Annotated in this window: 52 protein-coding genes, 1 tRNA gene and 3 pseudogenes (2 of these 56 running past the window's edge); 40 read left to right on the forward strand and 16 right to left on the reverse strand. The window is 53.4% G+C overall.

The window, feature by feature from the left end; genetic code table 11:
* From O9H85_RS20185 to O9H85_RS20205, 5 genes are all read left to right on the forward strand, one after another.
* Positions 1 to 41 carry the 3' portion of a helix-turn-helix domain-containing protein gene (locus tag O9H85_RS20185; RefSeq protein ID WP_269883224.1) on the forward strand. Its footprint begins 2,305 nt before the window's first position, so only the last 41 of its 2,346 coding nucleotides appear in the window; its start codon lies beyond the left edge, outside the window; the stop codon is at positions 39 to 41.
* Between the two features lie 166 nt (positions 42 to 207).
* Positions 208 to 1,737, forward strand: a complete 1,530-nt coding sequence (locus O9H85_RS20190; RefSeq protein WP_269883225.1) for a type 2 periplasmic-binding domain-containing protein — start codon at positions 208 to 210, stop codon at positions 1,735 to 1,737.
* A gap of 1,564 nt (positions 1,738 to 3,301) precedes the next feature.
* Positions 3,302 to 3,985, forward strand: a complete 684-nt coding sequence (locus O9H85_RS20195; RefSeq protein ID WP_269883226.1) for a glycoside hydrolase family 88 protein — start codon at positions 3,302 to 3,304, stop codon at positions 3,983 to 3,985.
* 28 nt (positions 3,986 to 4,013) lie between these two features.
* A complete protein-coding gene (locus O9H85_RS20200) occupies positions 4,014 to 4,373 on the forward strand; it encodes a hypothetical protein (RefSeq protein WP_269883227.1) in 360 nt (119 codons plus the stop codon).
* The gene (locus O9H85_RS20205; RefSeq protein ID WP_269883228.1) at positions 4,364 to 5,056 is read left to right on the forward strand and encodes a DUF429 domain-containing protein; all 693 of its coding nucleotides are present in this window, start codon (positions 4,364 to 4,366) and stop codon (positions 5,054 to 5,056) included. The genes O9H85_RS20200 and O9H85_RS20205 overlap by 10 nt, the downstream gene beginning before the upstream one ends.
* A 201-nt stretch (positions 5,057 to 5,257) precedes the next feature.
* On the opposite strand, the gene O9H85_RS20210 is transcribed toward O9H85_RS20205, so the two are convergent.
* Both O9H85_RS20210 and O9H85_RS20215 read right to left on the reverse strand, forming a co-directional pair.
* The gene (locus tag O9H85_RS20210) at positions 5,258 to 6,247 is read right to left on the reverse strand and encodes an electron transfer flavoprotein subunit alpha/FixB family protein (RefSeq protein ID WP_269883229.1); all 990 of its coding nucleotides are present in this window, start codon (positions 6,245 to 6,247) and stop codon (positions 5,258 to 5,260) included.
* Positions 6,248 to 6,284: 37 nt separating this feature from the next.
* The gene (locus O9H85_RS20215; RefSeq protein ID WP_269883230.1) at positions 6,285 to 7,052 is read right to left on the reverse strand and encodes an electron transfer flavoprotein subunit beta/FixA family protein; all 768 of its coding nucleotides are present in this window, start codon (positions 7,050 to 7,052) and stop codon (positions 6,285 to 6,287) included.
* A 239-nt stretch (positions 7,053 to 7,291) separates the two neighbouring features.
* Here O9H85_RS20215 and O9H85_RS20220 point away from each other — a divergent pair, with 239 nt between their 5' ends.
* From O9H85_RS20220 to O9H85_RS20275, 12 genes are all read left to right on the forward strand, one after another.
* Entirely contained in the window at positions 7,292 to 9,436 is a 2,145-nt protein-coding gene (locus tag O9H85_RS20220) for a (Fe-S)-binding protein (protein WP_269883231.1), read from the forward strand.
* Between the two features lie 41 nt (positions 9,437 to 9,477).
* The gene (locus tag O9H85_RS20225; protein ID WP_269883232.1) at positions 9,478 to 11,874 is read left to right on the forward strand and encodes a 3-hydroxyacyl-CoA dehydrogenase/enoyl-CoA hydratase family protein; all 2,397 of its coding nucleotides are present in this window, start codon (positions 9,478 to 9,480) and stop codon (positions 11,872 to 11,874) included.
* Between the two features lie 42 nt (positions 11,875 to 11,916).
* A complete protein-coding gene (locus O9H85_RS20230) occupies positions 11,917 to 13,098 on the forward strand; it encodes an acetyl-CoA C-acyltransferase (RefSeq protein WP_269883320.1) in 1,182 nt (393 codons plus the stop codon).
* Between the two features lie 15 nt (positions 13,099 to 13,113).
* On the forward strand, positions 13,114 to 14,886 hold the full coding sequence (locus O9H85_RS20235) for an acyl-CoA dehydrogenase family protein (protein WP_269883233.1): 1,773 nt from the start codon (positions 13,114 to 13,116) through the stop codon (positions 14,884 to 14,886).
* A gap of 42 nt (positions 14,887 to 14,928) precedes the next feature.
* Positions 14,929 to 16,617 carry a long-chain-fatty-acid--CoA ligase gene (locus tag O9H85_RS20240; RefSeq protein WP_269883234.1) on the forward strand — a complete coding sequence of 563 codons (1,689 nt, stop codon included), beginning with the start codon at positions 14,929 to 14,931 and terminating at the stop codon, positions 16,615 to 16,617.
* A gap of 83 nt (positions 16,618 to 16,700) precedes the next feature.
* On the forward strand, positions 16,701 to 17,240 hold the full coding sequence (locus O9H85_RS20245) for a PaaI family thioesterase (protein ID WP_269883235.1): 540 nt from the start codon (positions 16,701 to 16,703) through the stop codon (positions 17,238 to 17,240).
* 354 nt (positions 17,241 to 17,594) lie between these two features.
* Positions 17,595 to 19,373, forward strand: a complete 1,779-nt coding sequence (locus tag O9H85_RS20250; protein ID WP_269883236.1) for a sensor histidine kinase — start codon at positions 17,595 to 17,597, stop codon at positions 19,371 to 19,373.
* Positions 19,366 to 20,934, forward strand: coding sequence for a response regulator transcription factor (locus O9H85_RS20255; protein WP_269883237.1), 1,569 nt, complete (start codon positions 19,366 to 19,368; stop codon positions 20,932 to 20,934). The genes O9H85_RS20250 and O9H85_RS20255 overlap by 8 nt, the downstream gene beginning before the upstream one ends.
* Positions 20,935 to 21,052: 118 nt before the next feature.
* Positions 21,053 to 22,384 (forward strand): ABC transporter substrate-binding protein, encoded by a 1,332-nt coding sequence (locus tag O9H85_RS20260; protein ID WP_269883238.1) that lies wholly within the window; start codon positions 21,053 to 21,055, stop codon positions 22,382 to 22,384.
* 679 nt (positions 22,385 to 23,063) lie between these two features.
* Positions 23,064 to 23,969, forward strand: coding sequence for a carbohydrate ABC transporter permease (locus tag O9H85_RS20265; RefSeq protein ID WP_269883239.1), 906 nt, complete (start codon positions 23,064 to 23,066; stop codon positions 23,967 to 23,969).
* Position 23,970: 1 nt separating this feature from the next.
* Complete coding sequence (locus tag O9H85_RS20270) at positions 23,971 to 24,816, forward strand: carbohydrate ABC transporter permease (RefSeq protein ID WP_269883240.1); 846 nt, start codon at positions 23,971 to 23,973, stop codon at positions 24,814 to 24,816.
* A 37-nt stretch (positions 24,817 to 24,853) separates the two neighbouring features.
* Positions 24,854 to 25,879, forward strand: a complete 1,026-nt coding sequence (locus O9H85_RS20275; RefSeq protein WP_269883241.1) for a glycoside hydrolase family 88/105 protein — start codon at positions 24,854 to 24,856, stop codon at positions 25,877 to 25,879.
* A gap of 118 nt (positions 25,880 to 25,997) precedes the next feature.
* Here O9H85_RS20275 and O9H85_RS20280 read toward each other — a convergent pair whose 3' ends face one another.
* The 6 genes from O9H85_RS20280 to O9H85_RS20305 form a co-directional block, all read right to left on the reverse strand.
* Positions 25,998 to 26,492 carry a hypothetical protein gene (locus O9H85_RS20280; RefSeq protein ID WP_269883242.1) on the reverse strand — a complete coding sequence of 165 codons (495 nt, stop codon included), beginning with the start codon at positions 26,490 to 26,492 and terminating at the stop codon, positions 25,998 to 26,000.
* A gap of 4 nt (positions 26,493 to 26,496) precedes the next feature.
* Positions 26,497 to 26,751 carry a hypothetical protein gene (locus O9H85_RS20285; RefSeq protein WP_269883243.1) on the reverse strand — a complete coding sequence of 85 codons (255 nt, stop codon included), beginning with the start codon at positions 26,749 to 26,751 and terminating at the stop codon, positions 26,497 to 26,499.
* Between the two features lie 32 nt (positions 26,752 to 26,783).
* A complete protein-coding gene (locus O9H85_RS20290) occupies positions 26,784 to 26,978 on the reverse strand; it encodes a hypothetical protein (RefSeq protein WP_269883244.1) in 195 nt (64 codons plus the stop codon).
* 28 nt (positions 26,979 to 27,006) lie between these two features.
* Complete coding sequence (locus tag O9H85_RS20295; protein ID WP_269883245.1) at positions 27,007 to 27,186, reverse strand: cold-inducible protein YdjO-related protein; 180 nt, start codon at positions 27,184 to 27,186, stop codon at positions 27,007 to 27,009.
* Between the two features lie 296 nt (positions 27,187 to 27,482).
* Complete coding sequence (locus O9H85_RS20300) at positions 27,483 to 27,791, reverse strand: hypothetical protein (RefSeq protein WP_269883246.1); 309 nt, start codon at positions 27,789 to 27,791, stop codon at positions 27,483 to 27,485.
* Between the two features lie 24 nt (positions 27,792 to 27,815).
* Complete coding sequence (locus O9H85_RS20305) at positions 27,816 to 28,085, reverse strand: AbrB/MazE/SpoVT family DNA-binding domain-containing protein (RefSeq protein WP_269883247.1); 270 nt, start codon at positions 28,083 to 28,085, stop codon at positions 27,816 to 27,818.
* 275 nt (positions 28,086 to 28,360) lie between these two features.
* Here O9H85_RS20305 and O9H85_RS20310 point away from each other — a divergent pair.
* Both O9H85_RS20310 and O9H85_RS20315 read left to right on the forward strand, forming a co-directional pair.
* Positions 28,361 to 28,437 (forward strand) — tRNA-Met (locus tag O9H85_RS20310).
* Between the two features lie 258 nt (positions 28,438 to 28,695).
* Complete coding sequence (locus tag O9H85_RS20315) at positions 28,696 to 28,899, forward strand: cold-shock protein (protein ID WP_269883248.1); 204 nt, start codon at positions 28,696 to 28,698, stop codon at positions 28,897 to 28,899.
* Here O9H85_RS20315 and O9H85_RS20320 read toward each other — a convergent pair.
* Positions 28,896 to 29,045: a hypothetical protein gene (locus O9H85_RS20320; RefSeq protein WP_269883249.1), complete on the reverse strand. Its 150-nt coding sequence runs from the start codon at positions 29,043 to 29,045 to the stop codon at positions 28,896 to 28,898. The genes O9H85_RS20315 and O9H85_RS20320 overlap by 4 nt on opposite strands.
* 618 nt (positions 29,046 to 29,663) lie before the next feature.
* Here O9H85_RS20320 and O9H85_RS20325 point away from each other — a divergent pair.
* From O9H85_RS20325 to O9H85_RS20355, 7 genes and pseudogenes are all read left to right on the forward strand, one after another.
* Complete coding sequence (locus O9H85_RS20325) at positions 29,664 to 30,245, forward strand: TetR/AcrR family transcriptional regulator (RefSeq protein WP_269883321.1); 582 nt, start codon at positions 29,664 to 29,666, stop codon at positions 30,243 to 30,245.
* Positions 30,246 to 30,305: 60 nt separating this feature from the next.
* Positions 30,306 to 31,163: a transporter substrate-binding domain-containing protein gene (locus O9H85_RS20330; protein ID WP_269883250.1), complete on the forward strand. Its 858-nt coding sequence runs from the start codon at positions 30,306 to 30,308 to the stop codon at positions 31,161 to 31,163.
* A 27-nt stretch (positions 31,164 to 31,190) separates the two neighbouring features.
* Positions 31,191 to 31,835, forward strand: coding sequence for an amino acid ABC transporter permease (locus O9H85_RS20335; RefSeq protein WP_269883251.1), 645 nt, complete (start codon positions 31,191 to 31,193; stop codon positions 31,833 to 31,835).
* A 103-nt stretch (positions 31,836 to 31,938) separates the two neighbouring features.
* Positions 31,939 to 32,592, forward strand: a pseudogene (locus tag O9H85_RS20340) (amino acid ABC transporter ATP-binding protein); the annotation flags it as partial.
* 17 nt (positions 32,593 to 32,609) lie between these two features.
* Positions 32,610 to 33,824, forward strand: a complete 1,215-nt coding sequence (locus tag O9H85_RS20345; RefSeq protein ID WP_269883253.1) for a M24 family metallopeptidase — start codon at positions 32,610 to 32,612, stop codon at positions 33,822 to 33,824.
* A 136-nt stretch (positions 33,825 to 33,960) separates the two neighbouring features.
* Positions 33,961 to 34,902 (forward strand): annotated as a pseudogene (locus tag O9H85_RS20350) (SDR family NAD(P)-dependent oxidoreductase).
* Positions 34,903 to 34,912: 10 nt separating this feature from the next.
* A complete protein-coding gene (locus tag O9H85_RS20355) occupies positions 34,913 to 35,512 on the forward strand; it encodes a TetR/AcrR family transcriptional regulator (RefSeq protein ID WP_269883254.1) in 600 nt (199 codons plus the stop codon).
* Between the two features lie 54 nt (positions 35,513 to 35,566).
* Here O9H85_RS20355 and O9H85_RS20360 read toward each other — a convergent pair whose 3' ends face one another.
* The 3 genes from O9H85_RS20360 to O9H85_RS20370 all read right to left on the reverse strand — a co-directional run bounded on the left by O9H85_RS20360 (position 35,567) and on the right by O9H85_RS20370 (position 39,989).
* The gene (locus O9H85_RS20360; RefSeq protein ID WP_269883255.1) at positions 35,567 to 36,184 is read right to left on the reverse strand and encodes a class D sortase; all 618 of its coding nucleotides are present in this window, start codon (positions 36,182 to 36,184) and stop codon (positions 35,567 to 35,569) included.
* The gene (locus tag O9H85_RS20365; protein WP_269883256.1) at positions 36,181 to 36,972 is read right to left on the reverse strand and encodes an LPXTG cell wall anchor domain-containing protein; all 792 of its coding nucleotides are present in this window, start codon (positions 36,970 to 36,972) and stop codon (positions 36,181 to 36,183) included. The genes O9H85_RS20360 and O9H85_RS20365 overlap by 4 nt, the downstream gene beginning before the upstream one ends.
* Positions 36,973 to 37,523: 551 nt before the next feature.
* Positions 37,524 to 39,989 (reverse strand): S-layer homology domain-containing protein, encoded by a 2,466-nt coding sequence (locus O9H85_RS20370; protein ID WP_269883257.1) that lies wholly within the window; start codon positions 39,987 to 39,989, stop codon positions 37,524 to 37,526.
* A gap of 574 nt (positions 39,990 to 40,563) precedes the next feature.
* Here O9H85_RS20370 and O9H85_RS20375 point away from each other — a divergent pair.
* The 5 genes and pseudogenes from O9H85_RS20375 to O9H85_RS20395 all read left to right on the forward strand — a co-directional run bounded on the left by O9H85_RS20375 (position 40,564) and on the right by O9H85_RS20395 (position 46,340).
* Positions 40,564 to 41,988: a YfcC family protein gene (locus tag O9H85_RS20375; RefSeq protein WP_269883322.1), complete on the forward strand. Its 1,425-nt coding sequence runs from the start codon at positions 40,564 to 40,566 to the stop codon at positions 41,986 to 41,988.
* A 27-nt stretch (positions 41,989 to 42,015) separates the two neighbouring features.
* Positions 42,016 to 43,140, forward strand: a complete 1,125-nt coding sequence (locus O9H85_RS20380) for a M20 family metallopeptidase (RefSeq protein ID WP_269883258.1) — start codon at positions 42,016 to 42,018, stop codon at positions 43,138 to 43,140.
* A gap of 212 nt (positions 43,141 to 43,352) precedes the next feature.
* On the forward strand, positions 43,353 to 45,437 hold the full coding sequence (locus O9H85_RS20385; RefSeq protein WP_269883259.1) for a sigma-54 interaction domain-containing protein: 2,085 nt from the start codon (positions 43,353 to 43,355) through the stop codon (positions 45,435 to 45,437).
* 65 nt (positions 45,438 to 45,502) lie between these two features.
* Positions 45,503 to 45,706, forward strand: a pseudogene (locus O9H85_RS20390) (RNA polymerase subunit sigma-70); the annotation flags it as partial.
* A 133-nt stretch (positions 45,707 to 45,839) separates the two neighbouring features.
* Positions 45,840 to 46,340 carry a hypothetical protein gene (locus tag O9H85_RS20395; protein WP_269883260.1) on the forward strand — a complete coding sequence of 167 codons (501 nt, stop codon included), beginning with the start codon at positions 45,840 to 45,842 and terminating at the stop codon, positions 46,338 to 46,340.
* A 263-nt stretch (positions 46,341 to 46,603) separates the two neighbouring features.
* Here O9H85_RS20395 and O9H85_RS20400 read toward each other — a convergent pair whose 3' ends face one another.
* From O9H85_RS20400 to O9H85_RS20410, 3 genes are all read right to left on the reverse strand, one after another.
* Complete coding sequence (locus O9H85_RS20400) at positions 46,604 to 46,945, reverse strand: DUF5348 domain-containing protein (RefSeq protein ID WP_269883261.1); 342 nt, start codon at positions 46,943 to 46,945, stop codon at positions 46,604 to 46,606.
* 4 nt (positions 46,946 to 46,949) lie between these two features.
* Positions 46,950 to 47,621, reverse strand: a complete 672-nt coding sequence (locus O9H85_RS20405; protein ID WP_269883262.1) for an ExeA family protein — start codon at positions 47,619 to 47,621, stop codon at positions 46,950 to 46,952.
* Positions 47,622 to 47,780: 159 nt separating this feature from the next.
* Complete coding sequence (locus tag O9H85_RS20410) at positions 47,781 to 48,083, reverse strand: Mu transposase domain-containing protein (RefSeq protein WP_269883263.1); 303 nt, start codon at positions 48,081 to 48,083, stop codon at positions 47,781 to 47,783.
* 945 nt (positions 48,084 to 49,028) lie between these two features.
* Here O9H85_RS20410 and O9H85_RS20415 point away from each other — a divergent pair.
* The 8 genes from O9H85_RS20415 (at position 49,029) to O9H85_RS20450 (ending at position 56,060) form a co-directional block, all read left to right on the forward strand.
* A complete protein-coding gene (locus O9H85_RS20415) occupies positions 49,029 to 49,757 on the forward strand; it encodes a DUF969 domain-containing protein (protein WP_269883264.1) in 729 nt (242 codons plus the stop codon).
* Positions 49,757 to 50,719: a DUF979 domain-containing protein gene (locus tag O9H85_RS20420; RefSeq protein WP_269883323.1), complete on the forward strand. Its 963-nt coding sequence runs from the start codon at positions 49,757 to 49,759 to the stop codon at positions 50,717 to 50,719. The genes O9H85_RS20415 and O9H85_RS20420 overlap by 1 nt, the downstream gene beginning before the upstream one ends.
* Positions 50,720 to 50,734: 15 nt before the next feature.
* Entirely contained in the window at positions 50,735 to 51,364 is a 630-nt protein-coding gene (locus O9H85_RS20425) for a pyroglutamyl-peptidase I (protein WP_269883265.1), read from the forward strand.
* 244 nt (positions 51,365 to 51,608) lie between these two features.
* Positions 51,609 to 52,085: an acetyl-CoA carboxylase biotin carboxyl carrier protein gene (accB, locus tag O9H85_RS20430; RefSeq protein ID WP_269883266.1), complete on the forward strand. Its 477-nt coding sequence runs from the start codon at positions 51,609 to 51,611 to the stop codon at positions 52,083 to 52,085.
* Between the two features lie 33 nt (positions 52,086 to 52,118).
* The gene (gene accC, locus O9H85_RS20435; protein WP_269883267.1) at positions 52,119 to 53,471 is read left to right on the forward strand and encodes an acetyl-CoA carboxylase biotin carboxylase subunit; all 1,353 of its coding nucleotides are present in this window, start codon (positions 52,119 to 52,121) and stop codon (positions 53,469 to 53,471) included.
* 25 nt (positions 53,472 to 53,496) lie between these two features.
* Positions 53,497 to 54,267: a 5-oxoprolinase subunit PxpB gene (gene pxpB, locus O9H85_RS20440; RefSeq protein ID WP_269883268.1), complete on the forward strand. Its 771-nt coding sequence runs from the start codon at positions 53,497 to 53,499 to the stop codon at positions 54,265 to 54,267.
* Positions 54,264 to 55,283, forward strand: coding sequence for a 5-oxoprolinase subunit C family protein (locus O9H85_RS20445; RefSeq protein WP_269883270.1), 1,020 nt, complete (start codon positions 54,264 to 54,266; stop codon positions 55,281 to 55,283). The genes pxpB and O9H85_RS20445 overlap by 4 nt, the downstream gene beginning before the upstream one ends.
* A complete protein-coding gene (locus O9H85_RS20450; protein WP_269883271.1) occupies positions 55,284 to 56,060 on the forward strand; it encodes a LamB/YcsF family protein in 777 nt (258 codons plus the stop codon). It begins immediately after the preceding gene.
* A gap of 14 nt (positions 56,061 to 56,074) precedes the next feature.
* On the opposite strand, the gene O9H85_RS20455 is transcribed toward O9H85_RS20450, so the two are convergent.
* Positions 56,075 to 56,830, reverse strand: a complete 756-nt coding sequence (locus tag O9H85_RS20455; RefSeq protein ID WP_269883272.1) for an IclR family transcriptional regulator — start codon at positions 56,828 to 56,830, stop codon at positions 56,075 to 56,077.
* A gap of 251 nt (positions 56,831 to 57,081) precedes the next feature.
* Between O9H85_RS20455 and O9H85_RS20460 the strand changes: the two genes are divergently transcribed.
* Positions 57,082 to 57,671 carry the 5' portion of an alpha/beta fold hydrolase gene (locus O9H85_RS20460; RefSeq protein ID WP_269883273.1) on the forward strand. Its footprint extends 439 nt past the window's final position, so the window shows 590 of its 1,029 coding nt (coding positions 1–590); it begins with the start codon at positions 57,082 to 57,084; the stop codon falls past the right edge of the window.

A 57,671-nucleotide genomic window follows, 5' to 3' on the forward strand; every position in this document is an offset into this window, starting at 1 on the left:
GCATCACGCCGAGCCAATTCCGCGAAATGAACCGTCCTTAAAAGCCTTGCATGGATGTATAAGGGCTGCAACAAAGTCTAACAAGCGCCATCAGGGCTTCGTCGGCGGGGTACAAAAGAGTACGATTGCCTGCAAACTTCCGGTTCCGGTATTGTCGGACTTAAGATAGCTGCACCATATACCGAATGACAAAGGGAGGATCTTAAGATGAATAACAAACGAACGGCAAAAACCGCCGCCGGCGCGCTGGCCGCAGCGCTTGCGCTCTCCGCGCTGCTGACCGCCTGCGGAGGCTCGAAGGGCACGGCTACAGGGCAGGGCACCGGCGCCGAGGGAACGCTGGACGTCAGCATTATGTCGATTCTGCTAAGCCCGACCCCGCCTCAAGACGATAACAAGATCAAGCAGACGATCGAGAAAGCGACAAACTCGAAGCTCAAAATTCAGTGGGTATCTGGGAACAACTACGACGACAAGCTGAACGTGACGCTGGCATCCGGCGACATCCCGGAGCTCACCTTTATTAGGGACCCGTTCGCTCCCGTATTCCGCAACGCGGTAACTCAGGGCGCCTTCTGGGATATCACTCCATTTCTTAAAGATTATCCGAACTTGACTTCCAAAATTTCCAAAACGGCATGGGATTTGACGAAAATGCAGGACGGCAAAAATTACGGCGTTCCGCGTCCGCGTCCGTCCGAAGCCGATCCTTTCTTCATTCTCCGGAAGGACTGGCTGGATAAGGTCGGTCTGAAGGTGCCGACGACGACCGATGAATTATACACCGTCATGAAAGCCTTTGCGGACAAAAATCCAGGCGGCAACGGCGCGATTCCGTACACCACCTATGTCAATCCGAGCGATATGGGCTCGCTCGGCCAGATCGAGAACAGCTTCACCGGCGTGAACGGGCTGTGGAAGCTGCAGGACGGCAAGCTCGTTTACACGGCGCTTCTGCCGGAAATGCGCAAATCGCTCGAATTCGAGGCGAAGATGTACAAGGAAAAGCTCATTCCGGAGGATTACGCTTCCTTGAAGCTGTCCCAATCGAACGACCTGTTCAGGGGCGGCAAGGCCGGCATGATCGTCGATAAGGCCGGCACGATGTCGGACTACTATGACAAACTGAAGGCGATCGATCCGAACTTCAAGCAGACGGACTTTTATCCGGTGACGAGCATTAACGGATACAACCCGAAGGGGCCGGGCTTTAACGGGCTCATGGCGATTCCGAAGAGCGTACCGGAAGCGAAGATGAAGCGCATCCTCAAGCTGATCGATACTTGGATGAATGACGACGTATTCGCTATTCAGCAGTACGGGATCGAGGGGACTGACTATACCGTCAAGGACGGCGTGAAGGTGATCAATACCGAGCAGCTGACGAAGGACAACGGTCCGGATTTTAACCAAATCGTCTATGTGGCCGACCCGTATGCCAGCTCGACCAAGGTGTATTTCCCGAAGGAAGTCAACGATCTGTTTAAGAAAATCCAGGACGAGCGGGCGAAGAACAGCGCGGCGGACGTCAGCATCGGCCTCTACTCTCCGACGGCGCAAAAAATTCTTCCCGAGCTGAACAAGAAGGTGCAGGACGCGAAAACCAAGATCATTCTCGGACGCGATCCGATCACTGCGTGGGACGATCTGGTAGCGAAGCTCAAGGCTGATCAGGACGTCGCCAAGATGAGCCAGGAAATGACCGATGCTTACCAGAAACGCAGCGCAGGCAAGTAAGCGATAATTTGGGGGCAGGGGGACCTGACCTCCTCTTTTTTTCCGAATCGGAATTTTGAATGAAGGGAATGGTGCGTCGTGACACGGTATTTTGAAGAAAACGAAAGTATTTACAGCAAATGCGGGGAGCATGTAGGGGACGTTCTGGCCGCCATTGCGGGGCGTTATGTGGGGAGCAACCCGGCGCAGCCGATGACTTATCGGGCATACTGCGCAGACGGGATCGGGAGAAAGTACGATTATAGCTACGATTTCAATCTTGTAGAGCGGCTGCCTGGCCTAAAGAACGGACAAGTCGTATATGCCTGGGCCAAGGTATGGAGCGATCAGCCGAGCCAGCTGCCTTACGCGCTGCACTGCTACGGCCCGATGCAGCTGTTCGTGAACGGCCAGCGGCTCTTTAAGGCGAACATCGTGGACGAGCTGCATCCGGAGCGCCGCCATACGGTCGGCATTCCGATGAATCGGGGGTGGAACCACCTGGTGCTGCAGTTCATCAAGACGGAATCGGGCTGCGGCGGCTCGTTCGGGCCGGGCTCCTACAAGAGCAATCCGATGCATGTGCTGGCGCCGTCGCCGGAGCGGGCTGGGCACGAGGGCTGGATTTATTCCGAGCCGCAGGATCGGACCTGGGATGAGCTGCCGGCTGAGGGCTGGTCCGAGTCGGGAAGCGGCGCCGTCTGGTACCCGGAGCTGGGGTGGGGCCCGGAGGAACAGGCGCTTCGGCCGATGGCGCGGATCTTCGGCACGGGAGAGGAGCAGACGGCGCTCGCTTGGACGAAGCTGCGTTGCCTGTGGCAGGGCGAACGCGAGGTGGAGCTGAGCGGCTCGAGCGGCGGAGCGGTGGCCGTATTCGTAGACGGCGAGGCCGTTCTGGAGCAGAAAGCGGGAGGTGCGTTCCGCGGCAAGGTGTTTCTAGGCTACGGCGAGCATGATCTGACGATTCGCTGCAGCGGGGAGGGCGACTGGGGCTTCCGGCTGGACCCGCTCCCTCCAGGGACCGCTCTGGAGCTGCCTTATCCGGTGCAAGGGGCCCGGGATGCTTGGCTGTATCTGGAGCTGGGCAGGGAAGCTGCGGTTTCGCTCGAAGGAGTCGAAGCAGGCGCGGCTCAGGACGGGCTCACGTTCTGGAGACTGGATGCGTCGAACACGTGGGTTCGCCAGTATGCCGAGAATCCGTTGTTCGGCAAATGGAATTATCCGCTCGGCGTTACGTTGTACGGCTTATATCAGACCGGGAAGCTGATCGGGCGCGCCGATCTGACGGACTACGTTTATAAGCATATCGAGACTTGCACTTCCTTGTACCGCTACGCGATTTGGGACCGCGAACGGTTCGGCGCTTCGGGCGTTCTGAATACGCTGACGACGCTGGACAGTCTGGACGACTGCGGCTCCTTCGGCGCGACGATGCTGCTGGCGCTTCAGGACCGGGAGCTTCGCGGAGCGGAGGAAATCGCGGACGTAATCGCCGATTACATCAGTCACCGGCAGGATCGGCTGGAGTTCGCTGTACCGAAATCCGAAGCAGGGGCATGCGACCCTGTGGTGCGACGATCTCTACATGAGCGTCCCGTTCCTTTGCCGCTCTTATTCGAGAACGGGAGAGGCGCGGTATTTGGAGGATGCTGCCAATTTGTTCATCCAGTACAAGAAGCGGCTGTATATGCCCGAGCTGAAGATCATGTCGCACGTCTATGATTTCGTGGTAGATAAGCCGACGAAGGTGGCGTGGGGCCGCGGGAACGGCTGGGTGCTGTTCTCGCTGTCCGAGCTGCTCGCCGTCATGCCGGAAGGAATGGAAGGCCGGGAGGCGATGATCGGTTTCTTCAGGGAGCTGTGCGAGGGGTATTTGCGATTGCAGGGCGTAAACGGGCTTTGGCATCAGGTACTGACCGATCCCGAGTCGTACGAAGAGACGTCCTGCACGTCGATGTTCCTGTATGCCTTCGCGCGGGGCGTCCGTTTCGGCTGGCTGAAGGAAACGGACCCGTACATCGAGGCGATTCACCGCGGCTGGAAGGGTCTCACCCGCATCTCGATCGATAAGCTCGGCAACGTCTACGGCGTGTGCCGCGGTTCGGGCTATTCCTACAATGCCGCCTACTACAAGGACGACTTGTCCTGGCTGCTGAACGATACGCACGGCACCGGCATCGTGATGCTGGCGGGCATCGAGGTGCTGCAGCTAAATGCATGGCTGAAGAGCCTGCGGTATGATAAGGATGAACCGGTCGGGGCTCGTTGATCGGGGATGAGCCTTGGGAGAAGGAAGTGTGAAGGCATGGAGGGATCGCAGGCAAGGCTGGCGGAGACGGGCAAAGACGAAGCGGAAGGCCCGGTGCGAAACGGTGGCGTGGAGCGAAATGAAGGCGTGGAGCGAAGCGGCAGTGTGGAGCGTAGTGAAGGCGTGGAGCGAAGCGGCAGTGTGGAGCGAAGCGGCGGTGTGGAGCGAAGTGGCGGCGTGGAGCGAAGCGGCAGCGTGGAACGAAGCGGCGGCGTGGAGCGAAGTGGGAGCGGGCCGATCGGCGGGAGCGAGTGCGAGGCTGCGGTGGAAGTCGCGGTCCAGCCGACCGGCGGCCGGCGCTACGTGGGCGTGGACGGCTGCCGGGGCGGCTGGGTCGCCGTGGAGCTGACCGAGCACGGCGGCTGGCGCGTGTCGGTTCACCCGGACATGGCGGCGGTATGGGCCGCGCACCGGGAGGCCGAGCTGCTGCTCGTCGACATGCCGATCGGGCTGACGGATGCAGCCGAAGGCCGCCGGTGCGACCGCTTGGCGCGGGCGATGCTGAAGCCCGGCCGCGCCTCGAGCGTATTCCCGGCGCCCGCGCGCTGCGTACTGGGCGCCTCCGGCTATGCCGAGGCGAACGCGCTGCAGCGGGAGCGCACCGGGCGAGGCCTGTCCCGCCAGTCATGGAATCTGACGGGGAAGATCCGCGAGCTGGATGCGCTGCTCCAGCGAGAAGGCGTTGCGGTGCGGGAGCGGCTGCGCGAGTCACACCCGGAGCTGTGCCTGGCGATACTGTTCGGTGAGCCGATGGCCCACGGCAAGAAGACCGCGGACGGCTATCGGGAGCGGGTCACGCACCTCAGCGGCGTGTTCCCGGCGGCTGGCGCGCTGGTGGAGTCTGCGCTGGCGGTACACCGCCGCAGCGAGCTTGCCCGCGACGACGTCGTCGACGCGCTCGCGCTGGCGGTCAGCGCGCTTCTGAGCGGCGGCCGCCTGCAGCGCGTGCCGGAGGCGGAGGAGCGGGACGGTACAGGGCTGCTCTGTGCCGTCTGGTTTTACGACCGGCTCGGCCGGATTAGCCGGTTATAGGCAAGCGGCCCGCCGAGCATCGGAAGCTCGGCGGGCCGTTTTTTTAGTTGTTAAGAATTTATAAGTTTTTCGCAACTTATAGCTTCGCATCAACCTTGATAAACGCGCTGGTCCTTGTAAGACAAGGACGGCGTAGCCGTTTATCCTGGTGGAAGATGATGCTAAATGTAGCCCGCCGTGCGAGAACCTGCCGTTTCTTCCTTACAGCACCTTGCGGAACGCTTCCGTCAGCAGGGGCACGACTTCGAACAAGTCACCGACGATGCCGTAGTCGGCGACCTGAAAGATCGGCGCGTCCGGGTCCTTGTTGATCGCGACGATGATGCGCGACTGGCTCATCCCGGCGAGATGCTGGATCGCGCCGCTGATGCCGCAGGCAATGTACATCTCCGGCGTGACGACCTTGCCGGTCTGGCCGATTTGCAGCGCGTAGTCGCAGTAACCGGCGTCGCACGCTCCGCGGGAGGCGCCTACCGCGGCTCCGAGCACCGCCGCCAGCTCCTCCAGGGGCCGGAAGCCGTCCGCGCTCTTGACTCCCCTGCCCCCGGATACGATAATCCGGGCTTCGGCCAAGTCGATCCGTCCGGCGGATCTATGCGCCACCTCCAACACGGCGGTGCGGAGGTCGGCCGGAGTGCGGTAAGGCGTCCTTACGATAGGCGTGACTTCATCCGGCTCCGGGACGGGCCCGGGCACCGGAATATTGTTCGGGCGGATCGTGACGACCCGCGGCGCATCGACGTTCGTGAACGTCCTGCGTTCCCATACCTTGCCCGCATAGAGGGGGCGCGTGAACTGAACGCCGCCGTCCGCCGTCCGTTCGATGGCTGTCACGTCCGAAATTTGTCCGGCCCCAAGCCAAGCGGCCGTCATCGGCGCCAAATCACGGCCAATCGCCGTATGTCCGAAGAATACGGCATAGGGCCGATCTTCGTCCAATACGCGGGATAGCGCTGTAAAGTAGGACTCTGCGCTGTAAGCCGCCAATTCCGGATGATCGATCAAATGAATGCGGTCGCAGCCGTAAGCCGCGATCTCATCCGTCAGGGCTTCTCCGCCGCTGCCGACGAACACGGCCGCGAGGGAGTCGCCCGGCGCCATGCAGCTTCGAACCGCACCCAGCGTTTCGAACGCGACCTGCCGCAGCTTGCCTGCCCGATGCTCCGTGAAGGCTAACCAAGTTTTGCCCATGAACCCTCCTCCTCTTCCTGGATATTCGGTCAAAGCACTAGAGCGCTTTCGCTTCGCCCCTCAGCAACTCCGCCAGCCTGGCAACCTGCTCCGCAGGAGTACCCTCTAATCTGCGGCCCGCTTGACGAGCCGGAGGCAGGCTTAGCCCGAGGCGCAATGTCGCCGCAGCCACGTCGTCAGGGGATAGTCCCAAATCCCCGAGGTCCAAGCGGGCAAAAGGCTTCTTCTTCGCCTTCATAATGCCGGGCAGCGTCGGGTACCGCGGTTCGTTAAGCCCCTGCTGAGCCGTGAACAGCGCCGGAAGCCGTACGGTCAGCTTCTCGCTGTCGCCCTCGGCGTCCCGAAGCGCCTCGGCGATGCCGCCTTCGATCTTGAGTCCGACCACGGACGACACGTGCGGCAATCCGAGCAGCCGCGCCGTCCTGACCGCCACCTGTCCCGCCCCGTTATCGACGGAGAACAGTCCGGCGAGCAGCAGGTCCGGAGGCTCCTTCGCCAAATAAGCGGCCAATACCCGGGAGACGCTGTATTCGTCCACCGGGATGCGATCGTCCCCGATGAGCACGGCTTCGTCCGCTCCCATGGCCAGTGCGGTCCGCAGCGCCTCTCCGGCACGCTCGGGCCCGACGGATAGAACGGTAATGCGTCCGCCATGCCGCTCCTTTTGCCTGATCGCTTCCTCCACGGCATATTCGTCATAAGGATTTAATATGAATTTGACTCCGTCTTCTTGAACGATGCCGTCCCGGAGATCGATTTTTTCCTCGGTATCGAACGTCTGCTTCACCAGCACCACGATGTTCATGGTCGTTCCCTCCCCGCGGTTTCTTCTTGTTTCATTTTATGGGATGAGGAAGAGGAAACATTCCAAACGGACAGGCGGTTCGACAAAATTGACCAGCGATACGCATGGTTCGTCACAGGCTCTCATAAAATGAAACCAAATAGCTCATCTGTAAACGTTTTCGAACTACTAGCGGAGGCCCCGCAGGCGCGTACTTCCTCCTCCAACGACGAATCGAAGGACGAAAGGGCGGATGGGTCATGGTATGGCAGACGGTTCAATGGCTGTCGTTTTTGGCTGTGACGGGATATGCGGTTCTGCTGTTTCTGCAGGCAGTACTGCGCAGGCGTGACAATATCCGGCTGGGGCGGCCGTCCGAGGGTCCGAAGAAATCCGGGAGGAGCGCAAAGGCGCTGCTGGGGCAAATGCTCGGACACCGCAAGCTGTTGAAGGATCCGAGAAGCGGCGCGATGCACCTGGTCATGTTCTACGGCTTCATTGTACTGCAATTCGGGGCGCTTGATCTGATAGGAAAAGGCCTTACGGGTGGGCGGCACCTTCCGCTGCCGGGGTATGCCGCGTTCACGCTGCTGCAGGAAATCGCGGTCTTGTCGGTGCTGGCGGCGGTCGCCTATGCGGCATACCGGCGCTATATCGAACGGCTGCCCCGTTTGAAGCGAGGCTGGAAGCCTGCCGTCGTGCTGCTGTTTATCACGCTGCTTATGCTGTCGGTGCTGCTTTCGCTCGCCTTCGAGCGGCGCTGGCTCGGCGAAGCGCCGTCCGTTTATGCGCCCGTGGCCTCCTGGCTCGCCGGCGGACTTGCATGGATGTCTGCCGCGCAAGCGGAAGCAGGATTTTACGCGGCCTGGTGGCTGCATCTGCTGGTGCTGCTCTCTTTTCTCGTCTATGTACCACAATCGAAGCATCTTCACCTGATCACGGCCCCGGTGAATTTGTGGCTGGCCAGGGACCGCGCAGGCCGCTTGGAGAAGATCGATCTGGAGGACGAGAACGCGGAGTCGTACGGAGTCGGCCGGATCGAGGATTTTACGCGGAAGCAGCTGCTCGACCTGTATGCCTGCGTCGAATGCGGGCGCTGCACGAACGTTTGTCCCGCTTCGAATACCGGAAAACCGCTGTCGCCGATGCATCTGATTACGAAGCTGCGGGACCATTTGACGGAAAAAGGGGCTTTGGTCACATCCAAGTCGCCCTGGGTGCCGGCCTGGGCGTTCGGCGGCGCGGACGTGGCAGGGCAAGGGGCGCATCAAGTTGAGGCCGCAGGCAAGGTAGCTTGGAACGATGCGGCAGGCGGCACGGATATCCGCCCCACGCTGGCTTGGCAGCAGCAGTCCTGGCTTCGGCAGGAGGGGAATGCGGAGTCCGTCGAGCTGCTCGGCGGCGTCGTTACGGAAGAGGAGATCTGGGCGTGCACGTCCTGCCGCAATTGCGAGGATCAATGCCCTGTCGGCAACGAGCATGTGGACAAAATCGTCGATCTGCGCCGGTATCTCGTGCTGACGCAGGGAACGATGCCGCAGGAGGGCCAGCGGGCGCTGCAAAACATCGAGCGCCAGGGCAATCCGTGGGGCCTGAGCCGAAGCGACCGGGCGCAGTGGACCGGTGACGTGGAAGGCTTCCGGGTGCCTACGGTGAAGGAGCGGCCGGATTTTGAAGTGCTTTTCTTCGTCGGCTCGATGGGCTCGTACGATCTTCGGACCCGGAAGGTTTCCCGCGCGCTCGTGCGGCTGATGAACGAGGCCGGGGTGAAATTCGCCATCCTCGGCAACGAGGAGCGGGGTTCCGGGGACACTCCCCGGAGGATGGGCAACGAGTTTCTGTTCCAGCAGCTGTGCGAGGACAATATTGCGACGTTCAAGCGATACGGGGTGAGGCGGATCGTTACGGCTTGTCCGCATACGTTTAACCTGTTCAAGAACGAGTATCCGGATTTCGGCATGAAACAGGTGGAGGTGCTGCACCATACGCAGCTGCTTGGCCGGTTGATCCGCGAAGGACGGCTGTGGCCGGAGCACGAGGTTAACGAGCGGGTCGTATACCACGACTCTTGCTATTTGGGCCGGTACAACGGCGTTTACGACGAGCCCCGCGAGGTGCTGAGGGCGATCCCGGGCGTGACGCTGCTGGAGATGGAGCGCTCTCGGGAGAATGCGATGTGCTGCGGTGCCGGCGGCGGCCGCATGTGGATGGAGGAGCAGGGCGGCAAGCGGGTGAATGTCGCCCGGACCGAGCAGGCGCTTGCGGTACAGCCGACCGTGATCGGGAGCGCTTGCCCGTATTGCCTCACGATGATGGAGGATGGGGTGAAAATGGCAGCACCGGATACCGGACTTCAGGCGATGGATATTGCGGAGCTGCTGGAGCTGTCCGTGTTCGGCCGTTAAAGAGATCGGGAAAAATGCGCAATCAAGGAGGAATCGCCGTCATGATCAGACCGATAAGGCAAGCGGCCGTACTCGGCTCCGGCGTTATGGGCTCGGGCATCGCCGCTCACCTCGCGAACGCGGGCATCGATTGCCTGCTGCTTGATCTGGTACCCGAGCGGCTCACCGCGGAGGAGGAAGCGAAGGGCTGGACGCTGGACCATCCTTCGGTTCGCAACCGAAGGGCTGCGGACGCGGTCGCCCGGCTGACGAAGACGAAGCCGGCGGCGCTGTATGACGACGCCTTCGTCCGGCGGATTACGCCCGGCAATTTGGAGGATGATTTTGCCAAGCTGAGCGGTGTCGATTGGATTATCGAGGTGATCGTCGAGCGGCTCGATGCGAAGAAAGCGCTGCTGGAGCGTGTAGAGCAGGTATGGCGGCCGGGGACCGTCGTGAGCTCGAACACTTCCGGCATTTCGGTGAACGCGATGGCGGAAGGGCGAAGCGCAGCGTTCCGGGCGCATTTTCTCGGTACGCACTTTTTCAACCCGCCCCGGTATATGCCGCTTCTGGAGCTGATTCCCGGCGAGGCTACCGACCCGAGGGTCGTAAACGGCATGAGGCGCTTCTGCGAACGGAAGCTCGGCAAAAGCACGGTCGTCGCCAAGGACACGCCGAACTTTATCGCCAACCGGATCGGCACCTACGGCATCCTCGTTACGCTCGAAGCGATGGCGGAAGGCGGCTTCACGGTGGAAGAGGTTGACGCCGTCACTGGTCATGCGATGGGCAGGCCGAAGAGCGCAACGTTCCGCACGCTCGATCTTGTGGGACTCGATACATTTGTGCATGTGGCGGACAACGTGCATGCGAACGTGACGGATGAAGCGGAGCAAGCGGCCTTCCGCACGCCGGAGCCGCTGAAGGCGATGGTGGCCGCAGGACAGCTCGGCGAGAAGACGGGGCGCGGCTTTTATTTGAAGCGAAGGACGGCGGAGGGGGGCAGCGAGATTTTGTCGCTGAGCCTGAAGACGATGGATTACGGTCCGCAGAAGAAGGTATCGTCAGCAGCGCTGGAGGCAGCCAAGCAAGCGAAGGGAGCGGCGGGCAAAATCAAGGCGCTCCTTGCCGGAGGGGATCGTTATGCGGAGCTGGCGTGGACGCTGCTGAAGAAAACGCTGCTCTATTCGGCGGCCAAGATCGGGGAAATCGCGGATACGGTACAGGATGTGGACGATGCGATGCGCTGGGGCTTCAATTGGGAGCTCGGCCCGTTCGAGGTGTGGGACGCGATCGGCCTGAAGCGATCCGTCGAGCGGATGGAGGCTGAAGGCGAGACGGTGCCCGCTTGGGTGAAGGCATGGCTGGTGGAGGGGCATGAAAGCTTTTACGAGCAGGGGGATGAAGGACCTCGCTATGCGAATGCCGGCGGATTCAGGCGTGTGGAGCGGGCGCCGGAGGCCATCTCGCTCAGCCGTTTGAAGGCGCAGGGGCGCACGGTACTGGCGAACAGCGGAGCTTCCTTGATCGATCTCGGCGACGGCGTTGCCTGCCTGGAGTTTCATTCGCCGCATAATGCGATCGGCGGCGACATTTTGCAAATGATCAACCGGAGCGTAGAGGAGGTGCGGCGCGGGTTCGACGGGCTCGTCATCGCGAACCAGGGGAAAAATTTCTGCGTCGGGGCGAACCTGATGCTGCTGCTCATGGAGGCGCAGGACGAGGAATGGGACGAAATCGACGGGATCATCCGTTTGTTCCAGGATACGATGTACCGGCTGAAGCGGTTCGAAAAGCCGGTCGTAGCCGCACCGCACCGGATGGCGCTTGGCGGAGGCGTGGAGGTGTGCCTCCCGGCCGACCGGATCGTCGCTTCGGCGGAGACCTATTTCGGCCTCGTCGAGTTCGGCGTAGGACTCATCCCCGCGGGGGGCGGCTGCAAGGAGCTGGCGCTGCGTGCAGCTCTCGGCACCTTGCCGGAGGATGACCTTCAGCCTGCGATTCAGCGCGTGTTCGAAACGATCGGCATGGCGAAGGTATCCACCAGCGGCCACGACGCGATCAGGCTCGGGCTGCTCCGGCCGACGGATCAGGTGGCGATGCATCCGGATCACTTGATCTATGATGCCAAGCAGGCGGTGCTGAAGCTCGCGCAGGAGGGCTACGAGCCGGTGCGGGAGGAGCGTTTTCGCGTGGCCGGCCGCGACGGCGGGGCGGTGCTGAAGCTCGGTGCATATCTGATGAAGGAGAGCGGCTATATCAGCGACCACGATTACTTGATCGCAAGCAAGCTCGCCCATGTGCTGACCGGCGGCGATGTGCCCGCGGGCACGCTGGTGACGGAGCGGCACCTGCTCGATCTCGAGCGAGAGGCGTTCCTGAGCCTGTGCGGCGAACCGAAGACGCAGCAGCGCATGCAGCATATGCTCGGCACGGGCAGGCCGCTACGCAACTAATCCGGGCATGGAATGCGGAAGGAGAGGTGACTTTAGGTGAGCTTGCAGGAAGCGGTCATTGTTTCGGCGGCGCGAACCGCCGTCGGGAAGGCGAAGAAGGGCAGCTTGTCGCAGACGAGGGCCGAGGATCTGGGCAAGGCCGTGCTGGAGGCGGCGATCGATCGGGCGCCCGGCGTCCGCAAGGAGGACGTCGAGGATATCCTGATCGGCTGCGCGATACCGGAGGGGGAGCAGGGTCTCAATTTCGCCCGCATCATGTCGCTGTACGCGGGCTTCCCGGTCACGGTACCGGCGGTCACGGTCAACCGGTTCTGCTCCTCCGGGCTGCAGACGGTGGCGTTCGCAGCCGAACGGATTCAGCTCGGGTATGCGAGCGCCGTGCTGGCCGGGGGCGTGGAGAGCATGAGCCACGTGCCGATGACGGGGTTCAAGCCTTCACCGCACCCGGTGCTGGTGGACAGCATGCCCCACGTGTATATCGGTATGGGGCATACCGCGGAGCGGGTGGCCGAGCGGTTCGGCGTCTCGCGGGACGACCAGGACCGGTTCGCCCTGGCGTCGCACCGAAAGGCGGCCGCCGCCCAGCGGGAAAGCCGGTTCCGTGAGGAAATCGTGCCGCTGGAGGCGGTGCTCACGCAGGCGGATGAGGAGGGGCGGCTGCAGATGCGGCGCTTCCGGTTCGACGCTGACGAAGGCGTGCGGGAGGATACGACGCTGGAGGCGCTGGGGCGGTTGAAGCCGGCGTTCCAGGCCGGGGGCACCGTGACGGCGGGCAACGCGTCGCAGATGAGCGACGGCGCCGCCGCCCTGCTGCTCATGAGCCGGACCAGGGCCGAGGAGCTGGGCCTCAAGCCGCTCGCCGCGTTTCGCTCGTTCGCGGTGGCGGGTGTGGAGCCGGAGATCATGGGGGTCGGTCCGGTGGAGGCGATCCCGAAAGCGCTGCGGCAGGCGGGCCTGAAGCTGGAGGATATCGATTTGTTCGAGCTGAACGAGGCGTTCGCTTCGCAATGTGTGCATGTGGTGCGGCAGCTCGGTATCGATGAGGGCAAAGTGAATGTGAACGGCGGAGCGATCGCCCTCGGCCATCCGCTCGGGTGCACCGGAGCGAAGCTGTCAGTCACGCTGCTTCATGAGCTGAAACGGTGCGGGGGCGGCTTCGGCGTCGTGTCGATGTGCATCGGCGGCGGCATGGGCGCAGCGGGCGTATTCGAGGTTTATCCTTAAGGCAGGAGGTGCGGAATGATGGCTGCGATTAAAGGCGGCAGCTTTATCATCGACGAGATCGACGGCAGCTTGGTGGTGACGCCCGAGGATTTCACCGAGGAGCAGCGGATGATCGCGCGGACGACGGAGGATTTCGTCGAAGGCGAGGTGCTTCCCCATGACGAGACGATCGAGAAGCTCGATTACGGGCTGACGGTCCGGCTGCTGCGCAAGGCGGGGGAGCTCGGTTTGCTCGGCGCCGACATTCCCGAGGCGTACGGCGGGCTCAGCCTGGATAAAATCAGCTCCACCCTGATCAGCGAGAAGCTGTCCAAGGCGTCGTCCTTTGCGCTGTCGCTGGGAGCGCATGTCGGGATCGGGACGTTGCCGATCGTTTACTTCGGCACGGAGGAGCAGAAGCAGGCTTATCTGCCCCGGCTTGCTACGGGTGAGAAGATTGCGGCGTACTGCTTGACGGAGCCTTCCTCCGGCTCCGACGCGCTGGGGGCGAAGACGACGGCGCGCTTGTCCGAGGACGGGAGCCACTACATCCTGAACGGCACGAAGCAGTTTATTACGAATGCCGGCTTTGCCGATGTGTTTATCGTGTATGCGAAGGTAAACGGCACGGACTTCAGCACCTTCATCGTGGATCGGTCGCTGGAAGGCGTCAGTGTCGGACCGGAGGAGAAAAAGATGGGCATCAAGGGCTCGTCCACCCGTCCTCTGATTCTGGACGATGTCAAGGTTCCGGCGGACCGGTTGCTGTGGGAGGTCGGAAAAGGACACCTGATCGCGTTCAACATCTTGAACATCGGGCGCTTCAAGCTGGCGGCCGGCTGCCTCGGAGCGGCCAAGGAGGCTCTCGAGCTGTCGGCGGCTTACGCCGAGGAGCGGACGCAGTTCGGCAAACGGATCGCCTCGTTCCCTCTGATCGGTGCGAAGCTGGCAGATATGAACATTCGCACGTTCGTGCTGGAGAGCATGGTGTACCGAACGGCGGGGCTGTTCGACGAAGGGCTGCGGGAGCTCGATTACTCGCGGGCCGATATCGGGATGCAGTCCGCCAAAGGGATTGCCGAGTACGCCCTCGAGTGCTCGATCAATAAGGTGTTCGGCACGGAGGCGCTCAGCTTCGTGGCCGATGAGGGCGTGCAAATCCACGGGGGCTACGGCTTTATCCAGGAATACCGAATCGAGCGGATTTACCGGGATGCGCGGATCAACCGTATTTTTGAAGGGACGAATGAAATTAACCGGCTGCTGATCCCCGGCACGCTGATCAAGCGGGCACTGAAGGGCGAGCTGCCGCTGCTGGCCAAGGCGCAGGCGCTGCAGGCCGAGCTGCTTCAACCGATTCCGCCTGCGGCTTACGATAGTCCGCTGGAGGAGGAAGCGTATCTCATCCGGATGGCGAAGAAGATCTTCCTCATGACGGGGGCGCAGGCTATGCAAAAGTACCAGCTGAAGCTGGAGGAGCAGCAGGAGGTGCTGAGCCGTCTGGCCGACCAGCTGATCGGAATCTACGCGATGGAGAGTGCGCTGCTGCGGGCGCAGAAGAAGCTGGCGTCCGCAGGCGAGACGAAGGCGGGCCTCGCGATCTCCATGACGACAGTCTTCGTGCACGAGACGTTTGAACGCTTGGAAGGGCTCGCGAGGGAGACATTCGCGGCGATGGAAACGGGCGACACCATCCGCACCCAGCTCTCCGTGCTGAAGAAGCTCGCCCGCCGCCAGCCGGCGGATACGATAGGCCTGAAACGGACCGTTGCGGCCCGGGTCAGGGAAGCGGGAGGCTATATCGTCTGACCGAAGGAACGGCAGCCAATAGGATGGATTGGGGTGGACTGCATGACAAGCAAGCCATGGCTTCGCCACTACCCAGAGGAGGTTCCGCCTTCCTTCGACTATCCGAAGCATAATCTCGCTTATTTCCTGACGCGGACCGCCGAGCTTTACCCGGACGCGACTGCCCTTGATTTTATGGGCAAAACGATGAGCTACCGCGAGCTGAACGAGGCGGCCTGCCGGTTCGCCCGCTCCCTGCAGGGGCTTGGCGTACGGCAGGGAAACCGGGTAGCGGTGATGCTCCCGAATTGTCCCCAGACGCTCATCGCTTATTTCGGCACGCTTCTGATGGGCGGCATCGTCGTAATGACGAATCCGATGTATACCCCGAGGGAGCTGGAATACCAGCTGAAGGATTCGGGGGCGAGAACGATCGTGACGCTCGATCTGCTGTTCGACCGGGTCCGCCGGACGGCCGAGTCCGCCGGGCTCAGGCAATTGATCATCACCTCGATCAAGGATTATTTGCCCATCCCGCAAAAATGGCTTTACCCGCTGAAGGCGCGGGCGGACGGATTGGACCGCAAGGTCGCCTACGGCAACGGGGTGTACGCGTTCCTGGCGCTGCTTCGCCGCAGCCCGTCCGTCACCGTCAGCGTGCAGGTCGATCCAGACCGCGATGTGGCGCTGCTGCAGTACACCGGCGGGACGACGGGGCTGGCCAAAGGGGTGATGCTGACGCATTCGAATCTCGTGGCTAACACGATCCAGAACCGGCTGTGGGCGTACCGCTCGCAGCCGGGGCGCGAGGTGTATCTTGCGGCGCTACCCTTCTTCCATGTATTCGGGCTTACCGTCCTGCTCAATCAGGCCGTGTACTTGGCCGGCAAGCTGGTCATCGTGCCGCGATTCGACCCGGCTCAGCTGGTGCGCACGATCCGCCGCACCCGACCGACCGTCTTCCCGGGCGCCCCGACAATGTATATCGCTCTGCTTCAGCGGAGGGACATTCAGGCTGGGGATTTGTCCTCGCTTGACATTTGCATCAGCGGAGCCGCTCCGCTGCCGATGGAGGTGCAGGATCGGTTCGAGGCGCTGTCCGTCGGCCGGCTGATCGAAGGCTACGGGCTGACGGAGGCTTCCCCGGTTACGCACGCGAACAATATTTGGGAGAAGCGCAAGCTCGGTTCGATCGGAATTCCGTTCCCCGATACGGAGGCACGGATCGTCGACCCGGCGACGGGGGAGGAGGTTCCGCCCGGCACGATCGGAGAGCTTGCGGTCCGCGGTCCGCAGGTGATGAAGGGCTACTGGAACCGTCCGGCCGAGACGGCCCAGGCGCTGAAGGACGGCTGGCTGCTGACCGGAGATATGGCCCGGATGGATGAGGACGGCTATTTCTATATCATGGACCGGCGCAAGGACTTGATTCTGGCCGGGGGCTTCAATGTATACCCGCGCGAAGTGGAGGAGGTACTGTATGAGCACCCGGCGGTTCAGGAGGCGGTCGTCGCCGGCGTGCTGGACCCGTACCGGGGCGAGACGGTGAAAGCCTATATCGTACTGGCGAGAGACGCTGACGCTTCGCAGGAGGAGCTGACGGCCTGGTGCAGGGAGCGGCTTGCGGCTTACAAGGTGCCGAGAATTTATGAATTCCGCGACAGCTTGCCGAAGACGATGGTGGGCAAGGTTCTGCGCCGGAAGCTGCTGGAAGAGGAGGCGGAGCGCAGCCGGGAGGAGGAGACGGAATGAACCGCCCTTGTCTGAACCGGCGATGGCGGGGCTAACAGGGAAGGAACGAACAGATCGCCGGTCGCGGGGGAGGAGGAAAAGCTATGGTCAGGGAAACGGGGGACGGGCGGGATCGGGTGCGGCCTCCGGTGCCGGAAGCCTCGGATTCCGGCACGCGTGAAGGCCCGGAGGAGAACGTCTCCGGCACGGAGCTTCAGGCCGGCCTCAGCGAGGAGCTGCGGCAGCTGGCCGAGAAGACGCCGGAGGGGACGTTCTGGGATCTGCTGGGCGCCCAGGTGCTGCGGGCGAACGGGAAGCAGGCGGTGGTGCGGCTGGACGTTCAGCCGCATCATCTCAACATGATCGGCATTACGCACGGCGGCGTGTACGCTTCCCTGCTGGATTCCGCGATGGGGCTTGTCGCCATGATGGCGAGGCCCAACGATAAGGTCGTGACGACGAATCTGAACGTCCATTTCGTCCGGGCGGCGGACGGCGGGACGATTACGGTGACGGCGGACTGCGTTCATACTTCCCGCACCCAGATTACGGTGCAAGGGTTCGCCTGCCGGGAGAACGGCGATCTGTGCGCTTTCGCTACAGGCAGCTTTCGGATATTGGAGCCCCGGAGCGGAAAGGGCTGACGGCCGCAAGAGCACGGGAACGTTTCATTGAATAAAGGCGGGTGGAGCTGGGGGTAAGGCGGTTCCGGCTACCGCTGCCGTGTTCGTCTCACCGGGCCGTTTGCTTGCTTGGTCATCGCTGTTTTGCCCGAAACCAGAAACCACCCGCATGCTGCCGGGCCATCGGAGCCTTGCCCGAATCCGCCCGCCGCCTGTCGGCGGCCGTTAATCCCAGACAAGCTGCCGGTAATTTTTCCGAAATCGAATAATCCTTACCCCAGTTCTCCCGGGATTCGGATGACATGCTCCCGGATGATCTTGTACGATAAAGACAAGATCTCAAGCGTCTTGGATGGAGAGGAGGCATAGGAACAAGTGCAAGTGCTTTCATTACCCTTTAAACAGGCGTACGGCAATCTAAAAATTAAACACAAGGTGTTCGCCCTCATCTCCTTGATTATGGCGTTCTGTTTCCTCGTAACGTATATTTCCCTGCAGTATGCCTATTCGATATACGACGAGCAGCTTTATTCCAAATCATCGCAGCTGCTGAACCTATCTTCGAGCGGCGTCGAGAACGAGCTGAAGAAGCTGGACCGGCTTTCTTTTACGATCGCTACGGATTTGCAGATTCAGAACCTGCTCGCTTCCATTACGGATACGACCCCCGAGTTTGAGAAATATAAAATCCGTGCCGGCATAGCGGACAAGCTCGTACAGTATGCGGGCTATGAAAAATACATTTATTCGATCGAGATCATGGATCCGGCCGGCGGACAGGCCATGGCGGGAGAATCGTCCCCCACGGCTTTCATGAGCCTCGCTTCGATCCTCAGCGAATCCGCGCTGGGCTCCGGGGAGACCCGCTGGATTTATCCCGGTCCGGATGAGCACTATTTGACAGCCGCCCGGGAAATTCGTTCCTATCAGAATAATCTGAGCCTGACCCGGCTCGGAACGCTTATCGTGCGGATCCGGTTCGACAAGATTGTGGAGGATGTTGTGGCGGGCACCGAGCTGAAGAACGGCGAGATGCGGATTACCGCAGCTAATCATACGATTTATCCCGTCCAGGCGAAGGCGGCGGGCGCTCTTCCGGCGCCGGTCAGGGAAGAATGGCAGCAAGGTTATGTGATCCGGCAGCTGAACGGGCAGCAGTACTTTTTGACGCAAATCCGTTCCGGTTACCTCGGTTGGACTTACCACAGCGTCATTCCTTTCGATCAAATCTTCAATAAGATTATTCTGATGAAAAATGCGCTGCTCATCGGTTTCATCGCCGCCGTTGCGGCTGTCATGGCACTGGCTATCCAGTTCGCAAGAAGCATAACCCGCCCCATCGAAGGCTTGATTGTCCGGATGCGGCAGGTGCAGATGGGCCAGTTTGATCAAGGGGAAGCGGATCTAAGCGACAGCACCTCGCTGCAGATGGATGAGGTCGGGCAGCTGCAGCGGACGTTCCGCATGATGGTACGGCAGATCAACGAGCTGATTACGGAAAACTACGCCAAGCAGCTGACGATCAAGGAGACGCAGTTCAAGGCGCTTCAGGCGCAGATCAACCCGCACTTTCTCTACAATACGCTGGAGTCCATCAATTGGCTTGCCAAAACGAACGGCCAGCAGCAAATTTCCCGCATAGTGGAAGCGCTTGGCTTCCTGCTTCGCAGCTCGGTCAGCATGAAGAATACGCTGATTTGCGTCCGGGAGGAGCTGGACATTGTCACGAATTATATCACGATTCAGAAGTACCGCTTCGAGGAACGGCTTGATTTCCGCATGGAGGTACCCGAGGAGGCAGGCCGGCTGACGCTGCCGAAGCTGACGCTGCAGCCGCTGCTTGAGAACTCCATCCATTACGCGCTGGAAGCGATGGTGGAGCCCTGCCAGATCCGCATCACGGCGCAGCGGGAAGAAGGCAAGCTGCGGATCACGGTGGAGGATAACGGTCCCGGCATGGACGAGCTGCTGCTGGCGCAGGTTAGGAGCGGGGAAGCGCCGACCCGAGGGAACGGGATCGGCCTGAAGAACATCGATGAACGGATCAAGCTCGCCTTCGGCGATGCCTACGGAATCGAGCTCGACAGCGCGCCCGGCGAAGGGACGCGCGTCTCGGTTCTCATTCCGGACGAAACGGGGGATACCGATGTATAAAGTGCTTCTTGTGGACGACGAACGCATCATCCTCGACGGCATCTCTTCCGTCGTGGATTGGAAGGGAGCGGGGACCGTGCTTGCGGGAACCGCCCGTAACGGGCTCGATGCCTTCGAGCTCATTCAGCGGGATCCGCCGGACATTGTCATCAGCGATATCCGTATGCCGGGCATGGACGGACTGGAGCTGTCGGCGAAGGTGGCGGAGAGCTATCCCGGCATCAAGCTGATTCTGCTGTCGGGCTTTGGCGAATTCGAGTATGCCCGTTCCGCCATGCAATACGGCGTGCGTCATTATTTATTAAAGCCCTGTAACGAGAACAGCATCGCGCAGGCGCTGCGCGAGCTTGTGCTTGAGCTGGATCGGGAACGGAAACGCGAACAGTTCGTGAGCCGAATCCGGGAAGGGCTTAATAAGGTGCTCCCCCATGTGAAGGAACAGTTTCTGAAGGAGTTCGTCACGAACAAGACGTACGGAGGCCGCGATTGGGAATATTATCGAAGCTTGTTCGGGCTTGATCTGGAGGATCACATGGTGCGCCTCCTGCTATTCCGGCTGGAGGGGGATTTTGAATTCGAGCACTTGTTTGCCGTGAAGAACATCGCCGAGGAGCTGCTGGAGAAGACGATTCTAAGCTCTACGGTGGGAGAGCATGTGCTTATGGTTGTACTGGATACGGAACCTGTGGACGAGCTGCATGCCCGTATAGGACGCATCCGCGAGACGTTCCTGCAGTATTACAGGATCGAGCTGACGGCCGCGCTTAGCGAGCCGGGCGAAATCACCCGCGCGCGGAGCCTGTATAAGCAAACGCTGGAGTGTTTGAATCACCGTTTCTATGTAGGCGAGGGCAGCCTGATTACGAAGCAGGATCTGCTGCGGGCGGGACGGAATGAGAGTAGCGATTTTACGTTCGAGGAGGACGACGTACTTCTGCCGGTCAAGACGGGGTGCTGGGACGATGCCGCCCGGGAAATCGACCGTTTTTTTGCAGCGGTGGCCGGCTTGCGTTCGGACATCACGACGGCCAAGTCTTATGTGATCCAGCTCTTCATGGCCATGATCCGGCTGGGGGACGCCGGGGCGCTCCCCAACGGAATGGACAAGCTGGTGCAGCTGATGGAGCTGGATACGCTGCAGGCGATTCAAGCTTTTTTCAAAGAAACCGCACGCGGGATCACGCTCAGCCATTATGAGCAGACGCGGAGCAAGCATTCCGCCATTGTCGGCAAGGTCATCGGCATCATCGGGGAGCATCTCGGAGATCCCGGTTTGTCGCTGAACTGGGTTGCTCACCGGATGCTGTACATGAACTCGGATTACCTCGGCAAGCTGTTCAAGAAGGAGACGGGCGAGAAATTTTCCAATTACGTGATGAAGGTACGGATTGCCAAGGCGACAGAGTTGATCGGGCAGCGGTCCGATATCAAAATCTTCGAGCTGGCGGAGCAGCTGGGCTTCGGGGACAACCCTCAGTATTTCAGCCAGGTGTTCAAAAAAAACGTAGGCTGCACGCCGTCAGAGTATATGAAGAGCATCTGGGGCACTTCCGACATTTGAACAACTGGTGTTTAAACAACTGATTTTTAAACAAACAACTCGGAATATTGAATTAACTTTTACCCTCAAAAACTCAATAATAAGCATGTAAGCAGTTACAAAGGGGAGGGTTCTAAAGATGAAAAAAGCGGTAATGACGATGCTGTCGCTATCCCTGGCGTTGACGGCGGCAGGCTGCGGCGGGAATGCAGCGGCGCCTTCCGGCGGCGGGGATGCAGGGGCCAAACCGTCAGCATCGGCGGGCGCAGGAAGCGGCAAAGATCCGGTGAAGCTGCGAGTGGCCTGGTGGGGAGGACAAGCACGCCACGATTATACCCTGAAGGTCATTGACCTGTACCAGCAAAAAAATCCGAACGTCAAGATCGAGGCCGAGTATGCCTCCTTCGACGACTATTGGAAGAAGCTCGCTCCGCAGGCGGCGGCGAACGATTTGCCGGACATCATCCAGATGGACATTTCCTATCTCACCCAGTACGGGGGCCGGAACCAGCTGGAGGATCTGACCCCTTACACCAAGAACGGTACTCTTGACGTCAGCTCCATCAGCCAGAATACGCTCAGCGGCGGTCAAGTGGACGGCAAGCTGGTTGCCTTGACGGCGGGCGTCAACGCCCTCGCTTATATCGTCGACCCGGCGGTGCTGCAGAAGACGGGCATCGATTCGCTGAAGAAGGATTGGACGTGGGACGATATCGATGCGGCCGGAGCGAAGCTGAAATCGGCCGGCAAAATCATGGGCGGGCTTCGTCATGACGTATTCTTCCCGTACTATTTGCGGACGCTTGATCAGAAAATGTACAGCGCGGACGGCGCATCTCTGGCTTATCCCGACGACAAGCCGTTTATCGACTATTTCAAGCGCTACCAGAAGTGGTATGATTCGGGCTACCTTCTCCCGCTCGATAAAGAAGCGCAGAAGAAGGGAACGCCGGAGGACGATGAAATGGTGATGGGCAACTCCATGTCCTCGAACGGCTGGTCGAACCAGTATCTCGCTCTGGCCGCCGCAGCGAAGCGCCCTCTGGAGCTGCAGCCGATGCCGGGGCCGAACGCGAAGAAGGGGATGTTCCTGAAGCCGAGCATGTATTTCTCCGTCTCGAAGAACTCGAAGCAGAAGGAAGAAGCGGTCAAATTCGTCAACTTCTTCATCAACGATATCGAGGCGAACAAAATCATCAAGGGCGAACGCGGCGTCCCGGTATCGTCCAAGGTTAAGGAAGCGCTCAAGCCGCTGCTGTCGGCGGATGAGAACAAAGTTTTCGATTATGTCGCTTGGGCTGAGCAGAACAGCTCGCCGATGGACCCGCCGAATCCGATCGGCTCCATCGAGGTAGAGAAGCTGCTGAAGGATACGAGCGAGCAAATTCTGTACAAGAAAATTTCCGTCGAAGACGCCGCCGCGAAATTCCGTAAGGAAGCGAACGCGATTCTGGCGAAGAATAAGAAGTGAAGTTTGGATGTAAGTCCCGTGCGGCCGGCCGTACGGGACTTTTTTTTGTGTGGCGGCAGTATGAAAGTGCAGTACTTTTATGGTGAGGCTCAGAATGTTAGCTGATCTCTCCTCGAGTCGGGTAGAGTCTAGGGAACCTCGCTCGCTTATTCTAGTGCTTGGAAGTACTCAGAGGTTCATTACAGCGGTGAAAGTCAGCTATTGGCACGTTGTAATGAACAAAGAGTCACTAGTACTGAACCCAGGTTCGTTACCGGCAGGAAAATCGGTATAGTCCCGCGTTTACTGAACCTGCGTTCCCTAGTAGTGAACTTCGCGACCGCTAAAGTGCTCGGAGGTTTATTACAGCGGTGAAAGTCAGCTATTGGCACATTGTAACGAACAAATATTCACTAGTACTGAACACAGGTTCGTTACCGGCAGGAAATCGGCAAAGTCCCGCGTTTACTGAACCTGCGTTCCCTAGTAGTGAACTTCGCTTCCTCTAAATGCCCAGCTGCCATTTCCCCCTTTACGCGGCAGGCGATGACATGGTCCTCCCCTCTCACGAGTCGGTTTTTTAAACAAAAAGACCGGAATTTTGCATTCAGCCTTTCCGTGCGTTTCCCTATAATGAAGGTTATAAAGGCGCTTGATCATGCTCCATACTACGCCTATTCCACGCAAGGGGTTGAAGCATATGAAGCTGAAGCTGAGGGAAAACGACAACATCGTCGGTTACGTGTTCACAGCTCCGTTCATTCTCGGTTTTCTCATCTTTACGCTGTATCCGATTCTGTCATCGCTCTACTATTCGTTCACCACGTACAACTTAATGGAAGCGCCTACTTGGGTGGGCGTGCAGAACTATCAGAAGATCTTCACGGATGACGATAAAATATGGAAGTCGCTCCGCGTCACCTTCGTCTACGTCTTCGCCAGCGTCCCGCTTCGGCTCAGCTTCGCGCTGCTCGTGGCGATGCTGCTGAATACCGCGATTCGGGGCATCGGGGTGTACCGATCCGCCTACTATTTGCCGTCGCTCATCGGAGGCAGCGTCGCCGTCTCCATCATGTGGACGCAAATCTTCGGGGACAAAGGCGTGCTGAACTCGCTCCTGGGGCTGATCGGCATCCAAAGTACGACCTCGTGGATCGGCAGCCCCTCGACTGCTCTCTGGACGCTGATTGCGCTGTCCGTCTGGCAGTTCGGATCATCCATGCTGATTTTCCTTGCGGGTCTCAAAAATATTCCGCACTCTTATTACGAAGCGGCTCAAGTAGACGGCGCCAACGTATTCTACCGGTTCTTCCGGATTACACTGCCGCTGCTCAGCCCGATCATTCTGTTCAACTTGATACTGCAGACGATTTCGGCCTTTCTTACGTTTACGCCGGCCTACATCATTTCCCGGGGCGAGGGCGGACCGCTCGACAATACGCTGCTGTATTCGCTGTACCTGTACCGCAGGGCGTTCCAATTCTTCGAGATGGGCTACGCTTCCGCGATGGCCTGGATCATGCTGGTAATCATCGGCGTCATCACGCTGCTGATTTTCAAATCGGCATCGTTCTGGGTGCATTACGAGTCGAAGGGAGAGAAGTAACATGCCGGTCTATACGAATCGTACCAAGTCGTTCCTGTACCATCTGATCGTCGGCGGACTCGCGCTGCTCATGATATACCCGCTTCTGTGGCTGGCGGCCAGCTCCCTGAAGCCGAACCAGGAAATCTTCGCGAACGCGTACAGCCTGATCCCGAGCCGTCTCGAGTTCTCCAACTATGCCAGCGGGTGGAAGGGCTTCGGCGGAAACAGCTTTGCCGTCTTTTTCAAAAATTCGTTAATCATCTCCGTCCTCGCCACCATCGGTGCCGTCGCATCTTCTGCGCTCGTGGCCTACGGACTTGCCCGGATTTCGTTCCGGGGCAAAAGCTTCTGGTTCGGCTGCGTCATGATGACCCTGATGCTGCCGAGCGACGTGACGGTCATCTCCCAGTATGTCATGTTCGCCAAGCTGGGCTGGCTGTCGTCGTTCAAACCGATCATCGTACCCGCTTTCTTCGGGATGCCGTTCTTTATTTTCCTGATCATGCAGTTTATCCGGACGATTCCGCCGGAGCTCGACGAAGCGGCCAAGATGGACGGGTGCAGCAAATACGCCATCTTCTTCCGCATCATACTTCCGCTGATCGTGCCGGCGCTCGTCACTTCCACGATCTTCTCGTTCTATTGGCGGTGGGATGATTTCTTCCAACCGCTGCTGTACTTGAACAAGCCGGCGTTCTATCCGGTATCGCTCGCGCTCAAGCTGTTCCTGGATGCGGAATCGCTCAATAACTGGGGCGGACTGCTGGCGATGTCGACGCTCTCGCTCGTTCCGATTGTGGTTGTTTTCTTTCTATTCCAAAAATATATCGTCGAAGGCATCAGCACCAGCGGACTGAAAGGCTGACCCTGCGATGCATCGATCAGAAGAAGGAGCTATCGATATGCCAGCGCTGATTTATGACGAGAATGAAATTCGCCAAGCGATCGACCGGGTGGTCCGCCGCACGTTCCAAATGGACTTCAACTGGGATTGGCCGGGAGGCGTCGCTTTTTATGGCGTAACCGAGGCCTATGAGGCTACGGGCAAGGACGAGTACATGGAACTGCTGAAGGCATGGGTCGACGAGCAGTTGGAGGACGGCCTGCCGAAGCTGACCGTGAATGGAGTGTCCATCGGATACTCGCTGCTCAGCCTATACAAGGCCACAGGCGATGAGAAGTACATGGAGTTCGCGGTGCAAATGGCGGATTTCCTGAAGAACGAAGCGGTGCGGTTCGCGGACGGCATTTTCCAGCATACGGTCAATTCGGAGTCGTATAACTTCCCGCAGCAGGCTTGGGTCGATACGATGTTTATGGCAGGGTACTTCCTTGTCCGGATCGGCTCGATGCTGGACAGGCAGGACTACCTGGAGGACGGCATCAAGCAGTATCACGGGCACGAGGAGTTTCTGCAGGATCCGGTAACGAATCTGTATTACCATGGCTGGGACCATCTTGAGCAAAATCACATGTCCGGCATTTACTGGGCCCGCGGCAATGCGTGGGCGGCGATCACGATGGCGAGGGCGCTTCGCCTTATCCATGTGACGCATCCGTCGTTTATGATCATCGAAGGCTCTTTGCGGGATCAGCTCAGCGCACTCGTCCGGCTGCAGTCGGAGAGCGGCCTGTGGCATACGGTATTGACGGACCCTGCCTCCTACCTGGAAACGTCGGGCTCGGCGGGCATAGCGACGGCGCTCATCTCCAGCGGCAAAATGTACAATAAATACGTGAACCGTTCCGTTCAAGGCATTTTGGCCCGAATCACGGAAGAAGGCGCAGTGACGGGCGTGTCTGCGGGCACGGCGGTCATGCGGGACATCGAAGGCTACAAGGGAGTCCCTTACAAAAGAGTGCAAGGCTGGGGCCAAGGCCTTGCCCTGACGTTCCTGTCCTCGCTGCTGGCGCGCCAGGAATGGTAAGCGGGTACCGTATTCACAGTTGGAGCTGAGCTGAGAGAGGTGGTAAAAATAAACAGAGCCAGAAAAACATTCCCTGGCTCTGAATCAGATCGTTCCCTTCAAGCTTTCACCACCCCGATTAAGCATATGACATGGATTTAAAATTGAGCTTGCCGGTTGTTAATTGTACTAATTCCGGGAATGAAAAGATTTCAGCCAGTCGTTTAAGTCTTCTATAGATGGCTCTCAAAATAACGGAATCCATCTCGGTGATCATGCTTTCATTAGCCATGTAATCCTGGAAGCTGATCTTAATCAAAGAGTCGCTATCCCTTAAATTAACGGAAGATTGTTTAATGGGACTGTAGCCATTATCCAAGATATAGATCGTTTGGTCGGATGCGCTCCGAAAAAGTTCAACGCATCTTTTGCTGAGCACAATGGTTCTTATTGTCCGGCCGGAGTGATCTGCTATGGTAAGCAAACGGTTGATCAAATCGAGAGAATCGTTCGTTAAATAAACCAGCTCGTTAATCTCTATTCCTTCGATAAGCAATCGAATAATGACCGCATCTTGAGCATTTACACATTGGCGCTCAATAGAAAGCATTTTTTCAAGCGTAATATTCTCCACTACATCATCCCTTCAAATAATAAATGACCTTCTTTGCATAGGGAATAAGATAAGAACGGTCGACATGCTGATGAATATAATATTCATCCTTGGAAACGACAGTCACTCGATGTTTAGATTCGCCATCCAGCGCGTTAATATCTTTGTGAAGGAAAATACTGTCTTTGTTTATCGACAAAAACAGCCTGATTTCTCGCAAGGTATACGAGTGATCAACCAGAAGTTCTTCTGGAATTTCGTTGTAATTGTATACGACCATTTGACACCTCCAGCTTGTAATTCGAGGCCGCGTTATCGTACCTTAAACTCAAATTCGCTCTTGAGAAAATAATCGCCTGCGATAATCACGGCTTCCGGATCATGCTCTTGAATACAGCCCCCGAAATCGACATATTGATGTCCTCGCCACACGGAAACCGGGACTTCCATAAACATGGCGTTGTCAAAATCCACTTGATTCTCAAGCCGCTGGTTTTGTGTAAACAATGCTGATCGCCTCAACTTTTTTTGTTTTTTAAAGAACAGGGATCATTTTCATTTTCTTCTCCATCATGGAACTGCATAAGGGGCAGGTCGGTTTCTTAGCAAAGGAATAATCCTCTCTCATCCATCCGGAGCACGCTTCTTCGCAGCACATCCAGACGGAGGTATGGGCTACCGGGGTCGGCTCTTTCGATCTTTTGGTAAAGTACATACAATCACCTCCTGACTTAGCTTTGGCAACAGTTCAGCTTACCCCTGACCTACGGAGGTAAAAAAAATCACACATTATAAAATGTATCCCTCTACTCCGCGATACATTTTATAATGTGTGATTTGACTGTTTATTTCCATCAATATCTCATTATAACACTGATCTTGTAGGATAGCAATGTTCTTCTGACTGAGGGAAGGGGATCGATTGAATTATAGTCACTTTAGGGATAGGAGCTCCTGAAGTGACTGATTTCTTGATGGCTTGCCGATCGGCTGGTCAATTCAGACTTAAGATCAGGAGACCACTTTAGCTTTGAAAATATTGCCTAGCTTCCCGTCAAAGCGTTTGTTCAGCGGGTTTTTCATATCCCTGTCGAGCTCACGGAAAAACATATCCACTTCCACGGATTTGGTCTCCAGCTGAACGTTTAGAACACCGGCCGAAGCGATATCCTGATTATCGTCAAGAGGCACAGAGGTGACCACCATATACTTCTTCATTAGTGTCTTCATATGCCTGGAGAAAGATTCAATGAGTTCGTGGTTCTCAAATTCATTGATCGCTTGTTTTCCTTGAGTCGTAAACCATAGTTCCACCTTCATGTACATCTTCCCTTCGTTAATCTTCTATTTCGGCGGTCTGGGTACGGCCCAAGAATCCTCTTGACGGGTTTCCTGTTTTTCTTCAAATTCCTGGCTTGAAATGCCCTGAATCCTGGCGCCCTTTGACATAGCTTGCTGATAATCATTTAATGCAGCCAAGCTGGCCTTGGTTATATAGGCCCGTCCGTTTTCTTCAATAAAAAGGATCCGGTCCCCCGCATCCACTTCCAGTAATTCACGAATGCTTTTTGGAATGGTGACTTGCCCTTTGCTGCTGATTTTTGCAATTTCCAACGGAATTCACCCTTCTTTTATTTTTATTGCTTTTCTGAAAAACAAAGAAATAATTACATTCTTTACTTTCTTTACTTTTGTAATTATAACCCGCTTTATAGAATGTGTATACTCTTTTTCAACGGACCTAATGGTTGCATTCCACTAAACCGGACTGGGCGGCAGCCCATAAAATGCTTTCCGGAGCAAACGTTTTTGAGATGCGACTTGTGTTTTATGAATTTATAGTGCATACTAAGGTTCTGGTTGAAGAAGTGCTTGTTGTTGTGTAATGTCGCGGGGTGGAGCAGCCCGGTAGCTCGTCGGGCTCATAACCCGAAGGCCGCAGGTTCAAATCCTGCCCCCGCAACCAACTTACAAAGTAAATCTCGAAGTTCCAGCACGCTGCATCGGACTCAAGGTCTTAATCCCGGGTGCTTTATTTATTAAGAAGATGAGATGCTTTTGCTTATTTGGATGATTATGTTAAGATTATGTAAGTAATGGAAATTGATTCCAATTCGCATATTGAAAAGGGTATTCATTTTTTAATGGAACTTTTTTCAATGTGTGAATTTTTTTATTTTACAGAAAATGAACATGTTACAATTCTAATTTTGGAGGAATTACAATGCAAACAGGTACGGTTAAATGGTTTAACGCAGAGAAAGGTTTTGGTTTTATCGAGGTTGAAGGCGGAGGCGACGTATTCGTGCACTTCAGCGCGATCGAGGGAGAAGGTTACAAATCGTTGGACGAAGGCCAACGCGTTCAATTTAATGTGACCCAAGGTAACCGAGGACCTCAGGCTGAGAACGTCACGAAAATTTATTAAGATACAGTCAGCCAAGCTGCTCCAACGTAATGGGGCAGCTTTTCAATTGATTGAATGGAATTAAAATCAGAAAGAAGTGGTGTCCAGATCAATACAACCGATTCCGAGAAAAGAGCTATTTTCGAGACCATTGCGATATTATTCATTTTTACTCCAACTCCCTCCCCGTAACTCTTAAAGAGAAGTCTTCAGAGCAAGAGAATGCCGAAGAAGCTTCAGACCTCTAATACAACCATGCCGTTGTCGATGACGGACACCCGCAGGTCGGAGTCCACCAACGGATTTTAATTTTGAAAGGCCCCTTGCCTTCTTTCTCTTTGATGCCATGAAAAACACGGTTCTCAATGAGCGGCTGAAAATAGCAGCTTTGACTACCTTTGCAAGACTTCAACTGCACGCTGAAATTCAAACGTCAGGTCGAATTTATCCTCGTACGGGTGTTTCCACAGGCACCAACGCGGCTCTGCTGCTGCTGACGTAGCGGCTCCAGGGTAGAGAGTTTATTACGGAAAGGGCTGGTTGAAGCTTCTCCGCTGCGGGCGGAAGCTTCAACCAGCCTTATTTCTGTCGCTATGTACATGTCTAATGATGAAACAACGCAGCGGGGATTTGATTTTTTTTTTGGCTTGACAGTGTGGTTGTTTTAAAATATAGTAAACGCATCGGAATTTACGTTAACTGACTCGTCAGTTAATGGAAAGGGGCGGATGGTGATTGCACCCGTAACGGGACAGGAACAAGAACAGGACCGCCGACAGCAGCTGATGAGCTGCGCGCTCGAGTTGTTTGCTAAGAAGGGGTATCACAATACGAAAATCTCCGATGTGGTCAAGGCGGCTGGCGTATCTCAGGGCACCTTCTACTGGTACTTTGAAAGTAAAGAGCAGCTGACTCTGGAGTTGATCCATAGCGGCAAGGAGATGCTGGCCAAAGTCATCGGGCAAGGCTACCGCAAGCACGCAGGCAGCGTGGAAGATATGGTGAGCTCGTCGGCCCGGCTGCTGACGGATTTGTTTGAATTTGCGGATCGGAACCGTTACTTAATGGCGCTGCTGCTGATCAAAGGCCAAGGCGCGGATCCGCCGGTAAGAGAAGCGGTATCGCAAACCTGGATCGCCTTCGAGGAAGCCTTCAAGAGCAATGTGGAGCGTGCCATTGAGCTCGGGATGCTGCCAAAATTCAAGGATATCACGCTTCGGGTGAACATTCTCGTGAGCTTAATTACAGGCGTACTGTCCAAATGGTTGTTCGGACCGATGCATGACGTCGATTTTCAATCGAGCTACGCTCCGGACCAAATAGCCGAAGAAACGGCAAGGTTTGAAATTTGCGGATTATTGGGATAATAACGGAAAAATGGAATCAAGATAAAACGAGTACATTCGGATCATCAGGAGGTTTCATACATGTCGACCAAATCAAAAAAACTATTTACAACCGTCACCTTGTTAAGCGCCATCGTTATTGCGCTCGCGGGCTGCGGCGGAAAGACGGCGCAGCCGTCGGACACTACAGGCAATAAAACGCCCGGAACGGCGGCCTCGGCCAACTCGCTAGAACAAATCAAGAAATCCGGAAAGCTCAAAGTGGGCTTGATGGGCACGTATGCCCCTTACAACTTTTTGAACGATAAGCATGAGGTGGACGGATTCGATGCGGACGTGGCCAAGGAAGTCGCTAAGCGTCTGGGCGTGCAGGCGGAATTCATTACCGGTGAATTCTCCGGCTTAATCGAAGGTCTCCAGAAAGAGAAATATGACGCATTGGTCAGCCAGGTGACGATTACCGACGACCGCAAAAAGACGATGGATTTCTCCACGCCGTATATCAAGAATGCCGTCAATGTCATCGTGAAGGCCGATAATACGACGATTAAGTCGATTGACGATTTCAAGGGCAAGAAGGTCGGCGTAGGGCTCGGCACGAACGATGAAAAATATTTGCGGGAGACGGTTCTTCCGAAAGTCGGGAACTTTGAAATTGCAACTTACAATGACGTCATTACTTCTTTGACGGATTTGAACGTCGGCCGAATCGATGCGACGATTAACAACGTATTCGCGATTAAGCCGCTGGTGGAAAAAAATAATTTCAAGATCAAAACCGTTGGTCAGCCGATTAAAGAGGATTCGGCCGGCATCGCGATCCGCAAGAACAATCCCGAGCTTCTGGATGCCATCAACAAAGCGCTGGCGGATATGAAGTCCGACGGAACGTTCAAAACCATTTTCCAAAAATGGTTTGGGGTGGACCCGAACATTTAACGGGTATGGAACGGAGAGGATGAACGGATGGATCTGGTTTTAAACAACATCCCATTTCTGCTAAAGGGTGCCTACTATACCTTACAGATTACGCTCGTCTCGATGGTGTTCGGCTTCTTCATCGCATTGATCGTGGCGATCGCCCGGTTAAAGGGGAACAGGCTTTTCCGGGGCCTGGCACAAGGGTACGTTTCGATCATTCGCGGAACGCCGATCCTTGTCCAGATCTTTATCGTATACTACGGATTACCCGATTACGGAATCAAATTTGGGCCGCTTACAGCGGCCTATATTTCGCTCAGTATCAATATCGGCGCCTATTTATCGGAAACGTTCCGGGGCGCCATTCTTTCTGTAAGCAAAGGGCAGACGGAGGCCGCCTTGTCGCTTGGCCTGACGCCTTGGCAGACGATGCGGAAGGTCGTGCTGCCGCAGGCGGCCCGGGTCGCGATTCCTCCGATGGGCAACACGTTTATCGGGATGCTGAAGGAAACGTCGCTCGTCTCCGTCGTTACGGTAACGGAGCTGCTCCGCTCGGCTCAGCTGCTGATGGCTCAGTATTACGTAGCCATGCCTTTTTATATTGCGATAGCTCTTATGTATTGGGTGATGAGCATGATCTTTTCCAATATTTTAGACCGCATCGAACGAAAGTTATCCAAGGCTTATTAAGGGCGTGCGTCATATGATCGAAGTAAACAAACTAGGTAAAAGCTTTCATGAGCTCGTCGTGTTTCAAAATATCGATTTGCATATTCGTCCTAAGGAAATCGTGGTTCTGGTCGGCCCAAGCGGCTCCGGAAAAAGCACGCTGCTGCGCTGCCTCAATGGACTTGAGGAGCCGAGCGCGGGAACGATTCGCGTGGGCAATGCCGTGTTGGAAGCCTCGATGGACGGGCAGGCCAAGAAGCAGGCGGTCCGTAACATTCGCGCCTTAACGGGTATGGTGTTTCAATCCTTTAATTTGTTCCCGCACATGACCGCACTGGATAATGTCATCATGGCTCCTATGGCTGTGAAAAATATGCCCAAGGAGCAGGCCGTTCAGCTTGGCGAAGAGTTGCTGTCCAAGGTGGGCCTACTGGAGAAGAAGTATGAATATCCTTCCCGTTTATCCGGAGGACAGCAGCAGCGGGTAGCCATTGCGAGGTCTCTTGCCATGCAGCCGCAGGTGATGCTGTTCGACGAGCCCACGTCGGCCCTCGACCCGGAGCTGACCGGGGAAGTATTGTCGGTCATGAAGCAGCTGGCGACGGAAGGGAAGACAATGATTGTCGTCACCCACGAGATGAGGTTTGCCAGAGAGGTGGCCGACCGGGTCATCTTTATGAGCGAAGGAAAGATTCAAGAGGAGGGCGTGCCCGAGCAGTTTTTTGCAGAGCCCAAGACGGAGCGTGCCCGCAAATTTTTAAGGCAAATCGGAGAATAGCAGCAGGAGGTGATGTCGTGGGACCTATCAAGGAAGAGCATCTAAAGGAAATTGCCGCGAGGGCAAGGCAGATTATGGAAAGGGAGAAGCTTGATGCTTTGGTGGCATCGAGCTGTGAGAATTTCTATTACCTGTCCGGTTATCCCAGCACGTTTATGTATACCTTGCGGATGAACGAAGTGGCGCTAGCTGTCATGCTTCGCAATCCCGACCGGAAAACCGTCATCATTATGAATGAGTTCGAAGCGGCCGGCGTTCCGGCGGATTTGCCCGGCTGCGAAGTGAGAACTTATCCGACGTGGGTGGATGTCGACGACCCCTTCGGGCTGAAGGGCGGCCAATTCCAAGGGAAACGGCCGACGGCTCACCAAGTGCAGGAGATGTTCGGCATGCTACGTCAGGTGCTGGAGGAAAATGGGATATCGGCGGGCAGAGTCGCGGTGGAGCTGAATACGATGCGTTATCCTTCCGTAACGGCGCTGCGCGAGGCGGCCGGAGGCTTGGAACTGCTGGAAGCAAGTCCTGTCTTTACAGAGCTGCGTGCTATCAAGACGCCTTGGGAGATCGAACGGCTTCGCAAGAGCTGCGCTTATGCCGAAGCGGGCATTGCCGAAACCGTCCGCGGGATCCAGGTCGGCAGCTCCGCGGCCGATATTGCCCATGCTTACTTGCAGGCCCTTATGAAAAATAGGGAAGGCTCGACCTCCCGATTCCATATGATTTCCGTCGGAGCGAGCTTCGCACCGGCGCACCTGTTCGATACGCGTCCAAGCGAGCCTGGCGACTTGATTAAATTTGATGTGGGCGTGGATGTGGAAGGTTACGGATCGGACATCGCCCGAACGTTCGTGCTGGGGACTCCTTCCGGTACGGTGGAACGGGTGTACAATGCCCTGAGAACCGGGCACGACCGGATTCTGCAACTGATTGAACCGGGAAGAACGATGCAGTCGGTCTTTGACGAGGTAATGAGCCTGATTCGCCGTTCGGGACTGCCGAATTATAACCGTGGCCACTTGGGGCATAGCGCGGGTTTGAGCCTGGCGGCCGAGGAGCCCCCATTCCTCAGCCCGGCAGAAAGCACGGTCTTCCGCCCGGGCATGGTGATTTGTTTGGAAACGCCGTATTATGGCTACGGCGTAGGCTCGATCATGATTGAAGATATGGTTCTGGTAACGGAAGACGGCTGCGAGCGGCTCAACCGCCTGTCCCGGGATCTTATTTCCCTGTAAAGCACAAAAAATTGAAAGATAACCACGGATCCTGTGCGGAGTGGTTATCTTTTTATTTTCGAATGGGTATTGACGGTCTTCCCGTCATGTATTACCATAAAAATGAATGAATAGTTCATTCATTTTTGGGGAGGCTATGATCATGGAGAAAATCCATACGAAGTGGTCCGTGAAAGGCAAGTATGTAGTGATTACCGGTGCTACAAGCGGCATTGGTCTTGCCGCGGCCAAGGAGCTTGCGAGAAGAGGCGCAAATCTGGGCATCGTCGCCGTAACCCGGCAAAAGCGAATGAGGTAGCCGCTCGGTTGAAGGATATTGCAGAGGACCGCATCAAGGTCGACATCTTTCTGTGTGACATGGCTTCGCAACAATCCATACGTCGTGCAGCCGCCGATATTCTGGAGAGATGGCCGCGGCTTGACATTCTGATCAACAATGCGGGGGCGATGTTCGTAACCCGGCAATTTACGGCAGAAGGTATAGAGATGACTTGGGCGGTCAACCATCTGGCTCCCTTCCTGCTCACGACACTGCTGCTTGACCGGTTAAAGGAAAGCGGAAATGCATGTGTCATTACCACCGCTTCTCATGGCCACAAATTTGCCGCGAAAGGAATCAGATTCCATGATCTTGGTGCGGAAAAGTTTTATCGTTTTCCGAACAGCCTCATGGGAGGCTCTACTAAGCGTTATGGCGAGACCAAGCTCGCCAATATCTTGTACACGGCTGAATTAGGGAGGCGGCTCGATGGAACCAGGGTCACTGCGGCTTGCTTCGATCCTGGGTTGGTATCAACGAACTTTAACCAAGACAACGGTTGGTTGGCCCGTTTGACCATGACTGTGATGAAACGGTTTTCCCGCAGTCCCGAAAAAGGCGCCGAAACCTTGGTTTGGCTCGCGGACTCGGACGAAATGAACGTCTCCAGCTGGGGGCTATTACAAGGATATGCAAGTCGAAATTCCGTCGGAGCCTGCTCGGGATGAGGCTGCGGCCAAGCGATTATGGGATGTAAGCAAGGAGCAGATTAGGCAGAAGGGATCAATAATTACGGAAGTCTTGACTGATTTGAAATGATGGAGAGTGAATGGCAGTGAAGCGAACAACAGAGTCACAATTGGACGCACAACCCGATGAACGCAAGGAGCAAATCAAGAGAGCGGCTCTTAAAGTGTTCGCCAAGAAAGGAATCGACGGAACCAAAATCAGTATGATTGCGGCTGAAGCCGGTATTAGCCAAGGGTTGTCCTACCGCTACTTCAGTTCCAAGGAAGAGATCCTCACCGTTCTTGTGCAGGAAGCGATAGACAATTCTCAGACTGCGATCAGGAATGTTCATCATTTGCCCGGATCGCCCAGAGAACAAATGAGAACATTTACCCAAAACATGCTGGATGAGAGTCATAAGCAATACATTATGCTGCTCCAGCATGCGTTCGCCTCGGATGAGGTGCCGGAACAGGCTAAGCAAATGATAGAACAATATTCTCCGAGCGAAACGATTAATCAATTTGTTCCTCTATTCCTGAAGGGACAACAAATCGGCGAATTTTGTGAAGGCGACCCGCATACGTTGTTGTTCCTGTATTTCTCGGTTATCACCGGTCTTATGCTGCAGGACACTCCGCCCCCCCGAGGGTCTTGGATTCAAGAGATCGATACCATTATGAAGATGATAACGAAATGAGCCAAGCTAACTGCATTCAAGATCAGACCGAAGAGGAATGATGGTTTCCGCACTTTACTTTAGAGCTATTCTTGATGCTTCTTGAACGAGGCTCCGATCGGGAGATTGGATTAATTTGGCCGTGATGATATAGCGGTTAGGGGCATTTCCGATATAGGAAAACGGATAGCAGGTGATCAGAGTAAGTATTGCGTCCTGGCTGGGCTTAACGGCGTGTTCCTCGTGTTGGCTGACAATGATGTGGCTGACCATTTGATAGCGGAATGTGCCTTCGCTGGTCTCGACAACGATTTCATCCCCATTACGAAGCTGACCCAGCTTGCGGAATACCCCGTCGCGGTGGCCGGCAAGTACGGAATTTCCATTGGAGCCAGGGGCGGGAGTAGCCGGATCATACCCCACCCCTTCTTTCAAATCCTCATCGGTAATCCCCCGGACAATCGGAAATTGTTTATCAATGGTGGGAAAAATAATTTTTCCTACCAAGTGAGTGTTTACGGGTGCGGCCGCCTTCGCCTTGGAAAACGATTCGGGATCGCGCTGCGTCTGATCCCATACTTCGATTCCTCGCTGAATCTCGATTTCGCCGCTGCCGATCTGATACGCGCTGTAGAAGACCACGCCGAGAGAAACCGCAAAAATAGCGCTTAATATAAGGGTCCAGCCTCTCATTGCTTATGTACCTCTTTGATGCGTCTCCATAACGCGACACCTGATATTCCCGCAACAAGAAAACCTTCCAATCCCCACGAATACCACATGGTTCCTGTATTCGGCAGCGAGTAGGAGCCGACGATGGCGTGCGTCGAAGTATCCCCGACATATGAAATTTGCATTTCCGTCCCTGTCGGACCCGTCTGAGAGGAAGCCGGTTTATTCGTCCCGGATTCTCCCTGATTACTCGGCGAATTCGTGTTGTCCGCTCCCTGCGAACTCGTATCGTTTGAACTCACCGCTTCCTGATGCTCCATATTGGTCATACCCGGATTGTTCGTATCCGGCGGGCTTGTGCTGCCCGAGCTCGACGAATTCGAATGCGAATCGCCTGTATGAGAGTCAACCGGACCTGATCCCCCCGGGTGGCTTGGATTATCCGTGTTACCGGGATTACCCGGAGTTCCGGGACTACCTGGATTACCCGGAGTACTCGGAGTGCCAGGATTACCCGGGTTGCCGGAATCGCCGGAATCGCCCGAGTCCCCCGGATTGCCTGGATTCCCCGGATTGCCTGGATTGCCTGGATTGCCCGGATTCCCTGGATTCCCCGGATTCCCCGGATTCCCCGGATTCCCTGGATTCCCTGGATTCCCTGGATTCCCTGGATTCCCTGGATTCCCTGGATTCCCCGGATTACCGGGATGGCCCGGACCGCCTGAGGAGAGCCCTGTCTCGAACATGATGATTTGAGTCGCTAAGACCAGCGGGCGAACATACCGTTTTTTTTCAAGTTTGCCCCTCATTGCTTACACACCGCCTATGTTCAACTAGAATCATATGTCATCTTATTCCTATTCTGTAACCGTATTTATAAGGCAAATCCGTGCAGCTTCATCCTTTAAATGGATTATAAAGGCGGTTTACCCTCTTATCTCAGCGTTAATGTTTGCATACTGCGTTTGGCCCCCCTGGTTTCACCTCCTCGTTAAGATCATTTACAGCAACTTGGAAATTTTGTTCATTTAGATACATATTGTATCAAATTACAGCGTTTTGCAATAGTATTTTATGTCCGGGTATTCCTGAAGCTTCGACAATGCGATCCATTGCTGTTTTGAATCGAATATTGTAAAAAATTATCATTTATTGTTGAGATTATCCCTGTATTTGTATAATTCAGCATGACACAATCCGTATCATAAGGGAGGCATTGGAAGGGATATGGAAAAAGGCCCCAAGACCTGGACGAATTCCATAGGCCATGAGGCTGATGCCATAGCGGGTTGTCGGATCAAAGAAAAAGACCGCTCCCGCTTCTTAAGAGAAGCGGAGAACGGCCTTCGTTGCATACGGCTTAATTAATAAAGCCGACATAAACGAGCAGCCGCTTGAGCACGGTTGCCGCTTGAGCGCGGGTAGCGATTTCTTGCGCACCGAACTGATCGGCGGCGTAGCCCTGCAGGAGGCCGGCTTCTACGCTCTGGGCCGCGGATTCTTTAGCCCATGAAGGGATTTGAGTGCGGTCCTTGAACCTCGACATCAGGTTCGTCTCCGCCGTCTCCGGCAGCTTCACCGGCTTGCCTGCCAAGCGCAGCGCCTTGGCCAGCAGCACGGCCATTTGTCCGCGGGTGATGCTTGCGGACGGCTTGAAGCTGCCGTCCTCGAAGCCCTCGATGAGTCCGGCCTCGGCTGCGGCTCCGATCGCTCCGGCAGCCCAGTGGCCGGACGGCACATCGCTATATTTGGAGGCTGCGGTCCGGTCAGGCAGCCCGAGCGCACGGACCAGCAGGGCGGCGAACTCGGCGCGGGTGACTTCCTTATCCGGGGCGAAGGCGTTGTCCGATACGCCTTGAATCAGCAGCTTGCTGGCCAGGCTCTCCACCTCGGCGGCCGACCAGTGGCTTTGAACATCCTTGAACGACTTCTTGCCCGTTGCGAGTGTAACGGTTCCGGCTTGCAGCAGGTGCACCGACGCTGCCGTGCCGCTGCCGCTAGGACGGAACACCGCAGGAGTAAAGCCGACTCCCGTTTGAGTATTATACGTTAATGCGGTAACCGTAGAGGAGGCTGTATCCTTCGCCGCATAGAGGCTGAGCTCCGCATACTTTCCTCCGTTCGGCTGCGGCAGCTCTACGGCCTTGCCGTCCGCGCCGGTAATTCGCAGGCGAAGATCCACCGGTCCGGGCGGCAGCTGGCCGAGCCCGCGGCTCTCCACAGCTTGCTTGACCCCGTCAGCCGCTGAGCCGGACAGCGTCTTCAGAGTAACGGACAAGGTCGCATTCGCCGCATCTGCGGCATTATTTTTGAACCAGGTCAGCGGAACGGCAAACTCAATGTCGCCTGCCTTGAATCGGATCACGGTAGATGAAGCGACCGCAAGATCTGCATTTACCGTATCCGCAGGCAGGGTAAACCTTACGGCAGCGCTGCTGCCCTTTGCTTCCAGCATCAGGATCTGCTGATCCGCAGTCTTGGCCTTCAGCTTATCCAGCGCTGCCGCCAGCTTCTCTTTGCTTACTGCTGCCTGAGTAACGGGCGTACCGTCGACGTCTTTATCCGCGGTCAGGTCGGACGCCTCGAACGTCAGCTTCTCCCAGCCGGTATCGGTGCCGGACGATCCCGCCCCGCCCGATCCTGCCGAACTGCCTCCGCCGGACGATCCGCCGGAGGTACCGCCTGATCCGCCGGTACTGCCGGAGCTGTCATCCTTCGTACGGAAGCTTACTGTCGGCCCCCCAGTACTCCATAAGCCCACTGCGTCGCCCGCTTCGACTCTCAGGTTGTACGTGTGCAAAGGGCTGAGTCCCGTCAGATCATACTGGTACACGCCGCCATAGACGGACGACTGTACGGTCAAGGCGCTGGCGTAAACCGTCGCAAGTACCGACGCGTCATTATAGATTCGGTAGGAGGTTACTCCGATATTATCCGATGCCGGTAACCATGCAAGATGTGCGCTGCGGGTCGTAATATTGGTCGCGGTTAAGCTCTTCATCCACAATACGCCGGCCTGAATGTTTCTCCAGAACTCGCCGGCTACCGCCTGATACCCCTCCGGACTTAAGTGAATGTTTGCCGGGCTCGGAATATAGGTCGTCGCCTTGGCTGCGATCAGGTCCTTGGTCGGCACAAATGTCGCACCCATGGTTGCAGCCGTCTGCTTTAGCGCCAGATTGAGCTGATCCAATACGGTTAGCAGACCCGCTTGCTCTTGAGCCGATAAATAAGGAAAGGCGTTATAATAGCCCATGACATACAGATCGGCTTTCGGACTTAAGCCTCTAAGCTCGGCCAGAATCTGATAAACGTTGCTCTGCACGGTCAGCAGCATAGGCTGAATTTCCTCGGGATTCAGGTAGACGCTATGCGTTACGGAATCCTGGTGCAGCAGACCCAGAAGATCGTTTGCCCCGGCATCCAGCGTTACAAGATTGGCGTTTTTTGCCACGTCGCGGATAGCGAGGCCGTTTGGATCGGGCCGGCCGTAAACATCCTTCGTCACATTGGCCTTCAAATCCGTTAGCACGTCGGCTGTCGTATACTTAGGGTACGAGAAGCGTTTCTCGTAGCCGACGAGACTCCCTGTCCCCTGGATGCTGGCAGCCAAATAATCCGCATAGCTGAGACCTGCCGTATTCGTTGGCGTTACGCCATAGGCTAACGAATCGCCGAGCGCGAGATAGGTTACGTTCTGGGACCAGTGCGGCGGGATGGAATCGGCCGCAGAGCTTGCCGCGTCCGACGCCGATACCAACAGCGGGGATGCAGCCGAAGCAAGCAGGGCTGCGAGTGCGATTGAAACAACAGCTTTGCTGAACATAGTACCTCCTTGTAATCATTCAGATTAAGAATATGAATGCGATCCATTCGATACAAACAAGTGTTAGGTCCATATGGATGGAGCGACCTTTTCGCCCCGTTCGCTTCAGCTCTTTCCGCCTCCTTTACAACATAGCGAATTTATTTTGATACTAAATGTATCAAAGCCCCTGTAAATATACCACAGTTTCCCTCTCATGGTAAATAAATCTGTGAAACCAAATGCAGCTGAAGCGAATATAAATCATGGCGATAATGGTTATTTTTTAGGTTATAATTAACCAATAAAACAACTTTAAAACTTGTAGAAGGCCAGAACTTCTGGGAATATTTACGGCAGTATACATTGGCACGATTCTTGCTGTATCTATACAGGGACAGGGGGGAAGAGGAGTCTATAAAAAACAGAAGGTAATGAGACCAGGATAAACGGCTACACCATCCTTGTCTTACAAGGACCAGCGCGTTTACCAAGGTTGATGCGAAGCTATAAGTTACGAAAACTTATAAATTCTTATCAACTGAAAAAGAATCACTACGATATGGGAGGACGCAACGAAATGGAACAATCAACAATGCAAGAGATGACTCAAGAGAAAATAACGAAAAAAAGGAGATTTGCACAGCCTGACGCGTACGTTCTATTATTTTTTGTTGCATTGATCTGCGCTCTGGCTACCTACATTTTACCGGCGGGAGTTTTCAAGACGGTAAAAAAAGGCGATATTACCGTAACGGTTCCGGGAAGCTATCATGCCGTTGCCGCAAATCATACGGGCTTCGTAGAGTTCTTTACCGCGATTCAAACCGGAATGGTGAAAGGCGCTCCGATTATTTTTCTTATCCTTTTTACCAGCGGAGCTTTAGCTGTCATTGAAAAATCAGGAGCGATCGATGCGTTTCTGAAGTCGACTATTACTCGATTCAGTAATCGGCTGCTGCTTCTAATCATCCCTGTAGGCTTGGTCTTTTCTGTTTTAGGAATGACCGGGATTGTTGTCAATTCGGTTATTGCCTTTATTCCTTTAGGATTAATCATTGCAAGGGGATTAAAATTGGATCCCGTTTTCGGTGCTGCACTGATCTATCTGGGAACCTATGCCGGATGGAATGTACCGGTGTTTGCCCCTCAAACGCTTGGGCTGTCTCAGCGTATAGCGGAGCTTCCGCTTTTCTCAGGTATCGGTTACCGGACGGTTATCTATGGAACGATTCTAGTTGTTACGCTTCTCTATATTTACTGGTATGCGCGCAAAATTCGAAAGGATCCAACGAAAAGTATCCTAGGCCCAGACTGGCTCAGCGATACGGCTCAAGTCGACGATGCTGAAATAGGCAGTAAAACAACCGTTACCCTGCAGCAAAAATTCATCTTATCGTTTGCGGGATTATCCCTTCTTGCTTTTATGATTTACTCCCAGAAATTTAAATGGACAGAAAACGAAATGGCCGGTCTCTTTATTTTTATTGCCATCGGTTGCGGTATGATCGCACGAATGGGTGCAAATGAAATCGCTACCACATTCATTCAAGGCTGTAAGCAAATGGTTTATGGAGCGCTAATTGTGGGCATGGCCAGAGCAGTGGGCATCATCCTGGATGATGCAAAAATTTTGGATACGATCGTTAATGCGCTGGCGACCGTGCTGGCTCCCTTGTCCCCTATGGCGGCTTCGATCGGCATGTTTTTCGGAAGTGCTGCACTTCACTTCTTGATCTCCTCCGGTTCTGGGGAATCTACAGTGCTAATGCCCATTCTTGTTCCTTTGGCCGATTTGTTGCATATTACGCGCCAAGTAACTGTCCAGGCGGTTATGTTCGGAGAAGGATTCGTAAATACCATCAACCCGACATCCGGTGTAATGATGGGTGTGCTCGCAACGAGCGGCATCTCCTATGGAAAATGGCTGAAATTCATGCTTCCGTTAACGGCGGTTTGGTTTATTCTCGGAATTATTTTCATCATTGTCGGTGTAATGATCAACTGGGGGCCTTTCTAATGACTAACAACAAGGGGATATTACTAGATGAATAAAGTATTAGAGTACATAAAGCAACACCAGGAAGAGATGCTGGAAGATCTAAAAACGCTTGTGCTGGCCGAATCGCCCACTCATTCGAAAGAACGGGTAGATCAATGTGGAGCAGAAATTCAAAAGCTGTTTAAGAAGCATCTTCACCTTGATTCGGAAGTGATTCCTCAAAAGCATGCGGGAAACCATATGCGATTTAGTTATGGAACGGGCGATGAGCAAATCTTGATCCTTGGACATTTTGATACGGTTTGGGATGTGGGAAGGCTGTCCTACCGTGTAGAAGGAAACAGAGCGTATGGGCCGGGCATTCTGGATATGAAGGGAGGGATCATCCAAGCTCTTTGGGCGGTTAAAGCCTGCCGTGAGCTCGGGATTTCCTTAAATAAGCGAATTGTTTTCTTGTGCACCAGTGATGAAGAGGTTGGAAGCAGTTCGTCCCGGGAGCTGATCGAGCGGGAAGCTGTACAGAGCCGAGCTGTACTCGTTCCGGAGCCGGCAGCGGCGCACACAGGTGCATTGAAAACGACCCGTAAGGGGGTTGGCCGATTTGCGATCAAGATCACAGGAAAGGCAGCGCATGCGGGAAATCATCATCAGGATGGAATCAGCGCCGTACAGGAAATGGCTCATCAAATTTTATTCCTGCACTCTCTCACCGACTATGAATTGGGGACAACCCTAAATGTGGGCGTGGTACGAGGAGGAAGCACAGAAAATGTGGTAGCTGAACAGGCGGAACTGGGTGTGGACCTGCGAATCAGCCAAATTAGTGAGGGAGAACGGATTTCGAAAATCATTTATGGGTTGAAGCCGCATTCGGAAGGAATTACCCTGCAGGTTTCCGGAGGAGTCAACCGCCCGCCGATGGAAAAAACCGCGGGGAATGAACAATTGTTCAGACTTGCCGCAGCATGCTCATTTGAATTAGGCTTTCCCTTGATAGAGGAAGCCGTGGGCGGAGGCAGTGACGGGAATTTCACAACAGCTTTAGGCATTCCGACATTGGACGGGTTAGGCGCTGTAGGGGAAGGAATCCATGCTGAAAACGAGCATGTTGAAATCGATCAACTTCCTGTCAGGGCTACACTGATGGCGGGCCTTCTTCGTAAGCTATGATTTATACAATAAAAATGCAAGTGCCGAGAGGTGCTTGCATTTTTTTAGTTGGAAGAATTTATAAGTTTTCGCAACTTACAGCTTCGCATCAACCTTGATAAACGTGCTGGTCCATGTAAGACAAGGACGGGGTAACCGTTTATCCTGGGGTATCGCTTTAGGAGTGTTTTTAGGCTATCATGGTTCTAGCAACAATTAAGAGGGGAGAAAACATGGGGAGACCAAGCATACTGCTGATAACGATAATGGAAAAGGTTTGCCGAACCTTTGAAAGTAACCTGAGGATGTTTTTCGGGACCAACGTTCAGATTTATACCGCTCATGGGCACCGGGAATTGGATATTCAAATATTGGATAAGTGCGATCTGATTCTGGTGTCCTCCAAGAATGTACTTACGTGTTTACCAAAATCATTCGACCAAAATCGGGCGCTGATAGCAAGAAGAACCGTTCATATGCCAAAGCTCGAACAACTGATGGATTTGGCGCCGGGAACTCACTGCCTTTTTGTCTCGAACACTATGGAAACAGTTGAAGATGCGATTCAACTTTTGATACGTCTAGGTTTTGATCATTTGCACTTTATTCCTTATGTACCAGGTGAAAGAAGGATGGATCTAGAGCGCATCGACGTGGCCATTACGCATGGATTAAGGGAACTTATACCGGAGACGATTGAAAAAGTCATTGATTTGGATACGCGCCCGATCGATTTGACAACCATTTTTGACATTGCCAGGCAGTTGGATCTGCCGATGGAGAAGGCCCATTTTTACACTGCGGAATTCTTCCGAGATTTTGTCCGGCTGGGGAGGAATTTAGCCAATTCCGTGAACAATGAAAAGCGGCTAAATCAAAAGTTGGAATCCGTCTTCAATGCGGTTCATGAAGGTATAATCAGTACTGACGAAATGGGACGCATCACGGTCTTTAATGAAGAAGCGGAAAGGATCCTCAAACTGTCCGCGGAGAGTTGTATAGGAAAATCGTATTTGGATGTGGTACCAGAATTAAAGCTGGATAAGAGCATACAATCTCGTGCCAGGGAGTCCAATCAATTGTTGGAGATTCGGAACTTGGTACTGCTGGTCAGCAAGGTTCCCATGATATTAGACGGACATTTAATGGGAGTCGTTGTTACCTTTCAAGACGTCACCATCGTCCAACGAAATGAACAGGAAATCCGCAAAAAGAGCAGCAGTCTCGGGTTAACCACCAAATATTCTTTTGGGCATATTATCGGTGTAAGCGGATCTATCAGTTCTGCAAAGCATGTTGCCGTCAAACTGGCGAATAGCGATTTTACCGTATTGATCACGGGAGAAAACGGGACGGGCAAGGAAGTGTTTGCCCAAGCGATTCATAGGCATTCCACAAGGCGGGATGGCCCATTCGTGCCGGTCAATTTTGCCGGTCTTGCGGAGAACCTGGCAGAAAGTGAATTGTTTGGATACGAAGAGGGCTCTTTTACAGGAGCAAAAAAGGGTGGAAAAATGGGTCTATTCGAGCTCGCCCATAATGGAACCATATTTCTGGATGAGATCGGGGATGCGCCCCTCAGTATTCAGGCAGCTTTGCTGCGCGTACTTCAGGAGCGGCAGGTGATGCGGGTTGGAGGAAATCGCGTGATCCCCATCAATGTAAGGGTGATCGCCGCCACAAACCGGAACCTGATGGATATGATGTCGAAGGGTGCTTTTCGGGAAGATTTGTACTACAGACTAAACGTTCTGCCGCTCAATATCCCGAATCTAAGAGAACGGAGAGAGGATCTTTTTATACTCATTGACTATTTTCTTCATGATAAAAGGAAACAGCTGCAATTTACCCCTGAAGTAAAGGATGTCCTGTTGAATTACAATTGGCCAGGCAATATTCGGGAGCTCGAAAATTTTATGAATTATTTGATTGTGATCGTTGAAGGAGATACAGTGCAAATCGAACATCTTCTTGAACGGATACTGAACTATCGAGCAACCTTGCCGGCCTCCCTTGATTCAAATGCCAGAGGAAAAGCGGACGAAAGGGAAGACATCCTGCATTTTTTGGCTCGCCATGGTTCCTTGATGGATTATGAAAATATATTGACCATCCTGTGGAATTTCAGCAAACGGCAGGAACGGGTGGGTCGCTCCGTCTTATGTTCATTGCTCTCCCGTCCGATGTCCGAATCTCAAATCCGTTATAAATTAACCATACTTAATCGATGTGGCTGCGTCTCGTCTATACCAAGAAAAACTACCTCTAAAAACGGTCTGGCTGCTTTGAATGACTCCGATAAGGAGTTTTTCTTATAAGTACAGGCACGTATAGGCGGCGGCCCACATATGATGTTACTAATCTCATCATGGGGGTGGCTGCAGTGCCGGGTTTCTTTTCTGCCATTGCCTTATTCATCAAAGAATTAATGTTGCTGGTTTCCTATGTAAAAAACAACGCGTTTCCATAACCGCTTGCCGAAGATGAGGAAGAAAAGCATTTGCGTTTAATGGCACAAGGCAACCAGCATTCACGTAATTTGCTGATTGAGCATAACCTCAGGCTCGTCGCCCATAATGAACGGAAACCGATGTAATGACAAAACGAAAAAGAAGTATTTTCTAGGATTTTCTCTGGGGACAAGCCCTTTTATTACCGAATTTGAGAATACTTTGAAGGAAGCTTCGGAAAAATGGTCAAAAGTAAAAGAGCGCAACCGAGTGTCTAAAGGGGAAAGCAAGTTCCGAGCTAGGCTGATTGAGTTGGAGAAAGCAAGATCGGAATATTTGAATCTTTCAATAATTCGCGAACAGAAGCTAAAGAGCTTAAGATCGGAGAAAAGGGCCAGACAGTTGGAAGAATACTTAAATAAATATTTTCTTGCTGACGCCCAAATCGCTTCAATCGGGCCCAGCAGGAAAAGCACGCTTCAGTCGTACGGAATTGAAACTGCAAAAGATGTTTCTAGGGATTCTCTTCTCTCTATTCAAGGTTTTGGCCCTGCTTTGACCAACAACTTAGTTGCGTGGAGGGATTCGATAGAATGTGAATTTGTATTTGATTCGAACAAAGGTATGCCTCAATCCTTAATCAATGAAATTGATAGGGAGGTTTATCATCAAAGATTGGATTTGGAGAGCAGGCTTACAAATGGAAAAAAACAGTTGGAGGAGATCACCAATGAGATTTATTGGAACACAGGGTCTTGCAGACAGAGATGAACCAACTGGCCAAGGTGCTTGCACAAGCAGAGGCTGACTTGAATTATTTGATTAACAAGTAGGATAGTGATTAGACTGTGATAATAGTCCACGGAAAATTTAATATGAACAAAGTAAAGATTAGTTTGCGACTTAACATCTAGACAAAACACCTACCTTTTGTGAACATGAAGAAAAAAAGCTGTTGAAGCCGAATAGCTCCTTTTTCACATCTGTGAATTTGCAAATTAATCAGGCAGACTATGAACCGTATTTTCACATAATCACGGTATTCCGGCACGGGTTTTCTTTCCATAAATAAAGCAGCCAGGGTTGTCCTGGCTGCTTGGGGGACTTGTCCATGAGACAAGATCGAGATATACTCCATCTATTCGCACCCGAATCCAGTAGCTCACATCTGGATGCAGGTGAAACCGGGTATTGTGGAAGTAAACGACCCATTCGGAATCCATCTCGATGCGACAGGGCAGAAAGTCGTCCCCGACCTTCATCTCGAAAGATTCCCCGCAATGCACCGCGGCGGGCTGGACATAGGCATCCCAGATCTTCCAACGCCCGGTTTGCGCATCGTACAGGATTCGGCCATCGAGCCCAGTTCGTTTCATCGGCTCACATCCCATACTCCCCAGCTGCGATACGAATCAGATTCGCATCGATCTGCTCCGCTTTTTGCTGGAAGCCATGCAAGAGCGCGCGTACGGCGAGTTTGTTCACAAGGCGAGGGTATCCTTTGGTGCACACGGCCAGTGCTTCCGTGGCGGCCTCAGTGAAGATGGGATGATTGGCGCCGGCAAGGCGCATGTGGTGCTCGACGTAGCCCTTCACCTCGTCCTTGGTCAGCGGCTCTACCTGGTGGGGCAGCAGGTGTCGCTGCGCCAGCGGGCGGTTGTGGTTCAGCGTGAGACGGTCTTTGAGGTAGGGCAGGCCGCAGAGTAGAAGCAGAAAAGGATTGGACGAGTCCATCTGAAAATTAAACAGCAAGTTCAAATCGCTAAGGAAAACATCCTTGGCCATTTGCATTTCATCAAGAATAAAGACCGGGGTCACTTTTCGCTCGTGAAAGGAGGCGGTGACAGCGTGCTGAATTTGCCGAAACAAATCCACTTTGCGGGTCTTCGGTTCTTCACCCAGCCCGAAAGCCAGCCCCCGGTAGAAATCGTTCACCGTTCCGGTGGACAGCGGGAAGTATACGACCTTGTACAGCGCTTTGTTCAGGGAATCGCTGAATACGCGCAGCGCGTAGGTCTTGCCAGCCCCGGGTTCCCCGACGATCATGCCCATGCCTCGCGTCTCTTTTGAGGTAAGCCAGACAGGCGCTTGTCTCCTGAAACGCAGACAATGCATACGCCTCTTCCGGTTTCACCTCTTTGGCGAATGGAACCGAATACAGCGAATAGAACGCTCTATACATCCGCGTCACCTCCCGACTCCTGCAGCGTCTTAAACGAACGAAAACGCCGGACGATCGCGCTTCACATGCGCGTTGTCCGCAAAGACAACCGCTTTGGCCTCTGCCACCGCCTTGCCGTCCTCGTAGATGTGCACACGGTGCTCATAATCGCGAATCTCGACCTCCTGCCCGGCGAACGTCTCAGACACCTCATAGAGCCGGTTGTCCAGCGAGAACGTGGCGTCATGCTTTACCGTCCGCCGCGCTCGCCTGAGAAACAGGGTATCCAGCATGCCGGGATCCGAGACGGTGCGCACCCGGTCGATTTGGGACAGGTACACCTCTAGCGGCATTTTCCCTTCGAGCGACGCATGCGTCGGGCAGGCCGCAGAGTAGAAGCAGAAACGGATTGGACGAGTCCATCTGGAAAAAGCCCAGCAGCTATGGGATATGAAGCCTGAAGTAATAAATACAGTATTATATTACTATCTTGTAGCGGACAGAACCTATCTTGATTTATTGGGGTTCCTTATTTGACCGTTGTTAACAGATACTTCTTGTAGATTGCGATATAGATTTTCGTATATAGTTGACATTGCAAGGGTGAAGTAATGTTATTTCTTATTGTACTGAAACCAGTATGTCCTCTTTCTGTTCTGCTTATGATTCCATTATTTCACGGTCCAACGGAAACGGAATTGGCAATCTAAAAGCGGATTTGGTCTAAATACTTTCGCACAGCATCTGTTTTACAATAAGGTGATTCTCGTTGGCGCTTAGAGGAGGAGGAGTGGATTTTTTTTGAAAGCGCTTTTTCGTAATGACAGTTTGCCCTCAAGTTAATCCAAAATATAAATGTATAGATTTGATGCTGAATTCATCTATATGAATAATGATTTCACGTAAGGAAAAATAACATAAAATTATGAACTTTTAAAAAAATGATTATAAAACAGTAAGATTTATAGAATAAAAACATTTTTTGATTATACACAAGGTCCAAGTAAACTATATTGACGATTGATGTCAAATAATTTATTATAACTTTATGGTTTCAAATAATAGATCTTTAATTCCGAATATCGGTACTAATCTGCCGGGATAGATCCCATTTCACTAAATGATCCAATCATGAAAGGAGTGGTTAGCACTCGCAAGGAGAGGATTTTTGATAAATACCGCAATGTTTTTATGGTGTGGGTTGGAGTCCATAGCGCGGAAACTCGCGCTCTGAAGCATCGTCTTGTTTAATGGCTCGATAATTTATTAGAAATACTGATAAAGGTAGGTGTATTGGATTGATTAAATTAATTGGCATTTTGATTGTAGCTTTAGGATTTGCTTTTCGTTTTAATACCTTGCTTGTTGTTATGGTGGGAGGTATTGTAACGGGGCTTATTTCCGGACTTTCGATTAATGACATTATGTCAAAGTTTGGAGAAGCATTTATAACGAACCGATATATGACGATACCGATCGTGTTGACATTACCGGTGATCGGGTTACTGGAGCGCTATGGGTTAAAAGAACGGGCGGAAGCCTTAATTCGAAAAGCAAAGGGCGTAACAGCCGGCAGGGTCATGCTGTGGTATTTGTTTATCAGAGAATGGTCTTCAGCTTTAGGTCTTAATATCGGGGGACACCCCCAAACGGTTCGTCCTATTGTGGCGCCAATGGCAGAAGGAGCGGCTGCTGCAAAATACGGTCCGCTTCCAGAGAACCTCAAGGATAGCATCAAAGCTCATTCGGCGGCTATGGAAAATGTAGGATTTTTCTTTGGTGAAGATATTTTTATTGCTACAGGTGCGATTCTTTTGATGAAAGGTTTCTTTGATTCCTCCGGCTTACATGTTGGAGTATGGGACATGGCGCTTTGGGGGCTACCGACGGCCATTGCAGTTTTCTTTTTATCTTGGCACAGACTAAGGAAACTTGATAAGCGCATTGATCTAGAGATGATTAAACGATCTGGTAACCAAATGGGAACAAATCCAGAAGAGAATACTTCAAGGTGGGATTCAATATGATAAATATTTTTACAATAGATTACATTTATTATTTACTAGGAATTATCGTAGCTTTTGTTGCTTATCGGGTAGCTCGAAACCCGGATCATCCTACCCGGATCGGCTCGACTTTGTTCTGGGGAATTTTCGCCTTTACTTTTCTATTTGGGAAGGTTATACCTAGTTTGGTCATAGGATATCTCGTTCTGGTCATGGTTATCATAGCCGCTCTTGGTAAAATGAAGGCGGCCCCTGAAAAAGAACATCCTCAGTCAGAACGTGAGGCACATGCAGCTAGACTAAAAAGCAAAATATTTCTTCCGGCTCTGTTAATTCCTATTATTACTGTGATCGGTAGCTTTACACTGGATAAAATACATTTCGGTAAAGTTAATCTTGTCGACCCGGAAATGGTTACTCTAATTGCACTTGGATTGAGCGCGATCATCGCCTTCATTGCGGCCAAATCTTTAACGAAGGCAAAAATGTCCGTTGCAATGAACGAAGGTAGTCGACTCACGGAAGTCGTGGGATGGGCGATTATTTTGCCTCAAATGTTATCGGCGCTTGGAGCTATTTTTGCGCAAGCTGGCGTGGGGGAAGTTGTATCCAAATTGGTAGGTAATGTTCTTCCAACACAATATCCATTCGTAGCGGTCGCCGCTTATTGTATTGGAATGGCCGTCTTTACAATGATTATGGGGAATGCCTTTGCCGCGTTTGCAGTCATTACCGGAGGTATTGGTCTTCCGCTTATCGTTCATATGCATGGCGGGAATCCTGCGATTATGGCGGCCATTGGCATGTTTGCCGGGTATTGCGGAACATTAATGACGCCTATGGCTGCTAACTTTAATATCGTCCCGGCCATGCTTCTTGATTTAAAGGATAAAAACGCGGTCATCAAAGCCCAAATCCCTATTGGTATACCCCTTTTAGTTATTAACATACTACTGATGTACTTCCTTGTTTATCGATTCTAGTTTGGAGGGCTTAACTTGAAAATTTTAATTTCGGGATTTGAAGCGTTTGGCGGCAGTACTATTAATCCGACAGAAAAACTGGTTAAAGTCATCTCGAGTGAAACATTCGCAGGGGTGGAACTGAAAACTGTGTTATTGCCCGTGAATTATGATGAATGCGCAGAAGCAATTATTAAAGAAATCGAGGTTTATCAACCGGATGCTGTCATTTCGTGTGGTTTATACCATGGAAGAACGTCAGTTACTCCCGAGCGAATTGCAGTTAATGTAAAGGATACCGCGGCAGATGCTCCATATGCTGATAATAAAGGAGTCAAACCGACGGATGAACCGATTAACCCTGACGGTCCGGATGCGTTATTTACACAACTGCCGGTTCGTAAAATGGTGAATCGATTGAATGAAGAAGGTGTGCCGGCATACATTTCCAATACCGCAGGTACTTTTATTTGCAACAATACGATGTATGGTGTTTTAGACTATATTCGTAAAAACAATATTTCCACGATTGCAGGATTTGTTCATTTTCCAGCTTCAACGGAAATGGCAGTTGAAAATCCTTTATTGCCTGCTTTGCCGCATGAGACGATGCTGCGGGCCCTTCGTATTATCATTCAAACAACTATTGACGACCTACAAAATTAAGAAATCTATATGAAATACACAATGTAAGCCGCAAATTTCCGCCTGGTACCGGCAAGGTACTAGGTTTTTTGTATGGCATCGGTTCCACAATGCAGTAATGGTTATACTAAGTTCATGAAAGTTACCTGGTTGCTTGTTTTGTTAAAAAAGTCTTGCTACAATTAAGCATGTAATTTCATAAATCGGTATTTATATTCCGTATATCGGAATATTTGAAATCGAATGTGAAGGAGTGAACCCCATTTTGTTTTCGAAACAGGAATTGCAAGAACTGATAGAAACTGTAAGCCAAAATCCCATACAGACTTTCAAGTATTCGGATGGAACAACCAATATCGTAATAAAGAAGGATCGTTCTGCTTCAACGAAGCAAAAGAACCTGGATGTTCCAATGAGTGAAGCAATATCCGATCCGGAAGAATTCGACGACTTGCATAAGGCTTCAACACCTGAAATTTATCCGGAGCCATTGCAACCAGAATTGATCCCTATTACTGCACCGATGGTAGGGACATTCTACACGGCCGCAGAGCAAGGGAAAGCGCCTTTTGTGCAAGTGGGCGACAAGGTGACCGTCGAATCTGTGGTGTGTATACTTGAAGCGATGAAACTGTTTACTGAAGTAACAGCGCGCGTGAGCGGAGAAATCGTCGAAATCGTAGCAGAAGAAGGGCGTCTGGTAGAGTATGGTCAGACTTTGTTTATGGTAAAGCGGAATTAACGCAAATTAGTCAAGCGGCAGGAGGTGTGCCTCGTGTTTAAGAAAGTATTGATTGCGAACCGTGGGGAAATCGCAGTCCGGATTATCAGGGCATGCCTGGAGCTTGGCATTGAAACTGTAGCTGTTTATTCCGAAGCCGACAGGAAATCGCTGCACGTCACTATGGCGGATGAAGCCTACTGCATCGGACCGGCTGCTTCAAAGGAAAGCTATTTAAATATTCCCAATTTGTTGGCGGTGGCCTTGGCTACCAGGGTCGACGCCATTCATCCGGGTTACGGATTTTTAGCGGAAAATGCGGAATTCGCTGAGACCTGCGCTTCTTTTCATATCTCCTTTATCGGTCCGGATGCCGAGGCAATCCACAACATGGGCGATAAAGCTGCCGCTAGAGCCATGATGAAGAAGGCAGGTGTGCCTGTCGTCCCAGGAACGGAAGGATTGATCGAGACTACGGAAGAGGCGCTGCGCGTGTCCGTGGAAATCGGCTATCCTGTCATTGTAAAGGCTAGCGCCGGCGGCGGCGGAAAAGGGATGCGGGTGGCTCACAATGAAGAGCAGCTGTTGGAGGCGATTGTACAAGCACAAAATGAAGCTGATGCGGCGTTTGGTAATTCGGGCGTATACCTCGAAAAATATTTGGTGGGTCCCCGTCATATAGAAATACAGATAATGGCAGATCGGCAAGGTCAAGTCGTTTATTTGGGCGAGAGGGATTGCTCGATTCAAAGGCGGCACCAAAAGCTTGTTGAGGAATCACCGTCACCGGCGCTTAACCAGGCTCTTCGCAAACGGATGGGTGAAGCGGCGGTAGCCGCCGCGCGTACAGTTAACTATTACGGTGCGGGGACAGTCGAATTTTTGCTGGACCAGTACGGACAGTTTTATTTCATGGAAATGAATACGCGGATACAGGTTGAGCATCCGGTGACTGAAATGATTACCGGAATTGATTTGATTCAGGAGCAAATCGCGGTGGCTGCCGGATGCCCTCTTTCTTTCAGTCAAGGCGACATCCGGATGAACGGATGGGCGATGGAATGCCGAATTAATGCCGAAAATCCGGCCGCTCAGTTCATGCCTTCTCCCGGTCGGGTGATGACCTATTTGCCCCCCGGGGGATTTGGGGTTAGGGTGGACAGTGCGATATATGCCGGGTGTGAAATATCGCCATTTTATGATTCGATGATCGCAAAGCTGATTGTTTGGGGAAAAGACCGGCAGGACTCCATCCGTCGGATGAAGAGAGCGCTGCGCGAATTTGTTGTCGAGGGAGTCAAGACGACGATTCCTTTTCACCTTGCCCTGCTGGAGAACGAGCTATTCATCCAAGGGAATTTCGACACTAATTTTTTGGAATCGCACGAAATTTCCATTATGGAATAACGAATGTAAAGTAAGGAGGAGACATATGTCGGGCCTATATGAAGCGGGAGAGAACAGTGTTCGTTTTTTGCCGCTTGGCGACAGAGCGATCGTCGTCGATTTGGGTGGCGGCATCCATCCAGACACCCACGCGAAAATCAATGCTTTGTGCTTTCAATTGGAGCTGAATCCTTTTCCCGGCATCGTGGAGATAGTGCCGGCCTTTACGACTGTCACTGTTTTTTACGAACCGATGAAATTGAGTGATCCGATCACGGGAGGCCAATGGCCGCGTTATGGTATTACGGCCACTCGCTCCCCTTTTGAGGTTGTCAAGGAGATCGTCAGCCGGATGGTTTCGAATCTGGATTCGACAGCGCCCGGAAGCGCCAAGATCGTAGAAATACCGGTTTGCTACGGCGGGGGATTCGGACCTGATTTACAAGACGTAGCGACACATACCGGGTTGAGTTCGGAGGAAGTCATCAAGATTCATTCAAGCCAAGATTATTTGGTATATATGATTGGATTCGCTCCAGGCTTTCCTTATCTCGGAGGGATGTCAGAACGCATAGCTGTTCCAAGACGAAGCACTCCGAGACAATCAATTCATCCCGGTTCAGTCGGCATCGGCGGCAAGCAGACCGGTGTATATCCGATCTCCACTCCCGGTGGTTGGCAATTGATCGGCAAAACCCCAATGAAGCTGTTTCGTCCTGATCAACCAGCGCCGAGTTTGCTGAAAGCGGGCGACATTGTCCGATTTCGGCCGATTCAACCAGAACAATTTGAAGATTGGAAAGAGGATTGCGTATGAGTCTCCATATCATAAATCCGGGTCTTTTATCTACGATTCAAGATCTAGGGAGGTTCGGATACCAACATCAGGGGGTCATTGTTTGCGGAGCAATGGATTCGTTCGCCCTTCGTGCGGCAAATGTGCTTGTAGGCAACGGACAAGATGAAGCTGCATTGGAAATCACGCTACTGGGACCGTCCATTCGCTTCGAGGGCGAAACGCTCATTGCCATATGTGGAGGCGATCTTTCGCCTATCATCGATGGACAGCCTGTTCCGTTATGGAGGCCTGTCCTCGTCAAAACCGGAAAAGTACTTGAATTTGGTACCTGCATTCAAGGGGCACGCGCTTATTTAGCTATTGCGGGAGGAATCGACGTTCCGCTCGTGATGGAAAGTCGCAGCACCTATCTGCGTGCGGGACTAGGAGGTCTTGAAGGGAGAGCGATGAAGGCAGGAGATGTGCTCCGCAGTAGGTCTGTTTCCGAAATTTCGAAAAATTATATAAAGAAAAGCTTGGGAGCTTTAAAATCGAAGCCTTTTGCTGCCGCCCCATGGTGTATCGGTTCTCCGGCCCACCCCGCATATGCGAGAGAAGCGGTGATCCGCGTTATTCGTGGCCGCGACTTTGCGCATTTTACCGAAGTTAGTAGGAATGCCTTTGTGTGCCAACCATTTCGCGTCACGCCTCAATCGGACCGGATGGGTTACCGCATGGAGGGACCGGTGCTTGAATTGGAATCGCCTCTGGAACCGATTTCCGAAGGGGTATCGTTTGGAACGGTTCAGGTTCCTTCGGAAGGGAACCCGATCATATTAATGGCGGACCGACAAACGATTGGGGGTTATCCGAGCATCGCGCAGGTGGTTACTGTCGATCTTCCCGTACTAGCTCAAGTGAAACCGGGTGAGTATGTTCGGTTTACCGAAATATCGTTGGAGAAGGCGGAGAAATTGTATATCGACATGGAACAGTCATTTGATCTGACGTCCAAAGCGATCGGGCTTTATCTCAAGAAAGAAGGTGGCGTTTGAATGTATGAAGTGGACTTGAACTGTGATATGGGTGAAAGCTTCGGTGCCTATCGATTAGGCCACGACGAGTTGATCCTCGAATTGGTTACGTCTGTTAATATTGCATGCGGTTTTCATGCGGGTGATCCAAGTACGATGAGAAAAACGGTAAATATGGCTTTGAATAAACAGGTGTCTATAGGTGCGCACCCCGGGCTGCCGGATTTAGCGGGTTTTGGTCGACGAAATATGTCAATTTCTCCCCAAGAGGCATTCGATATGACCGTGTATCAAGTCGGCGCTCTGGATGGTTTTGTTCGGTCCGAAGGCGGCATCATGCAGCATGTCAAGCCGCATGGAGCATTATACAATATGGCGGCTCGGAACGGCGAGTTGGCGCGAGCGATTGCAGAAGCCGTTTATAAAGTAAATCCAGAATTGGTTTTGTACGGTCTCTCGGACAGCGAACTGATCCACGCCGGAGCTCTAATCGGGCTGAGGACGGCGAGCGAAGTGTTTGCCGACCGGACCTACTGCCGTGATGGAAGCCTTACCCCGAGAAGCGAACCGGACGCTTTAATCAGCGACCCGACGCAGGCGGCAGCCCAGATCGTGCGAATGGTGACAGAAGGCATTGTGCGTTCGCGGGAAAATGAGGAGATTAAGATTACTGCTGAGACCATATGTATTCACGGCGACGGCGAGCATGCACTGCATTTTGCCGGCAGCATCCGTGAAATGCTTCTGTCTAAAGGGGTCCGGCTTCGAGCCGTACGAAATGATAGTTCTATCCAATAGGACCAATTCGCATCTTACTTAACCCGTCCGAGTTGATTAGAAATGCGATTCGCGGCGTTTATCGTTTTCTCGACTAATTCCGGAATTCGAGCCTCATGGAAGCTGCTGTTCAAACCCGCCAAGCTAAGGCCGGCAACGACAAGCCCATCACTGTTAAAAATAGGTGCGGCCAAGGCGGAGCTAAAATTGCGCAGCTCCGAATGGCTAACCGTATATCCGAGTTTTAAGCATTGTTCTATTGTTTTCTGCAATGTGTTCTTATCGGTAATCGTGCCGTCGGCATAGGGAACGAGCGCAGTTTCTTCAATGTATTTCAAGCGTTCTTCCACAGGCATATAAGACAGCAAAATACGGGGACAGGCTCCTGCATAAAGAGGGGCCCTTCGTCCAATTTGGGTGTACACTCTAACTGCTTGATTGGTATCGACCTTTTCGATATAAATGGCTTCATTTCCTTCTCTGATTACAAGGTTGACGGCTTCGTTTACTCCATCTCGCAGTTCCTTCATAATAGGTAAAGCGATCTGACGGATATCCAAACGTTCTTTGACTAACTGGCCGTATTGAAGAAACATCAAACCGAGCTGGTACTTACCTGCCGAGTTTCTTGTCAGCAGGCCTACTTCCTCCAGTGAACCTATCATGCGATGCGCAGTTGTCTTGGACAGCCTGGAAATATTGGAGATTTCCTGTAGCGATAGACTTTCATGATCTACAAACAGCTCCAAAATTTCTTTGGTTTTCGTGACGGTTTTATTTTTGTTTTGCATGTTCCCTCTGCGTTCCGCAATTTGGAATTATTAATCTAAATATTACAATACACAAGAAAAAAACTCAACCATTTAGAAGGAGGTTAAGTCTTAAGTCCATAGCATCAACGTAGATTCGAAATTGACGCTCGCAACTGACGATACGATTTTGAAAAGCGAGTTTTGGAAGAGGCCTCGGACCAGACGCATCGAGCAGTCCTCTGCGCTGTGTCATGGCACGATCAAACAAATAAAGGAGAATAGACAACGATATGACAGAATATGAACATATTACGGATTATGAAACCTTTGAATTAGGCGATGTTCATTTAAAAAATGGGGCAACATTGCGCAAGGCGAAGCTTGCCTACAAGACACATGGGACCTTGAACCGCAATAAAGATAATGTGATTGTGGTTCCCACTTGCTACTCGGCCACGCATAAAAACGAAGAGTACAGAATCGGAGAAGGGAAAGCGTTAGATCCGAGTAAATATTTCATTATTCAATTAAACCAGTTTGGGAACGGTTTGTCATCCTCTCCCAGCAATACACCGATGCCCTACGATCAGGGACGGTTTCCGAACATAACCATACTTGACAATGTTGAATGCCAGCATAAATTGATCACTGAAAAATTTGGCATTGAACGTGTGGCTCTAGTATGCGGTTATTCTATGGGGGCCCAACAGACTTTCCAATGGGCGGCTTCTTATCCTGATATGGTCGAACGTATTGCACCCTCGTGTGGCACCGCATCAACAACCCCTCACAATTTCGTATTTATTGAGGGTATTAAAAGCGCTTTGCGTGCGGATGCGGCTTGGAACAACGGTTTCTACGACAAGCAACCGGTTACCGG

The sequence above is a fragment of the Paenibacillus gyeongsangnamensis genome, from assembly GCF_027533625.1.
GTDB classification, from domain to species: Bacteria; Bacillota; Bacilli; order Paenibacillales; family NBRC-103111; genus Paenibacillus_G; species Paenibacillus_G gyeongsangnamensis.

What these genes read in the sequence shown, in the direction of transcription:
- O9H85_RS20365 (WP_269883256.1), bottom strand. Translation starts at nt 36,972, where the DNA reads ATGAGGGGCAAACTTGAAAAAAAACGGTATGTTCGCCCGCTGGTCTTA.
- O9H85_RS20285 (WP_269883243.1), bottom strand. Translation starts at nt 26,751, where the DNA reads ATGGTCGTATACAATTACAACGAAATTCCAGAAGAACTTCTGGTTGAT.
- O9H85_RS20325 (WP_269883321.1), top strand. Translation starts at nt 29,664, where the DNA reads ATGAGCTGCGCGCTCGAGTTGTTTGCTAAGAAGGGGTATCACAATACG.
- O9H85_RS20275 (WP_269883241.1), top strand. Translation starts at nt 24,854, where the DNA reads ATGCCAGCGCTGATTTATGACGAGAATGAAATTCGCCAAGCGATCGAC.
- O9H85_RS20245 (WP_269883235.1), top strand. Translation starts at nt 16,701, where the DNA reads ATGGTCAGGGAAACGGGGGACGGGCGGGATCGGGTGCGGCCTCCGGTG.
- O9H85_RS20380 (WP_269883258.1), top strand. Translation starts at nt 42,016, where the DNA reads ATGAATAAAGTATTAGAGTACATAAAGCAACACCAGGAAGAGATGCTG.
- O9H85_RS20220 (WP_269883231.1), top strand. Translation starts at nt 7,292, where the DNA reads ATGGTATGGCAGACGGTTCAATGGCTGTCGTTTTTGGCTGTGACGGGA.
- O9H85_RS20300 (WP_269883246.1), bottom strand. Translation starts at nt 27,791, where the DNA reads ATGAAGGTGGAACTATGGTTTACGACTCAAGGAAAACAAGCGATCAAT.
- O9H85_RS20335 (WP_269883251.1), top strand. Translation starts at nt 31,191, where the DNA reads ATGGATCTGGTTTTAAACAACATCCCATTTCTGCTAAAGGGTGCCTAC.
- O9H85_RS20355 (WP_269883254.1), top strand. Translation starts at nt 34,913, where the DNA reads ATGGCAGTGAAGCGAACAACAGAGTCACAATTGGACGCACAACCCGAT.
- pxpB (WP_269883268.1), top strand. Translation starts at nt 53,497, where the DNA reads ATGTCGGGCCTATATGAAGCGGGAGAGAACAGTGTTCGTTTTTTGCCG.
- O9H85_RS20455 (WP_269883272.1), bottom strand. Translation starts at nt 56,830, where the DNA reads ATGCAAAACAAAAATAAAACCGTCACGAAAACCAAAGAAATTTTGGAG.
- O9H85_RS20360 (WP_269883255.1), bottom strand. Translation starts at nt 36,184, where the DNA reads ATGAGAGGCTGGACCCTTATATTAAGCGCTATTTTTGCGGTTTCTCTC.
- O9H85_RS20255 (WP_269883237.1), top strand. Translation starts at nt 19,366, where the DNA reads ATGTATAAAGTGCTTCTTGTGGACGACGAACGCATCATCCTCGACGGC.
- O9H85_RS20235 (WP_269883233.1), top strand. Translation starts at nt 13,114, where the DNA reads ATGATGGCTGCGATTAAAGGCGGCAGCTTTATCATCGACGAGATCGAC.
- O9H85_RS20330 (WP_269883250.1), top strand. Translation starts at nt 30,306, where the DNA reads ATGTCGACCAAATCAAAAAAACTATTTACAACCGTCACCTTGTTAAGC.
- O9H85_RS20315 (WP_269883248.1), top strand. Translation starts at nt 28,696, where the DNA reads ATGCAAACAGGTACGGTTAAATGGTTTAACGCAGAGAAAGGTTTTGGT.
- O9H85_RS20195 (WP_269883226.1), top strand. Translation starts at nt 3,302, where the DNA reads ATGAGCGTCCCGTTCCTTTGCCGCTCTTATTCGAGAACGGGAGAGGCG.
- O9H85_RS20370 (WP_269883257.1), bottom strand. Translation starts at nt 39,989, where the DNA reads ATGTTCAGCAAAGCTGTTGTTTCAATCGCACTCGCAGCCCTGCTTGCT.
- O9H85_RS20190 (WP_269883225.1), top strand. Translation starts at nt 208, where the DNA reads ATGAATAACAAACGAACGGCAAAAACCGCCGCCGGCGCGCTGGCCGCA.
- O9H85_RS20405 (WP_269883262.1), bottom strand. Translation starts at nt 47,621, where the DNA reads ATGGGCATGATCGTCGGGGAACCCGGGGCTGGCAAGACCTACGCGCTG.
- O9H85_RS20385 (WP_269883259.1), top strand. Translation starts at nt 43,353, where the DNA reads ATGGGGAGACCAAGCATACTGCTGATAACGATAATGGAAAAGGTTTGC.
- O9H85_RS20410 (WP_269883263.1), bottom strand. Translation starts at nt 48,083, where the DNA reads ATGCCGCTAGAGGTGTACCTGTCCCAAATCGACCGGGTGCGCACCGTC.
- O9H85_RS20270 (WP_269883240.1), top strand. Translation starts at nt 23,971, where the DNA reads ATGCCGGTCTATACGAATCGTACCAAGTCGTTCCTGTACCATCTGATC.
- O9H85_RS20240 (WP_269883234.1), top strand. Translation starts at nt 14,929, where the DNA reads ATGACAAGCAAGCCATGGCTTCGCCACTACCCAGAGGAGGTTCCGCCT.
- O9H85_RS20210 (WP_269883229.1), bottom strand. Translation starts at nt 6,247, where the DNA reads ATGGGCAAAACTTGGTTAGCCTTCACGGAGCATCGGGCAGGCAAGCTG.
- O9H85_RS20375 (WP_269883322.1), top strand. Translation starts at nt 40,564, where the DNA reads ATGCAAGAGATGACTCAAGAGAAAATAACGAAAAAAAGGAGATTTGCA.
- O9H85_RS20260 (WP_269883238.1), top strand. Translation starts at nt 21,053, where the DNA reads ATGAAAAAAGCGGTAATGACGATGCTGTCGCTATCCCTGGCGTTGACG.
- O9H85_RS20320 (WP_269883249.1), bottom strand. Translation starts at nt 29,045, where the DNA reads ATGAATAATATCGCAATGGTCTCGAAAATAGCTCTTTTCTCGGAATCG.
- O9H85_RS20225 (WP_269883232.1), top strand. Translation starts at nt 9,478, where the DNA reads ATGATCAGACCGATAAGGCAAGCGGCCGTACTCGGCTCCGGCGTTATG.
- O9H85_RS20215 (WP_269883230.1), bottom strand. Translation starts at nt 7,052, where the DNA reads ATGAACATCGTGGTGCTGGTGAAGCAGACGTTCGATACCGAGGAAAAA.
- O9H85_RS20450 (WP_269883271.1), top strand. Translation starts at nt 55,284, where the DNA reads ATGTATGAAGTGGACTTGAACTGTGATATGGGTGAAAGCTTCGGTGCC.
- O9H85_RS20265 (WP_269883239.1), top strand. Translation starts at nt 23,064, where the DNA reads ATGAAGCTGAAGCTGAGGGAAAACGACAACATCGTCGGTTACGTGTTC.
- O9H85_RS20400 (WP_269883261.1), bottom strand. Translation starts at nt 46,945, where the DNA reads ATGAAACGAACTGGGCTCGATGGCCGAATCCTGTACGATGCGCAAACC.
- O9H85_RS20445 (WP_269883270.1), top strand. Translation starts at nt 54,264, where the DNA reads ATGAGTCTCCATATCATAAATCCGGGTCTTTTATCTACGATTCAAGAT.
- O9H85_RS20295 (WP_269883245.1), bottom strand. Translation starts at nt 27,186, where the DNA reads ATGTACTTTACCAAAAGATCGAAAGAGCCGACCCCGGTAGCCCATACC.